We start from the raw sequence: 52,252 nt of genomic DNA on the forward strand, positions 1-52,252 counted from the left end.
GGCCGGGGGCGGATTGAGATCCTGGCGGACCTGACCTTGCAACTTCTTCAGGTCTGCCAGACTACGCCCTACGGCTTTGGGCTTATTTGTTTTCATCCAACCAGCGCTGTGCGTCCAGGGCGGCCATGCAACCGCTGGCTGCACTGGTAATGGCCTGACGATAGATATTGTCTTGCACATCGCCCGCGGCAAAAACGCCAGGAACGGAAGTCATGGTGGCCATGCCTTTCAGACCGCTGCGAGTCGTGATGTAGCCGTCGTGCATCTCCAGCTTGCCTTCAAAGATCCCGGTGTTGGGCTTGTGGCCGATGGCGATAAAGGCACCAGTCACAGCCAGGTCTTCAGTGGCCTGGGTCTGGTTATTGATGATGCGCACACCTGTCACGCCCGAAGCGTCACCCAGCACTTCTTGCAGTTCGCTGTGCAGTTTCAGCTGGATATTGCCATTCTGGACGCGGTCCATCAGCTTGTCGGTCAGGATGGGTTCGGAACGGAAGGTATCGCGACGGTGAATCAAGGTCACGGTCTTGCAAATATTGGACAGGTACAGGGCTTCTTCCACGGCGGTATTGCCACCACCGACCACGACCACGTCCTGGTTCTTGTAGAAGAAACCATCACATGTTGCGCAACCGGACACGCCACGGCCCATGAATTCCTGCTCGGTTGGCAGGCCCAGGTATTGGGCAGAGGCGCCTGTCGCAATAATCAGCGAATCGCAGGTGTAGACTGTGCCACTATCACCATTCAGGGTCAGGGGACGGGTGGACAGATCAACCGAGGACACCATGTCAAAGATTAATTCTGTTTCGAATCGTTCCGCATGAGCCTGGAAACGTGCCATAAGATCAGGTCCCTGGACGCCTTGGGCATCGGCTGGCCAGTTATCTACATCCGTGGTGGTCATCAGTTGGCCACCTTGCTCCATGCCAGTGACCAAGACGGGGTTAAGGTTGGCGCGGGCTGCGTAGATCGCTGCGGTATAGCCGGCCGGGCCTGAGCCCAGAATGAGTACTTTTGCGTGCTTAGTAGTCGACATCACAGAAAATCCGAAAAAGACGATCTCCAATTATAATGAGTCCATGGCAAGAATACCTGCAACATCCCCTCGTTCGTCCCGGTCATCCAAAAATGTGCGTAATGGGCCTTCAGCCTTGCAACAGCGCCTGACAGGACTGCTGCGCGAAGCACGGTGGATTATCTTCGCTGCTCTGGCAGCCTGGCTGGGCCTGGTACTGGCAACCTGGGATCCGGGCGATCCCGGCTGGTCGCATTCCGTGCACTCGGGTCTGACTCAAAACGGCGGGGGCATCTTTGGTGCCCACATCGCCGATTTCCTCCTGTTTCTATTTGGTCTGACGGCCTGGCTTTGGGTGGTGCTGCTGGTGCAGCGCGTGGCCGTGGGCTTTTACCGTCTGACTGCTTTGCTCTTGCCCAGCACAAAAAACGAGGATGTTCTGCCTCGGGTGCGCTGGGAAATTGGCATAGGCTTTTTCTTTTTGTTTCTGGGCAGCATGGGCCTGGAATCGCTGTTTTTTAAAGACCTGGGCCAGCAATGGCAGCTCCCTGCGGGGGCTGGTGGGCAGTTGGGCCAATTATTATCGCAACTATTAGTAACTTCGATAGGCTTTGGTGGAGCCTCTCTGGTGCTGATGGGCCTGCTCGCCGGTGGGGCCAGTTTGTTTTTCGGTTTTTCCTGGCTGACGTTGGCAGAACGTCTGGGCGGCTTCATTGAGGGGACGATTCGCCGTTTGATGACTTTCTGGTCAGCCCGTCAGGATCGTCGCGTGGGCGAGGTCAAACGTGCCGAGCGCACGGAAAGCGTGGTCGCCAAGCAGGAGCAACTGGTCCACGAACAGCCTGTGCGTATCGAACCTGCTTTTGTGGCTGTGCCCAAATCCGAGCGCGTCGAGAAAGAGAAGCAGCAGACCTTGTTCAAGGCGCCTCGTCAGGCTGGCGAAGCGGGCGATTTGCCTCCGCTGTCCCTGCTGGACCCCGCCTCTGACAATGTAGAAACGGTGTCGCCGGAAACCATTGAGTTCACCTCGCGCCTGATTGAAAAGAAATTGTCGGACTTCGGTGTTGCTGTGACGGTGGTGACCGCCCAGGCGGGGCCGGTCATTACGCGCTACGAGATTGAGCCTGCCACCGGCGTGAAGGGTAGCCAGATCGTGAATCTGGCCAAAGACCTGGCCCGTGCCTTGAGTCTGGTCAGCATCCGGGTGGTGGAAACTATTCCCGGGAAAAACCTGATGGGCCTGGAACTGCCCAACCCCCGCCGCCAAATGGTGCGTCTGGAGGAAATCGTAGGCTCGCAGACCTATCACAGCAGTGCTTCCTTGCTGACCATGGCTTTGGGCAAGGATATTGCCGGTAAACCCGTGGTGGCGGATCTGGCCAAGATGCCTCATTTGCTGGTGGCAGGTACAACCGGCTCCGGTAAGTCCGTGGGGATTAACGCCATGATTCTGTCGCTGCTGTACAAGGCAGACCCGGCAGACGTGCGCCTGATCCTGATCGACCCCAAGATGCTGGAAATGAGTGTCTATGAAGGCATTCCTCATTTGCTGGCTCCGGTGGTCACGGATATGCGTCTGGCCTCCAACGCCTTGAACTGGTGTGTGGCCGAAATGGAAAAACGCTACCGCTTGATGAGCAAGCTGGGCGTGCGTAATTTGGCCGGTTACAACGCCAAGATACGCGAAGCGCAAAAGCGTGAAGAGCCTATCCCCAATCCTTTCTCTTTGACGCCGGACGCTCCCGAGCCGTTGTCTGTTCTGCCCATGATTGTCGTCATTATTGACGAGTTGGCAGACTTGATGATGGTGCAGGGCAAGAAGATCGAAGAGTTGATTGCTCGTTTGGCCCAGAAAGCCCGTGCGGCTGGTATCCACCTGATTCTGGCTACTCAGCGCCCTAGCGTGGACGTGATTACAGGTCTGATCAAGGCGAACATTCCTACCCGTATTGCTTTTCAGGTGTCTTCCAAAATCGACTCGCGCACCATTCTGGATCAGATGGGTGCGGAAACCTTGCTGGGCATGGGCGATATGCTCTATCTGCCGCCCGGTACAGGCTTGCCTAAACGAGTGCACGGCGCTTTTGTCAGCGATGAGGAAGTTCACCGCGTGGTTGAACACTTGAAAGAACACGGCGAACCCGATTACATCGAAGGCCTGCTGGAAGGTGCTGTCGAAGGCGAATCGGGTGAGGGGGTCAACCCCGCTACTGGCATGGTCGATGCTGAAGCGGACCCGCTGTACGACCAGGCTGTTCAAGTCATTATCAAGAATCGTCGCGCTTCGATTTCGTCGGTGCAGCGTCATTTGCGTATTGGTTACAACCGGGCAGCCCGACTGCTGGAACAAATGGAACAAGCCGGTCTGGTATCGGCTATGCAGCCTAACGGTAACCGTGAAATTCTGGTCCCCGCAGGAGGTGCCAAAGATGAAGATTAAGACACTGCTGGTCAGCATGTTGCTGGCCACTACACCTGCCTTGACCATGGCCGCTTCGGCCAGCGAGCAATTGCGCTCTTTTGTGCAAGATGTGCGTGCTGCGAAAGGCGAGTTTTCCCAGCGTACGGTCGATAGCAACGGCCAGTCCAAAGGTGCGCCGCAATCCGGGCAATTCGTGTTTCAGCGCCCTGGACAGTTCAAATGGCATGTGCAACGCCCTTATGAACAATTGATCGTGTCTGACGGCAAGCTGCTTTATCAATACGACCCGGATCTGGCCCAGGTCACCGAGCGTGGTGTGGACCAGTCCATCGGCGCTTCGCCTGCTGCGATCTTGTTTGGTACTGGCAATCTGGAAGACTCCTTCCGTCTGGTTGAGCAAGATGCACGGGATGGATTGGAGTGGATCCGAGCCACACCGTTGCAAAGCGATGCCGGCTTTTCCTACGTAGACATCGGCTTCAAGGATCGTGAGCCACGTCGTCTGGAGTTGCAGGACTCGTTCGGGCAAACCACGTATATCGACTTCACCGGCTTGGAACCGAACCCTCGGATTACCTTGGGTACCTTCACGTTCAAGGCTCCTGCCGGAGTGGATGTCGTCTCCATGCCTTGATGCACATTCTGTTTTTGTGCAGCTATCGTCAGGGTCAGCACTTAGCTGGCTCTGACAAAACAAGTTTTCAATACAGACCTGGTCCGCTTGGCCAGGTCTTGCCATTTTAGGAAGGGCGATCGCCATGCGTGATTTGTTCGCTCAGGAACCCGCTGCACCCTTAGCCGAAGCACTACGCCCCAAAACTCTGGATCAGGTGGTAGGGCAGTCTCACCTGCTGGGCGAGGGCAAGCCACTACGTTTGGCTTTTCAGTCCGGCAAACCACACTCCATGATTTTCTGGGGGCCTCCCGGCGTGGGTAAAACCACGCTGGCACGTTTGACGGCCAGTGCATTCGAATGCGAGTTCATCGCCTTGTCCGCCGTCTTTTCAGGCGTGAAAGATATCCGAGCCGCCATGGAGCAGGCCCAGCAGAATCTGGCCATGGGCAAGCACACCATACTGTTTGTGGACGAGATACACCGCTTCAACAAGTCTCAGCAAGACGCGCTGCTCCCTTATGCTGAAAGCGGCTTGGTGACCTTTATTGGTGCCACCACGGAAAACCCGTCCTTCGAGGTTAATTCGGCCTTGCTGTCGCGGGCGCAAGTCTATGTGCTCAAGTCTCTGACGGATGATGAACTCAAACTTCTGCTACGCCGTGTACAGGAACAAAATGCCCTGGATGGCCTGGAGTTTGAGGATCAAGCCGTCGACACCTTGATCGGTTATGCCGACGGCGATGCCCGACGCTTTTTGAACCTGCTGGAGCAGACCAATACGGCCGCCAAGACTTCCGGCACCGAGTTGGTCACGACAGACTTCCTGCAAAATGCGCTGACCCTGAACTCCCGGCGTTTTGACAAGGGGGGCGACAATTTCTACGACCAGATTTCTGCTTTGCATAAATCGGTGCGCGGCTCCAACCCGGATGCCGCCTTGTATTGGCTGACCCGGATGCTGGACGGCGGGGCTGATGCCCGCTATTTGTCGCGCCGCATCATACGCATGGCTTGGGAGGATATCGGTCTGGCCGATCCGCGCGCCATGCAAATTGCCAACGATGCAGCCTTGACCTTCGAGCGCCTGGGCAGCCCCGAAGGAGAACTGGCGCTGGGGCAGGCCGTGATTTATCTGGCGATCGCAGCCAAGAGCAATGCCGGTTATATGGCATACAACCAGGCCCGTGCCTTTGTGAAGCAGGATAAAAGTCGCGAAGTGCCTGTGCATTTACGTAACGCGCCGACCAAGCTGATGAAAGAGCTGGGTCACGGTCATGCGTATCGCTATGCGCATGACGAGCCTAATGCTTATGCGGCGGGTGAGACCTACTTGCCGGACGGCATTCCCGATCCCCACTGGTATCAGCCTGTGCCTCGTGGTCTGGAAATCAAGATTGCTGAAAAAATGGAGCGCCTGCGTCAGCTGGATGAGCAGGCCGGTAAAAAAGACACCTAAGACAGGACAGGCGTTGCCTGACCTGTCACCCCCGTATTTCCCGATACCTCAGTACTGCTTGCGCTGTGCTGCGCTTGTGGTGGCTTGTGGTTAAAATCACCAGATCAATCGGGATTGAACCATCACCTATATGGCTATTAAATGTTAGATCTGAACCAATTACGCAAAGACTTGGAGCCGCTGGTACAGGGCTTGGCTAAACGTGGCGTGCAATTTGACACCGAGCGTTTCCAGCAGCTGGAAGCCCGCCGCAAAGCGGTACAGGTGGAAACCGAAACCTTGCAGGCCGAGCGCAATGCATTGGCCAAACGCATCGGCCAGCTCAAGTCCAAGGGCGAAGACGCCAGCGAAGCATTGGCTCAATCCCAGCAAATTCCGGTGCGCCTGAAGCAGCTGGAGCAGGACTTGTCCCAAGTGCAGGCCGAGCTGTCCTCCTGGTTCGCTACGATTCCTAACCTGCCGCACGAAAGCGTGCCGGTAGGCGAGTCCGAAGAAGACAACGTCGAAGTACGTCGCTGGATCCCGGGTCCTAAGGATGATCAGGGCAAGCCTGCGCACATCACCTTTGAGCCGCGTGATCACGTGGATCTGGGTGAGCAGTTTGGTCTGGATTTTGAAGCTGCTCGCAAGCTGGCTGGCGCCCGTTTCATGGTTCTGCGTGGTCCTCTGGCTCGCTTGCACCGTGCTCTGGCCCAGTTCATGCTGGATACCCAAGTGGAAGAGCACGGCTATACCGAGTGCTACACCCCTTACATCGTGAATGCTTCCACCTTGTACGGCACCGGCCAATTGCCCAAGTTCAAGGACGATATGTTCTGGGTCACTAAAGGTGGTCAGGACAACGAGCCAGCCGATCCGACCGAATCCAAGCCTGAAGATCTGTACCTGATCTCGACCTCCGAAATCAGCCTGACCGGTACTGTGCGTGACGAGATTCTGGCCGGTGACGATCTGCCTATCCGCCTGACTGCTCACTCGCCTTGTTTCCGTTCGGAAGCCGGTAGCGGTGGCCGAGACACCCGTGGCGTGATCCGTCAGCACCAGTTCGACAAAGTTGAAATGGTGCAGATCGTTCATCCTGAAAAATCCTACGAGGCGCTGGAGTCCATGGTCGGTCATGCCGAGCACGTTCTGCAGGCTCTTGAACTGCCATACCGTGTAGTGCAACTGTGCACTGGCGATATGGGCTTTTCTGCTGCCAAAACCTACGATCTGGAAGTGTGGTTGCCTGCCCAGGACACATTCCGCGAGATCTCCTCGGTGTCGAACTGCGAGGCTTTCCAGGCTCGTCGTCTGCAGGCGCGTTTCCGCGCCGACAGCAAGGCACGTCCGGAGTTTGTGCATACGCTGAACGGCTCTGGCCTGGCCGTAGGCCGCGCCTTGGTGGCTGTGTTGGAAAACCACCAGCAAGAAGATGGCAGCGTGATTGTGCCCAAGGTTCTGCGTCCTTATATGGGCGGACTGGAACGTCTGGTGCCTGCGAAGTAACGCCTCTGCTTGAATAGCAAAAGGGCTGATGACCTGTGTGGTCCTCAGCCCTTTTTCATTCATGGTTCCGTAGTGATGGATTAGTCATCATCCCAGTAGCGCTCCTGCTGTTTGCGCCAGCGCTTGTGAGCGCGTCGCTGCTCCTTGCGCCATTCCTTGTTGGAGCGACCATATTCCACGTAGCCGGGACGATAGACGTAACGTGGCGGGTGGTAAACCACTGGGGGTGGGGCGACATAAACCGGGCGTTCCACAACATGAGCGGGTGGGTAGTAGATCGGCCCGTAACCGATACCCGGAATACCGACATTGATATCGACATTTACACCGCCCGCAGAGGCGGCGCTGGTGCTCAAGGCCATTAAACCGGCTAATAGTAGTTTTTTCATAAGCTGCACCTCTAATGACACTAGCTGCAGCGATTGTTGCCTAAAACCTGTAGTCCAAACGTTAGGTAATCCTGGCAAAGCACTTCCAAACGCAACACGGCTCGTATGCTCTATGCCAGGGGTTTACCTTTCTTAACACATGTTTCTCCTTTTTCGGCAGGAGGGCATGAGTGCATCTAGAAGGTATGGCGTTCAACCTGACGATGGCGGACAGGGCGCCGGTTGTAGTTCGCGTGTAGTTGCCGACCGTGCACAGAATCCAGTTGCTTGTTCAAGTGTGGCGCATGGCGTACGTTGCGCTGCGCTGGCTCTGCACGTGGCTTGGAGTTGACTTCCAGAAACCAGAGACAGAGTGCGGCCCAGAAGAACAGCGACAGGATATTGACCAGTCCGCCTCGCAAAGAAGCGTAGCCTGTCGCTTCTGAGGCCTGGATACGCAGTAGATCAGACAGAACCGGGATGGAGCCCAAGGTTTCAACTACCAGGCTGCCTGGTATCCGAAAGGCCCAGCGCAGAGTCTGGAGAACCTCATTCAGGCTGTATATGCCGTCGCCGTTGGCGTCGATAATCCATTGGAAGGTTTGCATGACAATTCCTTTTATCAAGTCCAGCAAGCTGCGCCGGAATTACAAGGACTGCCTTGGAGAGGCAGGGCTGCGATGCATCAATGTGTGTTTCCAATATAGGCCTGCGGCTCAGGGTGAACAAGTGAGTTAGGCCAAAATAGAGGGTAAACCCTTGATTGAAAAGAGCTCTTTGGTTTGAGTGGCTGGTCTTATCAGAAAACTCCGCTCTTTGATGCAAGTGCTATGTCTCTTTAGTGCTTGTCAAAGAGTGTTCTTTGATCTATATTTATGGGCTTGCTTGTAACCATATAAGCAATCGCGGACAGGTGGCAGAGTGGTCGAATGTACCTGACTCGAAATCAGGCGTACGTGCAAGCGTACCGTGGGTTCGAATCCCACCCTGTCCGCCACTTCTTCTTTGAAGATCAATAGTTTACGGCAACTAGGGCGCAATCCTTGTTGCCGTTTTCTTTTTCCTCTTCCTGCTCTTGTGACCAAAACGTGACCGTGCTCGCGTGGGCTGCCAAATGACTTGGGGCCAGGTGCGCATACTTCTGCACCATCTCAATGGTCTCCCATCCTCCCAATTCTTTTAGCACCATAAGCGGCGTGCCGCCCTGGACGTGCCAGCTAGCCCACGTGTGACGAATGTCGTGGAACCGGAAGTCTTCAATCCCGGCATCAGCGCATGCCTTGATAAACATCCTGTCATCCCCGCCCCGAATCTGTTTGCTGTTGCGTGATAGTACGTAGCGAGGGTGGCTGCCTTTCCTGCGACGAATCACTGCCAGCGCATCATCGTTAAGCGGGATGCTGCGGGCCCGGCCAGATTTGGTTTGATCGTTGCCGACCCAGGCTGTATGTGCCCGCTCGTTTACCTGAGTCCATTCCATCCCATATAACTCAGCTTCACGCATGCCAGTCGCAAAGCCAAGAATGCAGGCATCTTGCAGCCACGGTTGAGGTATACGGCTAATAAGCGCCATAGCCTCTGCGCGTGAGATCCAGCGAATTCGCTTCTTTGGCTCCGCAAAGTTCGGGAGTTTCGGTGCATGATGAATCCAGCCCCACGTAACGCACATGTTGAGCATGCTGCGGATGGTGGCCAAGTAGCGGTTCTTGGTGGCAGGTGAAAGAGGCTGCGCGCCCTGATGCTTGTAGGTCTTGTGTGTAGGCAGTCCATCAAATATGACGTCTGCCGTAATCTCACTTACCGTCAAATGCCCCAAGTATTGACGCCAATAGGCTATGTAGCGGACTTTCGAGTCGTAGTCAGACTGATCTTCGTGGGCTGCCAGAAAGCGCAGTGCTGCCTCGCTGTATGAGCGAGGCTTTTGTTCACCGAGTTTATGTTGTCGCCAGAGCTGGGCTTTTAGGCGGTCGTGGTATTCCTGCGCGGCCTTTTTGTCCGCTGTGCCAGTAGAGTGTCTAATTCTTTCTCCGCTCGGCGCATAGAAGTCGACGTGCCAGATACCTTGACGTTGTCGGATTGACATTGTGTTCTCCTGTCACCGACCGACGCTATCCGAGTGACGTTGTAATTCGGTTGAGTGATCTTTGCAAGTTGAGATGGCCAGACCCGCCAGATCCGGCTATCTGGTAGCCGGAAAGCGATTTTGTGGCGGCGCTGCCAGACTGTTTGATATGAGACTCCCAAGCGCTCGGCTGCCTCTTTTAGGCTGATAGCGGTCTCATTCATTGGCCTTGGCCTGGATCAAGATTTTGAGTAATGCAGAGCGGTACTCGCCAAGGGTTAAATATGAGATAGCGGACGCATCGCAAGCGACAAACGCCTCGATGTTGGCAAGGGTGGCGGCATGCTGGGCGGCAACGGGGGCAGTGTGCCATCGCGAAGATTCAGTCTCGAAAACTCCAAATCCCTGTGCCTGCAACTCTTTGAGAAGACCGAGGCCACGATCTATAGTGTCCCCGGCACTTGCGGCCGCTGCTTGTAGGCAAGCATTCCCAAGGCGGGACGCCTCGACATTTCCAGGCTGATGTTCGTGGGTGTAGGCTCGGTGTTTACCTGGTGGGTCATAGGCCGCGCCGTAGTTACCCAAAGTGCGAACTTCCAGCAGTAAGCCCACCGGCTCTGCGCTCACAGGTGCGTTGTTTTGTCTGTCTGTACTCATCGCTTTTTCTCCATCAGCTGGGGGCAATTAGGATTGGGGGCGGCTTTCGAGGTCACCGGGATGAATGCGCGTGTGCCGTAGACCTGTGCTGCTCGTTGCAGGTTGAACGTTTCCTGCGGGGTAGAGCGAGCTTGGTTGTGTGGGTGGGTGTTCATGCGGCCTCCTTGCGTCGGCGTGCCCCTGGATACTCGGGATGAGGTTTGTACTTGGTGGGAGCGATTACATTCGCAAGCAGCGTTTTCCATACGTCCTTGGTGTTGGGCACTGCAAGCAGCTCTGACACCGGCATATCCAAGGTCACTCCATCGAAGTCCCTTGGGTTACCTGGGCGGGCTAGGGATTCAACAATCGCAACGGGCACGGCAATATTGCTGCCCGTGTTGTAGTAATCGAGGTGCGCCATGATCCGATCATTCGAGTACCGGCCAGCGCGGGACAGACGCCAGCGGTAGCCCTTGTCGTCTTCTGCCCAAAGGGTGATATACCGGTGCTCGCGCAATGTGTGCATTACGCTGATTACGATGTAGTCGGGCATTCTCTGGCCTCCCATCCGTTCTCACCCCAGACCACACAAAAGCGTTCCAGCTCATGGCACAGGGATGCATATCCGTTATTGAAATGACCGTGAGTGCTTGTCTTGTGCAAGAGCACACGCACTTCCGGGTCATGGCGAAGGGTAAAAAATTGCCCCGGTTCGATGTGTCGAAGGCGGGGCAGGGGTTTGTTGGAATGCTGATGTTTTACCGGCGCTCCGTAATTTGATTAAATTGCCGGCCGCTCTTCGTGCAAACGAAAGGCGGGTTTACGTCTATGGATGATCCTGTCGTGGTGCATCTAGAATCTCCGTTCCGCACAACGATTAGGGGGGAATATGAATGCATGCCAAGAATGCGAATCATTAAACGGGAAAAGCTCTGTTCAACCGCCTCACTCACAGTTGGAGTTTTTGACAGAGTTCGGTGCGGGAACGCCTGGTGCGCTGGTATTAATGTCAAAGCGTTATAGGTGTAGAAGCTGTGGGACTCACATGTTGGCTCACAGTGAGAATGGAGATATTCCCAATCTGTGGGAGGCTCGGCCTCTTTAGCGTAAGAGAGTGGGGAAGGACCGAGGTGAGCTAGTTGCCCGTTTAGCGCCCCTTCTCCAATCATCCTCTTCGCTTACCACCCAGTGCGTCCACTACATCGGCGATCAAGTTGGCCAGTTCGGAGGTCATCAAGGTCATGTCGGCATCAAAGATTTCGTCATCGTTGACGGCCGTCACATCTTGTTTTTCAGTCAGGATGTCCAGCGGGGCCACGCGTTTGACGTCCAGCGCATCGGTCAGCACAAAGCTGATGCGATCTGCCCAGGTCATGGCCAAACGGGTGCATTGCTTGCCGGCTTCAACGTGCTTGCGCACTTCGTCAATGTCGGCGCTTTGCTTCACGTAGCGTACGGCTGCACCGCTGTCGCCGGTGGAGCGCAGCTCGGCATCTTGGTCAACGGTAAAGTTGGTTAGTTGCTCCTCGTCCACCAGCCAGGAGGTCATGGCGGCACCCGGTGATTGCTCGGTGTACAAAGCCTGCACGGGGAAGGGCTCCACGCTCCTGGCGAACAGGCCCAGCACCTCATCACTCTTAGCCACGGCTGCAGCATCAATCACAAACCAGTGGTTTCGTGCGTCGATCCACACTAAAGTGTCGCGCTGCACTGCGTGGGAGCGGGGCATCAGGTCGATGATGATCTGCTCTTTGATTTCCTTCATCTGCTTGCGACCAGGCTTGTAGCCTTGCTGCTCTTCGATTTCGCGGGCCTTCTCGCGGGCTGCCTGGTTAACCACGGCGCTCGGCAGCAGCTTCTTTTCAGCCCGCATGCAGACCAGATACTGCCCGTTCACTTCATGGACCAGCTCTCCGCCTTCGCGTGGCGGCACCCAGCCGAGGCTGAGAGGCTCTTGGCTGCCGCCAGGGGCAAACTGATGCTTGGCCAACATTTCGGCCAGTGCTTGGGCTGAGACCTCAAATTGAGGGTCCAGGCGGAAGATACGCAGGTTTTTAAACCACATGGGTGTATTCCTTTCAGGATGGGCTATGCTTCTCAGGTCAATTGACCTGCATGGAGGGGATATGCCCGTAATGTTTAAGGTTTTGTCTTCTGGTGGTGGTAGCTGGGACTGGAGGGAGGCCCTAGAGAATCCAGTCGGTTATGTTGGGGGAAAATATAGAGTCGAGCCGCCTACGGCCAGACGGAGCAGCCGAAGATTTGCGACGAAAGAAGAAGCTATTGCAGACGCCAAGAAAGCCCTTGGCTCTGATGCCGAATTGATTGAAGGTAGTTAAATGCAGTAGGAGTTTCGCGCCAGTAAGGGAGCGAATGGAATGTCATCGTCCATATCCGCCAGATTGCCGGACGAGGGCGGTGGTGATTGCCGCTGTTGCTGCCCACGCCCAGTTGCATCAGCGTAGCCGTTACGCTGCTGGCCCTGCGGTTGCCGCTGCTCTGGCTGCGGTGAGTTACCGTAGCCTTCACCGCCACCATCACGTCCGCCTAACATTTGCATTTGCTCGGCAATGATTTCCGTGGTGAAACGCTCCTGGCCGTCCTGGCCTGTCCATTTACGGGTGCGCAGACGACCTTCTACGTAGACGGGGCGACCCTTGCGCAGGTACTCGCCCGCGATTTCAGCCAGACGGTTGTAGAACACCACACGGTGCCATTCGGTTTCCTCGCGGCGCTCGCCGGAGGTACGGTCTTTCCACTGCGAAGTCGTGGCAATGGAAATATTGCAGATGGCCGAGCCTTCTGCGCTGTAGCGCACTTCCGGGTCGCGGCCAAGATTGCCCACCAGAATGACTTTGTTGACTGAGGCCATTTATGCGGCCTCCAGCAGGGCGTCCCGCAGCTCTTGTTGATACTTGGTGACCGTCCGCTCGAACTCCATCAGATCGGATTCCAGCGCATCGATCTGGTCGTCGTTGCGCTCGATGCGGATAATCTTCATTCGACCCAGGTCGTGAACCCACAAGACCAGATCCACCCATTTGCGGCCGAGCAACCACATTGCGCCATTGCATTGGTCTACGTAGGCGGCAATGTCACCGTTCACAAAGGCAGTGAACAGGGTGTCGCTGCTGACCATCGTCTTGATTTCAATGATCCCGTCCTGGCCAACCAAACCGTCCACGCTGACCCCAAACAGTCGGTCTGGCGTCGTGATGAAACCGGTTTCGTCAACGATGTGGCCTGTCTTGCGCTCATAAACAGCGCGGGCGTAGGGTTCCTGCTCGGTGCCCAGGCGCATGGCACCGTCTACAAAGACCTGCATGGGCTCACCGCCTTCGCGCTCTCGGGCTACGTCCATGGCGTAGTCCAGACATTTCTTGGATGGGGCACCGCTTTTCAGGCGGTCGCGGCAGCCTTTGAAACGGCTGCCGGTAATGACGCCTTTGCGGGCCTGGAGCCATTCCGGTGTACCTTGTTCTGCGGTGTGAATGATTAAGCCTTCCATTATTGAGCCTCCGTGAGCATCTTCTTCTTGTCCGATACAGCCTTTTTGAAGGCGTTGTAATCGGCAAGGTTGTTGGTTGCGTAAATGACGTTGCCGCCTTGTTGCCAGATGGTTTCCAGCTTTTCGAGCGTGTCGGCCTGGGCCACTTGGCTGATCCATTCATCTTTCAGAGCAGGGTCAGCCGGCGCCCGGCCATCGGTGTCGTCGTCCTGCTCGGACAAACCGGTAATGGCCTTCAAGGTGTATCGCTCCAAGTACGTCTTGGTGCTGGCGCGTGACTGAATAGCGTTGCGGCCTGGGCCGGTATCTGGTGGCCCACCCATGCTGACACTTTCTTGATGACCCCCAACGTGCCGCAGGTAGCAGGTAACCTCCATCCAGTCTTTGTCATCCTTAGTCAGTTTCCAGCTGGACGAAAGCCCATGCTTGGAGAGGGCGGGAGTCACTGCATTCACAACGTCATGCAGCTCGGCGTATTTCTGATTCTTAAGCGGGCCATCGGAACGGGCCTTACCCTTGATGATCGTGACCGACTCGGCCTTGAATGCAGCGAAGGCCTCGTCATAAGCTTTTTTGGCCTGGGTGGCGTTGTAGCGATCCTGCAGGTCCATCATCTGCCCGATCTGCTCAGGACTCATTCCAGATTGCAGGGCGGCGATTGCCATGGCCATTGGCGACCCGGCCGGGGCGGGTGCTGCGACAGCAGTCTGTGGGGCTTCAATGATTTCTGTGCTCATGGTGTCCTCAATATTGAATCTTCACTGCTGGGATCAGGCCCTTGGCAATCAAAATGACAGCCTGCTTGGCGCACTCGTCGGGCAGGCCGTTTTCAATGAATGCAGCCAGGGCGGCATTGTTGATGCTGGCTTTATGCGCGATGTCGGCCTCGCGTTTTCGCTGCTCGGCTTCTTCGGCTGCCTTTTCGTCGGCCTGGCGCTTGATTTCTGCCTGGCGGGCGGCTTCGGCGGCTTGTTCGGCCCGCGCAATTGATGCAAGCCGTTCAGCTTCGGCCTGTTCTTCTGCGCGGCGCTGACGTTCGGCTGCGTCCTTGGCGTCTTGCTCAGCCTTGGCCTGGGCGGCTTTCCCGTCTGCCTCGCGTTTGGCAGCTGCATCGCGCTCAGCCTGGGCCTTGGCTTCCGCGTCGGCGCGGGCCTTTTCAGCGGCTTGGCGAGCAATCTCGGCCTCGCGGTCTTTCTGCTCCTGCTCGGCCTGCTTGCGTCGTAGCTCAGCCAGTTCTGCCTGCTCGGCTTCGTGCTTCTGGCGTTCCGCCAGGGCTGTGTTCAGAATTTCCAGCGCCTTGGCTTTGACCCGGTGAGCCTCGGCTTCAAACTCTTCCCAGGACTCGCCAATTACTTCGGCCTCTACCGATTCGATGCGCAGGCGAAGTGCGTCCGAATTAAGATCACCAACCTCTCGCGCTTGAGACGCCATGCTCTCCAAGCCGTTCCTGTGCATTGCTATCCGGTTGGCCTCTGCTTCTTCCCACTCCGTCAGCGGTTTGCGTACCTCGTCGGCTAGCGCGTCCAGCTCATCTCGCATGCGCTTGCGTTCAGCGTCGATCAGCTTGGGGATTTCCTTGAGCCGGTCCACCTGCTCTTTACCCAGGCCATCCAAGGCAGTTTTGATCTTGCGCACCTTGAAGGCTCGACTTGCAATCGCGTCACGGCCTTTCTTTGTTTTCAAGTCCGGTTCGTGACCAGTCACTTCTTGGCGGATGCGCTCAATGTAAGGGTCCAGGCCGTTCGCTGTTTGATAGATTTGCAGCGCCGTTTCCGCCGGCGGCAGTTCCGTCAACTCTAAGACTTCGTTCATGTCATGCTCCAATCGCTCGGGCCGCCAGAGTCGGGCCGAAAAAAAGCAGTCCGCAGACTGCTATGGCAATGAGTAGGGTGAGGGGCCAGCCCCAGGGCGGGGTGCTGCTATTTGGTGCGTAGCATCCCTGGCCATCGAACGGGTTGCGGCGGCGAGTGCGGGGGAAGCCGGGGTTTTGGTCAGTCATGAAATGGACCTCCCGATTTCAGCGGCTGCGCGGACGATGGCGCGACGGGTGGCTGGCACTGGCTCGCCTTGTTCCTCGCAGTCTTTGAAGCGGCCAGTGAAATCGAAGGCGATGACTGCACCATCCTCTGGGCTTCCAAAGCTCACATTGATACCCAGTTTTATCGCTAGACGCAGCGCGTCTCCGTCGTCGGCAAGAGGGTTCCACCAACGCAGCTCCTTGCAATCCCAAACACGTCCATCGTTGTATACGCTGTGTTCGCCGCCTGGATGGATGATCCCTACAGCCTTGGCAGCGAGTTTTATCAGTTCTTTGTCTGTCATGTTGGTTCTCCCGATAGGGCGGCAGGGATTGCAGGGACTGGCATCCAGTGCGTGTAAGGCGCTTTCTCGGACGGGCCAGTCATTGGCGTGTCGCCTTTGGCAACGCAGCAGTAATGCTCGTAATGTGCGTTGTGATTAATCCAAGACTCACCATCTTCGGGGTCTACCGTATCGAATCCGATGCGTACAGAGTCCGGCCAGTCGTCAGGCTGAGGCGGCGAATAAACAAAGACCGTTAGGCCCGGCTCGGGCAGGCGCTCAGCTACGCTGATCCAAGGTTGGCGCAGCCGCTCAATCTCAGCGGTCTGAGCGTCGATGTGATCGGCGGCTTTTCGGAGCAGCTCCAAGCCCTGATTAGGGGCCCGCTCTTCCCAAGCGTGGTAGCTTCTTAGCTCTTTCGTGTTGAAACTCACGGCTGCCTCCAGATACTGATTACTTCTGAAATTAGGTAAGCAAAGCCCATGCAGCCAAAAACGATGGCCAGCAAGGTAACGATGCCAAGAATGAAAGCAGCGAGGTCTAGCACGGCAGCGCCTCCAGTTACTGCGCGGTCATTGCGTCGTGGCTGGCATCAGCCCAGCTCAGAATCAGAGCGTTGATGTGGGCGTTGAGGTCGTCCGTGTAAACCGGGTCATTGGTGAGCATGGCTTTCAGGAAAGGGCCGATTGCGTCCGACTTCTCGAAAGCAATAAGCTGGTCGCTCATGACTTCCAGCAGATCGCCCCTGTTTTTGATGTTGGGCAGGTCAGGGCGGCCCCAAGACATCAGCACTGTTTCTGTGTTGCCCAGAAGACAGTCTTTGATCTGCTGTGCAATAACTTCGCGGCGGCGCTCCGCCAGCTCGTACGCGCATACCTCGCGTTCTGCGATAGCGTTCATGTTTAGCTCCGGGGGGGGGCGCCGAAACCCGGCGCTTGAGAAAAGGAAGAGGGTTAGCTTGCATCCCCCACCTTCACGACTTGCGCGCGCAACTCGGTATTGGCAGGTTCTGGAGTTCTATGCCCTCTGATAGCAGCCCTTGATCGGATAAAGCACCGTTTCATCGGACTTCACACGTATGGAGGGGGTAGGGTTTGCTGCCGTCGCTAACACGGCTGCCAAGGACTGCTATCGGAGGGCCCCTAGTTAAGGGGCTGCCTGGACCTCGTTATTACTTGCCACGAGTCATGCAGGCATTGAATGATCCGGCTGCGCCGGAAAAGACTGAATTGCTAAATGGATAATCTGCGGAAAGGGCGGACACGGAACTCGCTGAAACGGGTGAGGCTGGCCACGCGCCCGAACTCGAAAACGACCGCCCAGGTGTAGCTACCGCGCTCGGTACTGGTCCAGTGCCATTCCTGGTCAAACAGGGATTTAGCATGCACCAAAGCAACCATCGCCTCGTCCTTGGTCGGCAGTCGCCAGTCGAGAAAACCACCGTCTTTGTATCGGGACACCTCTACTTTGGCCGCTTCCCAATCATGGCTGCCAAGGGATTCTTTGGCGGCAATCAGGTGCACCAGCTGCCCGTCTTCAGCCATGGGGCCTACATAGATACCACCTTGCAGATCAGCACCGATAGCAGCTGGCAGTCCTGCAGGTGCCACAACCGGCGCTTCGTCTGCCAACAAAGCCAGCAGCTTAGGCAGCGGTACCGCCAGAGACTGGCCGGGGATTTGAATGTTGATGCTCTGTGTCATGCCTGTTCCTTTTCCTGTTTGTCATGCTTGCCCGGAAAATCTGCGGGCCAGCGCATTGGTTTGGGGTTATTCATGGGTGGCTCCGGGTTTTTTGGCGATGCGCTGCGCGGCTGCAAGCGTGCGGTCAAAGCTGCGAAATCGGCATAGCCTCCCATGTTGTTCGGAACGTCGCACACCAAACCAATCACCAATCTCATTGGTGCGGTAAACGGTAAGTGAGCCTGGGGGAATGCGATCTCCAAACCCCTGACGCAGAGCACCAATTTTTTCAGCGGCGAGCGCGGCTAGGTCGTCACCGACGCAGGCCATGCCGCCACTGTTTTGCACGTAGATGGTTTCCATGTCTATCTCCTAAAGCTCAGCGAGGACTGAATAAACAACAAAAGCCTGAAAATCCTTGTCGTCTTTGCTGATTGTGAATTTGCTGCCGGAATGCTGTTCGACCTGCAGGTCACCGTTCGCCATTGGCGTTACCGTCTTCACTCGATTGCCAGGCTGGATGTCTTTGATTTGCGTGTAAGGCCCGATCATGTCTATCTCCTATTTATCCGTCAGCACCCTTGTCTATAAAGGCACTGGTGGATAACCGCTGCGCTCCTGGCTACTCCCAGCTGAGCTGGCTCCAGGTAGCGCAACGTTCTAAATCCCCACGTCACGGGTTGTCCGTCTCACTCTTTATCAGGGGGTGTGGGGATGCGCCCTGGGCCTAGCCGTGCGTGTTCGCACCATTGGCCTGTTTATCGCTTTGCTGATTTTTAAAGAGCCCTGCCGTAGCAGTCGCAGACTTTGCTGCTGGCGCTCTCTCTGTACCGTTACTAGGCTGCCCTGAGGGCTAGGCTGTTCTGCGGTTGGTGAAGCGTTAAATCAAGTTTAGAACACTGAACCAAAAGTAGTCAAGTGTTCTAAACTAAAATGTTTAGTGTTCTGTGGTAGTAATAGGATCGCAGCCAAGCTGGAAGGTGTGTAAACTCAGCTAAACAGCAGGTTCTTCTAGAGGAGGCGCAGTCGTGCTAGGGATGTTTAGCAAGCCCAAGGTGGGGGGCGATATTGCAGCGTTTGGACTTGAGAGTTGGTGGCTAGATACTTTTTCAAAAGAAGACAGAGAGTGGATGGCGGCCACGTATTCCCCTATGGGATCGAGCGAAAATCCATTGATTGAGGGGGACGGAATACCTAGCACCAGGCGCGACGCGTTTTCCTACTTGTGTAATGTCGCTCCCTGGTTTAACAAAGATGGACGCCAGCACTGCGCCATTGCATTCATCGATAAGGCGATGGATTTTTACGATGAAAGCATTGATGTTCTTGATCGCCACTTTGCTTTAAGCAATCAGTGCAAGGTGGTTTACCGCTGGCGTGATGTTCTCCCAGGCGCTTTGGATAGAGTGGTGCAAATTTGCGAGTTGAGCATTTCTTTTCATAGAGAGGCGGCTGTTGAGTGCCAAGACAAGTTCGGTCTAATGCCTTCACATGCTTGTTTCCAACAACTGCGAGTAATTGAGGAGAAACGCGGGAACTACGAGCGCGCAATTGAACTGTGCGAAATGGCAAAGACTGGAGGTTGGGCTGGTGGATGGGATACCGATATCGCTCGCATACAGAAAAAACAACGAGCATTAGCTAAAAAAACCAAGACGTAGTGTTCATTTAAAGCATTGCGCATCTGGTCTTATTGCAGTCGAGCGTGGCTTGAGCGGGATGACTGGCCACAGCTTGTTGTGTGGATAACAAAAAAGCCCCGGGAGGGGCTTTGGTGTATTAGTTCACTTTTTGTACTATGCGGCTTTTTTTGCTTTGATAGGAAGCTGCATTTCTTCCACGTCATAGGTAAAGTCTAGCGGTATCTGTATAGGGGCCTGTGAAGGATCTTTAGCGTTGTATACATCAACATCAGTCTTTAACTGAAAACAGTCTCCGACAATTTGTTGGCGACGCTGTGAAAATGACCGTACAAAGTGATCCCGTGGGGCTCGATTGTCATCAATATCGGCCCAAAGAGACATTGTCTTATTCCCTTTTTTGGTCCGTACAGCATGCTTTGCTCGATAACGCTGACCAAGTGCATCGGTACGGTATTCCTCTCGGAATGCCTGGGCAATGTCTGTCGCAATTGCATCAATTACCGTTTTAAGGTTTGGTTTATGTAATCCATTTCGATAGGCCCAGGCTGCTACCGCATGTGGATCAATAAGTCCATCTCCTCCAACCTCGGTTTGATACCGCTCTAAGTAGGTTTTAATCTGGCTTGCATATGCTGACATCGTTTTCTCCTAAGCATTAATCAGAGAATGATCCCCATCCATCAAAATCCGCCGCAGTAAGTAAGTGGGATCGAACTTTGACCTGATGCTTCCGTAAAAAATCGTGGCGATTAAGTTTGCGCTGCAGTTGTCCAACTACCAGTCCGGGATGAACTTGTATGCGTTGTGCAAAAGCGAGAACCTTTTGCTCTGAAAAGTATGGTTGAACACGAGCGATAAAGTTTTCTAATTGGGTGGATGGCACGCAGAACTCCGCTCCAGCTGAGTTTGCAAGTCGTTCAGAGTCAGAAATTGAGCCATCATCACTGCCGACATCGGCATCGATCACGGGGCCATCTTCCCCCCTACCATCTCCTTGTAGAACGTGTTCAATCTCATGGCGGAGCACAAACCAGAAGTTATCAATCCGGTCAAAACGCAGCGTCATTCCAATAACGGGCTTCTGGTCGCTTAACCAAAAGCAAGCCCCATCAAGTTTAGAACCGGCTATTGGCTCTACAAATACTAGACGCACACCTGCTTCTGACAGTATCTGTGGGACATGACGCGTTTCCTCTGGAGCGAGAAGTAGGGTGCTGAGCCGTTCTACCGCGAGCCTTAACTTGGCGGGAGAATAGGCAGGAACGATTTGTCTCTCTGCCATGCTCCGCACGCGAAATAGCCACGCTAGTTGCAGTGGGGTAACGTCCATGCATTCATGTGTTTTCTTAGCGTAGTGCGTAAGTACGGGCTCTGCTTCGGGAGTTGAGATATTAAAGAATTCGCAGAATCTTTGCTCCAGCACATCAATATTCTCGCTCGCGTGTACCCACCTCCGACGCAGCATATCTCTTACGGGAAATTTGCCGTAAAGACGCGCCTTCCTGGCGACCTGGTTGTCTACGCTAGTAACCTTCGACAACTGATACTGACTTTCGAGATTCATCCAAAACTCAGCGGATGTCCCAAAAGCATCAGCCAGCCCTCTCGCAGTCTCTGGTGTGACGGCTCTCTTCCCTGAAATCAACTCACTTATTAACCGAGGGGGTCTTCCTAAAATGTCGGCAAGCTCTTGCTGGCTCCAGTCCCGCGCCTCTAATTCTTCACGCAGGAACTCGCCTGGTGGGAACACCTCTACAGGCATGCGTGCGCTCATAATTTCTCCAGTTTCTTTAGTGGTAGTCGACGATCTCGACTATCCCAATGATCTTGCTAGGATGATTTCCACGGATTTCGATAATTAGGCGCCACTGAGAGTTCAGTCGTACAGAAGATTGGCCCTCTCTATCACCCTTTAGTTTTTCTAAATGCAAAGACTTCAACGCATAAAAGTCGCGCTCATCCTTAAAAGCGCGGATCTGTTGCATGCGCTTTCTATACGCACGAACAATTTCCTGTGAAAGATTCGCAGTGAAATTTGCGTCGATCTCCAAGCGATCTAAGTTTTCATCATCGAACTCAACATCCATGTGCTGCTGCTCGCTATTCTAATACTTCAAGTGTTATTGTTCAAGTACATCTTTACACCATGTGTAAAGAAGGATACCACATTATTTTGGTGTGGTCTTGGAGCGTGTCTTGACTAACCTTCTCTGTTGTCTAGCAAAGAAAGCGCCATGCAACGCACCATACATGCACAGCTAAAAAATAAGGAGCCAAACGGCTCCTTGTCTCTTCCTACTCAGTCCTTCTTACGTACAGCCTCCCTGGGCTGGGTCACGTTTTCAGTCATCTATCCACCCCAAATTTCTTGAACTGAATTGGTAGAACACGAACGACTCGGCCAATGATCTTTGTCGCGTCAGGGCGCTCGCTCCATTTCCAGTCTGGGTAGCTCTTGTTGTCTGACGAAACCACAATGTCGCGGCCTACCAAAGATAGGCGTTTACACAACAGTTCATTGCCATGAAGAATCAAGTAAACCGTCTCGCCGACGTACTCATTCACAGCAACATCAACGAATACCAGATCATCAGGATTGATCGTTGGTGCCATTGAGTCCTTGGCTGCCGTGATGAGCTTGATATTGCCATTACGGTTAGTTGTGCCCAGCATTTCTTGCGCAACTTGGGCGGGCAGAAACATCGTGGAGACAACCTCGGGGTGATCCTCGTTGGAGTAGCCGTCGCCGCAAGCGGCACGGACATCCAACAACTCAAAAACAGCTTGGTCTTTTTTCGAGGTGCGTATATGACCAGCTTGTTTGTCAGCTATTGGGTCACCTCGCCCCAGAACCAGCCAGACATGGCTGTATCCGAATCGCTCCTCAATCCCAAGGGCGTTCTCCATTTTTATGGATTTGATGTTGCCGTCTAGCCACTGGGTGACCGTCCCTTTTGAGACCCCAGCGGCTTTAGCCACGTCGATCTGATCGAAGCCTTGGTCGCGAAGAGCCTCAATCATCTGGTGCATTCTTTTTTGTAGCGGGGTGGACGTATTCATAGTTTGGAAATCTAAACCGTTTTCGGTTTAGTGTGCTTGACTTTCGGTGGTTCAGAACACTAAACTAAAGCCATGGACGCTAAACAAATTATCGATGTTATGGGCGGAAGGGCTGAGGTCATGCGCATCACAGGGCTGACCAAGGGCCGTATTTCGCAAATGGTCACAGAGAACCATATTCCTGTGGCGTGGATGGTTGCGTTTCGTGCAATGAAGCCACTTGCATTTGGCTCCGAGCCGATCCGCCGCCCCAAGAAGGAGAGCGCCAATGCGTGATCCAGAAAAGAGAGAGCCGATACCCATCGGCCCCACAGATATTTAGTGAAGCATTTCTGAGCCCAGTGACTCTTCTGGGATTCTCATGTCCTGCTCATCACACAGACGCGCAAACAGTTGCATGACAGTTTGCTGCGTTGGTTCCTCAAAGGTACGCCGGGCGATGTCTTCTGCCTGGGTCAAGATTTTCTCGGTTTCGGTCATCACAACTCCTTGTTCAGTTTCACCAGTTTGATCGAAGCCACTTTCAATAGCATTCAACTCTTTTTGCATAGGACTGACTCCCAATGAATGCCACCACAGCAGCACGGGTGGATAACCGCCCACAACGTCCGAGCATGGACCGCGCCTTCCGCCAGGCGCTTACAGATCCATCTTTTAAGGCGACCTTTCGAGAACGTCTGGGCTGGGATGAAAGTCAGGTGAGTCGGTTTCTGTCGGGCCAGATGGGCCTGACCATCGACAAGATAGACCAAGCCATTGAGCTCTTGGGCATGGTTGTGACAACTCCGTCCTATATAGATTTTCTGGCTTATGGAGCGCGTATCGGTGCGAATTGCCACTGTGTGCGCCAAGGGCTGGGGGAGTGCGGCAGATAGCCATGAGTAAACAGACCTTCAATCTTGTGAGTCCGTTGGTGCGCCGTAATGCGGCCCACGCCATTGCGAACGCGCCCGACAACTATCGCGTGGAGATTCGTCCCCGTACGCGGTCGCTCGACCAGAACGCAATGATGTGGTCGATCTTGGCCGATCTGTCCAAGCAGGTTGATTGGATGGTCAATGGCGTGGCCACGAAGCTGGAAGCCGAAGAATGGAAGGATGTTCTATCGGCCAGCTTGAACCAAGAGACGCGCATGTCTCAGGGTATCCGGGGCGGGATCGTGATGTTGGGCCAGCGCACCAGCAAGATGACGGTGCGCCAAATGTCCGAGCTGATCGAGCTGGCCCTGTCGTTCGGTACTGAAAAAGGCGTTCGCTGGTCGCCTACGTCCTTGGGGAGTGGGTCATGAAGCTCTGGCAAATGTGGCTGATCATTTTTTATGTGTGCATCGCACAACTGGCTAGTGACGATGGCTTGATAGGGATGGCCGTAGGTGCATTCCTGGCGGCTGTCGGTTTTGGGGTGGCACGACGATGAGAGCCTGGAACAGCACATTCAAAGCCCCGGCAAAGCCCATGGCACGCAGCGCCTGGAAGAAGCGCAGCAACAAGCGTGCAGCGACAAAAGCTGAGCGTCTACACATGAACGCTCAATCTGAGGCTGGTTGCATCCTGTGCCGATTCCTGGGCTACGGCAACACACCAGCAGAAATCCATCACATTCGCCACGGCATGGGGGCAGGGCAGCGTAATAGCCACCTGATGACCATTCCTTTATGCCCTGAGCACCATCGAGGCGCTACCGGATACCACGGCTTGGGCCGCAGGGCATTTGAGCGCATGTATGGCACTACCGAACTGGAGTTGTTCGGAATGACACAGCGGGAGGCTGTATGAGTGTCGAAGTAATGACCGCAGTGTTCAAGCGGTACCCGGTAGGCGGCGGTGAGATGATTCTTGCCCTGGCGCTGGCTGATCACGCTGATGACGACGGGACCAAGGTTTTCCCGTCCATTGATCACTTGATGACCAAAACGCGCCAATCGCGCCGCACTGTCCAGTATCAGCTACGCAGGATGGAAGAGTCTGGCTGGCTGATTCTGGTCAATAGCGGCAATGGAGGCCGGGGCCAGTCACGCGAGTATCGAATCAGCCTTGACTGGATTAAAGGTGGCGATTTACCGGACCAAAAGAACGGTGCAGAAATTGCACCCATTTCTGATGAAAAAAACGGTGCAGATTTTGCGCCCATTAATGCAGCCGAAAAGGGTGCAATCCACGACATAAAGGGCGCATCTGACGACACAAAGGGTGCAAACGACGACATGAAAGGGTGCAACGGGTTGCACCCGCATATAACCACCATAGAACCATCAAATAACCGTCATAAACCATCAAAGGCTGGCGCCCTGGGTTTGCCGGGCTGGCTGGACCCTGACGACTGGGCCAGGTGGGATCGATTCAGAAAAAAGAAAAGCGGCACAGGTTGGACTGAGGATGCGATAGCTCTGAATCTGCGAACCCTGACTGCGCTCAAAGACGCAGGCCAGGATCCGAGGCAGGTGATTGAACAAAGCATTGAGCGTGGCTGGACCGGCTTGTTTGAATTGAAAAAACCGATTGCGGGAGCAGTGAAACATGGAAACTTTGCAGACCAAGACTACCGGGCCGGTGTCGGTGCAGATGGCAGTTTCTAGCCTGGTTGGCCAGATGAAAACCGAAGAGCGTTCGTGCGTTCAGCATGGGCCGTATGTGTCCAGCTTCTGGAGTCTGGGCGGTGGCTTCTGGACTGACTGTCCTGCATGCGAGAAACAGCGCCGCGACCAAGAGCAGATGGAGGCTGTGCGCCAAGCTGAGCACAACCGGGCGCAGGCTCGTATGCAGAACGCGTTGCAACGTGCTGCTATCCCGCCTCGCTTTGCTGATCGACGATTTGAGAATTTCGAGCGTCACTGTGACGGTGCGATCCACGCACTGACAAGCATGCAAGAGTACGCCGGGAATTTTGCTGAAACCCTGAAAGCGGGCCGCTGCATGTTGCTGGTGGGAACGGTAGGGGCAGGTAAGACGCATCTGGCCGCTGCGACCGCCCATAGCGTAATAGCCCAAGGTTACTCAGCCGTGTTTGCCTCGGTGATGAGTGCGGTGCGTAGCGTAAAGGAAACCTACCGACGGGATTCTGACCGCACCGAGCGGGATGCGATCGACGCTTTGATTGCTCCTGACCTGTTGATCCTGGACGAGGTGGGCGTGCAATTCGGGAGTGAGGCGGAAAAGCTGATTCTGTTCGAGATTATCAACGGTCGTTACGAGTCGGTGAAGCCCACGATCCTATTAAGCAACCTAAATATGAATGGCTTAAAGGAGTACATGGGCGAGCGTACTGTCGACCGATTGCGTGAAGGCGGGGGGAAGCAAATCACTTTTGACTGGCCTAGTTATCGGGCGAATGCGATCCGGGGCGAATAGTCATGTCTGAAATTGAAATGTCCTTGAACATGCTCCCAGTTCCGTACTCCAGTTTCTGGATGCTTACTGAGACAGGCTTTTTTACCAGATCAGTCAGCGCCAAGGAAATTGTCTCTTCAATATCTTTAATAGAAAAACCTTTCATTACCTCAGACAAGGAAGGTGGTAGGCGGCTCAGAAATAAATCATCAAAGGCATCGTTCGCCTTCGGTTCATTGGAGTCAGTCATGGTGCCTCTGCATAAAAAAATTGATGTTCTTCAGTGTATGAGAAAACTATTAACTGCGCAGCTTTCGGAGGCCGCATGAAGCGCAAGTACGGAAACCGCAAGGTCACTTTGGACGGACACGCCTTTGACTCTAAACGGGAGGCCTGCCGATATGGCGAGCTCAAGCTGCTGGAACGGGCAGGACAGATCACCGGCCTGGAACTGCAGCCGCGTTTCGAGCTGATCCCCAAGCAGCGCCGTGACGATGGAAGGCCCGAAAGAGCGTGTGAGTACGTGGCCGACTTCCGGTACACAGACACTCGCACCGGTCAAATCGTCATCGAGGACGCCAAGGGCATGCGCACGCGGGACTACATCGTGAAGCGCAAGCTGATGCTTCAGGTGCACGGCATTTCTGTGCGGGAGGTTTGATATGTCATACCCAAGCTGGATGTACCAAGACCCATCGAAGCACGTTGATTTTGTGCGCCGGAAGCGGAAAGAGCACCAGGAGCGGCAGCCAGAGGTAAAGCAGGAACGGGCGCGGGAAGGACTGAAGGCTCTATTTGGGGAGGGCAGCCATGCAAAAACTGACCGGCGATGATTTGATTTGGAATTGGGCCCGTTGGTGCTGGTCGGGCGAGACGGTCGGAAACATGGAGCGGTACGTGCCCTGGGAAGACGATTACCGCCCGATTAACCAAGACCACGCTCTGGCTGTGGATGCCTTGTACCAGCGCTTGCCGCGCTATCAGGCGATGGTGGTGCAGGCTGAATACACCCGGAAGAACTCGCACTTTGGCAACTTATCGGCATTCGAGCGCCTGGTGGTAGCACGCCGGTGGATTCGCCAGATAACAGGAGCCATCTTGCGAGACGAGGATTACAAACGGCACCTGGAAGGATTCAGGGCCGAGGTAGAAAAGGAGGTATTGCTGTGAAGTATGCGAGCGAGATCCTGCATTTGATGCGGCCGTATCCAGGCAGGCAGTTCCGTATGGCGCAGCTTGTTCGTGATGCAGTTGGAGGGCGTGAGCTCACAGCTCGGCAATCAGAGGCAGTTAGAAAAGGGGTGCGCCGCGTCTTGGAGCACCTTATCGAATCAGGCCAGGTAGAGCGCGTCGGCGGTGAAACAAGGTCGGCCACATACGTATGGCGTGGATTGGGACATGAAGATTCCCAAAATACTGGATTATTGGGACACTCTACGGGACAATATCCCCAGCACAACTGTGCCTATAGGTTTTGAAAAGGCCCGCCCATCGAAAGATCGGGCGGGTTTTATTTTAATTATGCCCCTCTCCAATGTGTAGCATGATTAATGCTTGGGGTATGGTAAAAATGGTGCTCCTAATTCAAAAGATAGTGAGCATTTAAATGGAAGATCCTGTTTATAAGAAATTGTTTGAGATGTATTCGGAACATGCCTCAAAACAGAATGAATATTTCGCTAGCCTTCGAAACGTTGCTCTTGGATTTCGTGGGTCTCTTCAAGAAAAACTAGGTTTTCCTGATGGCGTGTACGAAACCCCTGAGGGGAAAAAGCATTGGGTGCGAATTTATGACCTTGTTGATAGCGAAATTGATAACAACGCTACCGCGAAGTTAAACGTCATTGACCAACATGGTAATCTTCGGTTTGCAGTTGGCGTAGCCTTAAGTTCATCACTTAATAGCTTTCCTAAACGCTATTTCTGGTTGGGTTACGAGCTAGCAAAGCGTGGGGATAATTTCATTTTGCGTGAGATTGGCGGCGAGGCTAAGGAGTTTATTATTGCAGACGAAACTGACATGGGTCATGCAGTGAGCTCTTTTATCGATGTATTGACGAATTGGCTGACTGCAGGCCCCGAAGACTATTTCAAGCCTAAACGCGGGATTGGTTTTTATTGATCACGACTACCGCCTCCGGGCGGTTTTTTATGGATGAAAGAAATGGCCCTGCCAGCGAGACCATGCCCACCTGCTGATTTGGTTGGTGAGGAGGCGCAGCTATTTCTAACGCTTCGACCCGCGCCAGAGATCGGCGAATGGGTACAGCGAAACATCCTGTCCGATGATGGCCCGATCTATAACGTAGATCATTCCCACCTGATTGACGCTGATCTGTGCTTTCTGTGGGCATCAACGGCTTTCACAAAGCAAGGCCGCTCAGTCCTGGGGCAGTGCGAGCAAGTAATGTTCCGCGCTGGTGGGTGGCAGAAAGCCCGCCAAGAGCAACAGATGCGTGAGTGGTTCGGCCATGTGCCGCAATTCATCATCACCCTAGCAGCTGATTACTGCTCCCAGTGCAGCGACATCGAGTTCTGCGCACTGGTTGAGCATGAGCTGATGCATATCGGTCAGCAGATGGATGAGTTCGGCTCACCCAAGTTTGATAAAGAAGGATTCCCCAAGCTCTGCATGGTCGGTCACGACGTGGAAGAGTTCATTGGGGTCGTCCAGCGCTACGGCGCATCTCAAGATGTGCAACGACTGATTGACGCAGCCAAGGCAGGCCCATCAGTGGCAAGGGCCAACATCGCACATGCATGCGGCACCTGTTTAAAGGTCGCTGCCTAACATAGACACAAGCTAGACGGATTTCACATTATGGCAAAGCTCAGTGAGGCCGCGCAGCGCTTCATTGTGCAAGCGCTTGCGTGCTACGACACGCCTACTCAAGTTGCAGAGGCGGTCAAGGAAGAATTTGGTATCGACGTTCCGCGCAACCAGGTGGGGCAGTACGACCCAACGAAGGTATCTGGCCGGCAGTTATCGAAGAAGTGGAGCGACCTGTTTCACGACACGCGAGCGCGGTTTCGTAAAGAAGTGGCAGAGATCCCGATTGCTGATCAGGCCTTTCGCTTGCGGCAGCTTCACCGGATGGCGAACGAGGCGATGCGCCGTAAGAACATAGTCCTGGCTGCTTCCTTGATGGAGCAGGCTGCCAAGGAGATGGGCGGCATGTTCACCAATAAGCGGGAGCTGAGCGGCCCGGGCGGAGGCCCCATTCCTATGACGCCAACGACCATCGAGCTGGTGGCCCCAAATGTCGAAAGCAAGGATTGAGCTACCACCTAAGCTGATTCCGGTATTCAGTGGACAGGCGCGATACAGGGGCGCTCACGGCGGACGAGGGTCTGCCAAGACGCGCAGCTTTGCGCTGATGACAGCGGTACGGGCGTATATGTTCGCTGAGGCGGGCGTGTCGGGAGTGATCCTGAGCGGCCGTGAGTACATGAACAGCCTGGAAGAGTCGTCCATGGAGGAGATCAAGCAGGCGATTCGATCGACGCCATGGCTTGATGCTTACTTTGATATTGGTGAAAAGTTCATCCGTACCAAGAACCGGCGCGTTTCGTATGTGTTCTGTGGCCTGCGCCATAACTTGGACAGCATCAAGTCCAAGGCCCGCATTCTAATTGCCTGGATTGATGAGGCTGAGAACGTCAGTGAGGTGGCTTGGCAGAAGCTGGCACCGACGGTGCGTGAAGCGGGATCTGAGATTTGGGTAACCTGGAACCCGGAGAAAGACGGAAGCCCGACTGACAAGCGATATCGCAAGACGCCTCCGCCCGGGTCCAAGATTGTTGAGTTGAACTACACGGACAACCCGTGGTTCCCAGCTGTGCTGGAGGAAGAGCGTCTGTCTGACCGGGAACGCCTGGATGATCAGACGTATGCTTGGATCTGGGATGGGGCATACCGCGAGAACAGTGAAGCGCAGATTCTGTCCGGCAAGTACCGGGTGGCAGAGTTCGATCTTCCAGAGTTCGATGGGCCTTACTTCGGCATCGACTGGGGCTTCTCCCAAGACCCGACAGCAGGAGTCCGGCTGGCTATTCAAGATCAGCGCCTGTATGTCGAGTACGAGGCTGGCAAGGTCGGCCTGGAAAACGACGACATTGCTAAGTTCATGATTGAGCGCTTACCGGGTGTCGAGCAGCACACAGTTCGAGCGGACTCGGCGCGGCCTGAGACGATCAGTCACGTCAAGAGTACCGGTGGCGGGATACGCCCGGCCATACCACGCATTGAGGGTGTGGAGAAATGGAAGGGCAGCGTTGAGGACGGCATTGCCCACCTGCGCAGCTACAAGGAAATCATCATCCACCCGCGCTGCACTAAGTTTCTGCATGAGGCCAGGACGTACAGCTACAAGGTGGACCGACTGACAGGCGATGTTCTGGCCGACATCGTGGATAAGAACAACCACTACATCGATGCAACCCGGTATGCGCTTGGCCCGCTGATCAAACAGCGCAACGCAGCCATGGGCTTGATGATTCCAAAGCGCCTACTTCAAGGCAGATAAATGGCAATTTTCAATGTTTCAGCGCGAGACGGCAGCGTTTCGCTGGTTATCCGTGCGCGCTGCATGTCCTGTGCGCGGCAATTGGCGGCTGATCGGTCGCCTGTACATGAAAAGCGCTTGTGGCGTGATCCGGAGATGTCCAGCGTCGAGCTGGTAGGCCATCCGGAGCGCTTGGGCTATTTCAGTGAAGGCATGAACGGGATACTTAAGCGGGTTACGACATGACGGCAAGCAATCTACAACTGGCGGTGAATCATGCCATGCATGACGCCGCGTTGGCACGCGCCCGCATGAATCTGCTCAATCCCTTGGGTATGGGGCTGGATGATAAGCGGGCTGCCGCCTGGTGCGAGTACGGCTTTAAGCAAAACCTGGACTTCCATGATTTCTACAAGCTGTATCGCCGCAATGGTTTGGCCAGTGGCGCAGTAGAGAAGCTGGCCGGGACCTGCTGGAAAACAAACCCGTGGGTAATTGAGGGTGGCGAAGAGGATGAGTCGCGCAAAGAGACGGACTGGGAAAAGAAAACAAAGCGAGTTCTGACGGCCCGGTTGTGGCGTCGGTTTCGTGAAGCTGATGCCCGGCGCCTGGTAGGTCGGCACTCTGGTCTTGTCTTGCGGGTTAAAGACAGTGGCAAGTGGCATGAGCCAGTGAAGGGCGGCTCCAAGGCCCTGGTTGATGTGGTGCCGGTGTGGGCTGCAACGCTGCGAGTGTCTGAGTGGAATACTGATCTGTCGTCAGAGAATTACGGCAAGCCCAAGTTCTGGAGCTATGTAGAGCAGAGCACAAATGGGCAGCCTGGGCGGAACATCAAGATTCACCCTGACCGCGTGTTCATCCTGGGCGACTACTCCGGTGACGCCATCGGTTTTCTCGAGCCTGTCTATAACAACTTCGTGTCACTGGAAAAGGTGGAGGGCGGCTCGGGTGAGTCGTTCTTAAAGAACGCAGCCCGCCAGCTCAACGTCAACTTCGAAAAAGAGATCGACTTTAAAAACCTTGCCTCCTTATACGGAGTAAAGCCTGAAGAGTTGCGCGAGGCAATGAACGAAGCCGCGGTGGAAATGAACCGCGCTAACGACGTGCTGTTGAACACTCAAGGCGCGACAGTCACGCCGTTGGTTTCCACGGTTCCAGACCCTAGCCCCACCTACAACATCAACCTGCAGACCATTTCAGCCGGCCTGGATATTCCAAGCCGCGTACTGGTGGGCAATCAGCAGGGGGAGCGGGCCAGCACCGAAGATTTGAAGTTCTTCTACGCACGTTGCCAGTCACGCCGCATGGATCTGTCTTTTGAGATCGAGGATTTGGTTGATCACTTGGTACGCATCGGCGTGCTGGATGCCACGGGCGAAAAGACAGTGATGTGGGATGACCTCACAGAGCAGACCTTTGCAGAGCGGCTGGATAACGCCGCCAAGATGAGCACCATTAACCAGACCGCTTTGGCGACGGGTGAAGAAGTGTTCAGCAACGACGAAATCCGGGTTGCTGGTGGCTTTGACCCTAAAGACAGCGAGCCGTTAGATGAAGGCGACGATAAGGACGAGGATGGCGACGAAACCGAAACCCGCGATCCTTCCCCGTGATCTGCGCGACCCGACTGGCGTAGATATGCTGGAACGACGCGCAATGCGTGACTTCAATGTGCGCATCAAAAAGGTAGCCAAGGCTTACCGCGCTGCGCTGGATGAAATACCAGCTGAGCCAGTGGTTAACCGGCGCTACCAGTTCCGACTGGATACGTATTTGTTGCGCACCTTGCTGGCCAGGCTGGATGCAATCGTTGCCGAGATTCTGCTGGAAGGGGGCGACGAGAATATCTGGCTCTTTGACCGGTACGTGGAGGTAGCGGCTACGCGTGGCACGGCCCAGGTGTTTGCCAACCTGTCTCAGCAGTCCGCAGCGTACAGGGGCGGGCGCATCTCATTGCAAGAGATTCTACGCAGTGAGCCGCATCGCCGCCGCATGGCATTGCTCAGTGCTCGGGTAGCGGAAGAAATGAAGGGCGTTGTCGGCGATGTGAAGTCGAACATGACCCGGGTGCTGACTGAGGGGATAGGGCGCGGCCTGAATCCCCGAGAGGTAGCGAAGAACCTGACCGCCCAGGCCGGTATCGAGACACGGCGGGCGCATCGGGTTGCACGCACTGAAATCACCACAGCGCTCAGGCGTGCCAAGTGGGACGAGGCCAGCGATGCCGAGCAGGATTACGGCCTGCAAACTAAAGAGCTGCATCTATCTGCGCTGAGCCCCACGACCAGGGCTACGCACGCAGCCCGGCATGGGAAGCTATTCACGCGGGACCAGGTGCAGGACTGGTGGTCATTGCCTGGGCAGGCGATCAACTGTAAATGCTCAACCGTGGCGGTGATGGTCGATGACGATGGGAAGCCGGTTGTGCCTTCGATCATTCAACGTGCGCAGCAAGCAAAAACCAATATGGAGAAACGAGGCTATGCCTGGTCAGACACAGAATAGCGGGCCGATGCAGGTCAACGTGACCACGCAGGTCAACAGCCAGCAGATCCGCAAGGTGACGCACAACAGCCGTGAGCATTGGGTTTTGCCCAGCTACACGCTGCCTGCCAACGTGGTCATGAATGGCGGTTTGTATCCGGCCAGTGAGATCGATGCTCACTATCAGGGCCTGGAAGGAACGCTGGCACCGTTGGGGCATCCGCAAGTGGATGGTCAGTTCGTCTCGGCATTCAGTCCCGAGGGCATCAATGTCGGCCATGTGGGCGCATTCAACCGCAATGTGAAGAAGTCCGGCAACCGTGTCTACCTTGAGAAGTGGGTGGACGTAGAGGTTGCACAGCGCACCGAGGAAGGCCGAGCCTTGCTTGAGCGTGTGGAAGCCCTGGAGCGGGGCGATGATGTGCCGCCGATCCACACCAGCGTAGCGGTGTTTCTGGATCGCCTGGAGGCGAACGAAGAACAGAAAGCGGCTGGCGCGGAGTGGGTTGCCAAGATCAAGAGCATGGACCACGACGCCATTCTTATGGATGAGGTGGGGGCGGCCACGCCGGAGCAGGGCGTTGGCCTCATGGTCAATGCGGACCAAGCCAAGCCCTTGCAGGCCAATTCTGGCGCGTTGGTGGGCGAATCCTTCCGGGAGCGCGAGCAACGCCTGGACCGAGCCGCCAAAGAGCGTTTCGCTCAAGGCACTGACGAATATGCCTGGGTTGCCGACTTCACGGACAGCCAAGCCATCATCGTGCGTAACGGTGGAGCTGCTGAGGTTTACGGATACAAGGCCGAAGCCGGGAAGATCGTCTTTGACGACACCGGCGCGGCTGTCGTGCGCCAAGAGTCCTGGGTGGCAGTAGTCGCCAACAGCATCAAGAAAGGCGCACAGAAGATTTTTACCCCGCAGGCCCGGCCTGCAGTCAACAACAAGGAGGGCGAAATGCCTCTGACTCCCGAAGAAAAGGCCGAGCTGACCAGCGATATCAGTAAAGCCGTAACTGCCAATATTGACCAAGCCGTGGCCGACGCCATCAAGCCGGTTTCCGATGCTGTGACGGCACTGCAGGCCAATCATCAGGCGTTGTCCGACACACTGACCGCAAACGCCAAGGCCGAAGAAGCCGACAAGCGTAAGGCCGTGGCTGCCGTGCATGGCGATATTGTGGCCAATGCGCTGTCCGGTGAGGCCCTGGATGCCATGCACAAGTCCCTGGGCACCGCTGCACCGCTGGGTGCCGGTCATATCGAAACCAACGGCAACGCACTGACCGCTGATGTCACTGCGCTGCCCAAGGAGTAAGACATGAGCCGATACCGCCGTGTGAATATCGATGGCAAGTCCATCACTGAAACCCGTGTGGCCGCCGCTGCGTTGCTGCCTGGCACGTTCGCCGTCATTGACGCCAATGACAAGTTCGCCCAGGCCGCTGCTGCGGTCGGTCGCGTTTACGTCGTCAACTGCGCCTATCACCAAGGTCTGAGCATCCGCGATGCGGTCCCAGCTGGTGATTCCGCCGTCGGCGATTACGTCGAAGAAGGACGTGAGCTGGCCGTCCTGTGTCCTGCTGGTGCGTACAAAAAGGATTCGCCCATCAAGATCGGTGCGAATGGACAAGGCGCTTTGGCTACCGACGACACCGACACTGTGATTGGCTACAGCCAAGACGAGGTGACGCTGACCGCCGCTGACTTCATCCGCGTGCGCATGCGTGTCGGCACTGTGGCTGCTGCGACCACTGAGCCCTAACAGGAGAAACACATGTTTTTTACCCAATCGGCTATTGCCGCTCATCCCCGATTGATGGGGCACCTCCAGGCGTTGCAGGCTAATCGCAACATCTGGAACAACCAAGACGCGGCCTTGTTGGCGGCAAACCGCGCCGTGATGACGCCGGAAATGCTGCAGGCCAACGCGCTTGCAGGTCTGGGCCGTGAGTTCTGGCAGGAAGTAGACAATCAGATCGTCTCTTACCGTGACCAAGAAACCGGCATGGAAATTGTCAATGACCTGCTGGCCGTGCAAACGGTGCTGGACATTGGTAAGACGGTGAAGTCCTACAACATCGCTGGCGATATCGCTGACGATGTGTCGATCAGCATTGACGGCCAGGCGCCGTACTCGTTCGATCACACCGAATACGACAACGACGGCGACCCGGTACCGATCTTCACGGCAGGTTATGGCGTGAACTGGCGCCACGATGCTGGTCTGCGTACCGTTGGTATTGATCTGGTGCTGGACTCTCAGGCCGCCAAACTGCGTAAGTTCTACAAGAGCATTGTCAGCTATGTGCTGAGCGGCTCCGAGCGAATCCGCGTTGACGGCAAGCCCGGTCAGGGCCTGAAGAACCACCGCAACACCATCAAGCTGAACCTGGGCAGCGGTGCCGGTGGCGCGAATATCGACCTGACTACGGCTACGCCGCAGCAGATCATCGAGTTCTTCACCAAGGGCGCATTTGCTCAAGCAGCGCGCAACAACAAGGTCGAGGCCTACGATGTGTTGTGGGTATCGCCCGAGATCTGGGCCAATCTGTCTCAGCCGTACCTGATTCAGCTGGGTACTGGTGGCGGTACAGTTGCTGGCTCCATTCTGGATGCCGTCAAAAGCTTCATCCCCGCCCGCTCGATCCGTCAGACGTTTGCTCTGAAGGGCAATGAGTTCATCGCCTACCAGCGCCGCCAAGACGTTGTTTCCCCTCTGGTCGGCATGGCCGTCGGCACCGTGCCGCTGTTGCGCCTGCGCCCGCAGGACAACCACAACTTCCAGATCATGTCGGCCATGGGCTTGCAGATCAAGCGTGACGGCGATGGCAAGTCCGGCGTGCTGTACGGCGCAGACCTGAGCTAAGGAGACTGGAATGGCGAAATATCAAGTCGTTCGTGCTTGGCACGGGGTAGCCGTTGGTCAGGTAGTGGAGCTGGAGAAGGTGCATCCATCTCTCAAGGCCAACGTCATCCCATTGGCTCAAGTTGCTCCAGCCTCCGATGAGGCCGGTGATCTACTGAAGCAGGCCCAGGCGGAAATTGATGCGATGCGTGAACGCGCCCAAGCCGAGTTGGCGCAACGTGTGGAGGAAGCCAAGCAGGAGGCCCAGGCCGAGGCTGACCGAATCATCAGCGAAGCAACCGCCGAAGCTGAGCGTATCAAGCAAGACGCACAGCAAAAGGCCGGGGAACTGACGCCAGCAACGCCAGATGCGGGCAGTAAGCAGACGAAAGCTAAATAACCGCCATCCAGGCGGTTTTTTTACGCCCGTTCGTTCGGGTATACGCTTCCAAGCAACCTTAAATCGGTAGATGCCGAGCCCGAGAGGGTGGAAGAGCTTTGAAAAGTCCGGGGCTGCCCATTGTGGGCGGCCCTTTTCTTTTCTGGGATCTAAAAATGACTCAATTTGAACCGCTTGTTTCTGTCGTCAGTGGTGAGCCGCTGGCATCCAGTCTGGTGATTGCCCGAGGAATGAAAGCCAATCACAGGAGTGTCATACAGTTGGTGCGCCAGCATGCTACGACTTTGCATGAGTTCGGGCCACTGGCATTTGAAATGCGTGTGGTGAAGCGCCCTCAGGGTGGTGGCTCGCCAACCGAGTACGCAATGCTCAACGAGCAGCAGGCTGCATTGCTTATCTCGCTCATGCGTAATAGCGATGAGGTGGTCGCTTTCAAAGTGCGGTTGATTCGAGAGTTCTACCGCATGCGAGACGCACTGAATCAGCGAACGCAGAACCTTTATCAGCAGCTCCAGGCCTTGGTGGCAGAAGAGGTATCTACGCAAGTACGCGCTTCGTTCGGCTCCCGCCTGATGCTGGAGCGTAAGCGAGCCATCCCCGAGCTGCAAAAGCGGCGCGAACGGCTGGAGCATGAGATTCAGCCATCCTTAACACTTAACTGACCCGGCCAAGCGCCGGGTTTTCTTTTTGGGGGCTACATGATTACCGCTGAGCAAGCCCAGCAATATCTGGCCAGTCAAGGGATCAGCAAAGTTCCTGATTTCATCTTGGCTGCTTGGATTGAGTTGGCAAACAGCATTCAGGGGTGCCTGGACGAGCATTACACGCCAGCTGTAGCGCTGCTGATCCAGTCCTATTTATTGGCTCTCATGGCTTACGGACAGGGTGATAAGTACATCAGCAGCCAAACTGGACCGAGTGGCGCGTCCCGTTCCTTTCGATACCAAGGTTTTGCCGATCGGTGGCGCGGGATGCTTGGGCTACTGCGTGGCCTTGACAAGCATGGCTGCGCCACCGGACTGATTCCGCCTGATCCTACAGTCCAGGCCCATGGCGGCCTGTGGATTGCCAAAGGGAATTGCTATTCCGGGGGGCGCTGATGAGCGAGACAGCCAATTGGAGCTACACCAACACCGCCACTGTGAAGCCTTATATAGGCACGGACGAGTGGGGCGGCAGCAAATACGGCGAGCCTTACGAGATTGCCTGCACCTGGGCCGCCAAGTCAGAGCAGATGCGTGATTCGCTGGGCGCGGAGTTCGTCACACGTAATCAGATTTATACCGAGGACAAACGCCCTTGCTTTCTGGATCTGATTCAACTCAATGGCTCGACTGAATGGCAGGAAATCCGAGCAGTAACAGGCTGGGATATGTCTTTCTTCGATGAAGAGCCAGATTTTTTACTGGTGACGTGATGGCAGTCCGGGGGATCAAGCAAGTTAAGAACAACATGCGCAAGCTCCAGGCCGAGATCCAGGGGCGCAGGACAGAGGCTGCCGTGTACGCGGTTCTTTCCCAAGGGGGTGCGGCTGCCGCCACGATGACGCCGGTGGATACCAGCACCTTGATCAACAGCCATTTCGTGGAAATCAAAGCCGACGGCAATAAGGTGACAGGCCGAAACGGCTATAGCGCCGAGTATGCCGCCGCTGTCCATTCCGCGCCTGGTGTGCTCAAAGGCCAAGACCGCCCTGGAAACCATGGCCAGTACTGGGACCCGAATGGCGAGCCTCACTTCTTGATGGCTGGCTTTGACCAGATAGCCGCAGACGTGCCACGCATTTTAAGGAACGCATACCGTGCTTTTGATCGACGTTCGTAACTGGGTGGTGGCGGCTCTACCGGCAGATTACTTGGCGATGTTCTCCTGGGTGGAATCATCCAGGCCAGACGATGCCGCCAGCCGCTACTGCATCGTCCAGCAAACAGGCGGAGCTGGACCCGTTGTTGAAACCCGCTATCCACGATTTCGCGTGGTGCTGCTGGGTAAGCGCAACGAGCGTAGCGACGCGCAGAAAGTCATGACAGACATTGAGGCACTGCTTCAGGTAGCTATGGACGATGCCGTGCCATGCGGGGCCGCCAGTATCCGAGCAATTACCGAGCCAGTAGGCCCGGGGTTCACCACAGAAAACCGGGCATGGGCTCAGGTTGATTTTGAGATCATTATTTAGGAGGGCCAGATGGCTACCTGCAAGAATCAGAAATTTGTCGGCCGTGTGGCCATTTTGGAATACGCCATCGGTTGCGGCGATGAAATGCCCGCAGCGGCAGACTGGAAGCGCCTGGGCGCCATGCGTGCTAAAGAGCTGACCATTGAGTGGGAAACCACCGATGCGACGGCCGATGACTCCATTGGCGCACTGCGCGAGAACCTGGCCACCTTCCAAACGTTGAGCGTGTCCGGCGACGGTGTCCTGAAGGTTGCGGGCACTGGTGCCGCTGCCTTGATCGCGCTGACCAAGCACGTTATCAAGCCGGAAGCGACGGGCGGCGAGCCAGTGGCTTGGATTCGCCTGACTTTCCCCGACCTGACGTTCACCTTCTTCTCCATTGTGACGAATATGTCGCGCTCTGCGCCATACGACGATGTGGCTACCTATTCGTTTGAAGCCAGTGCAACGGCCAGTGACTTCTGCTTGATGGTGGAAGATACGCCAGATCCTGACGCTCCAGCCGTGGATGCGGTGGTGGTTACCCCAGCCACTGCCAGTATTGCCGAAGGCGCAACCCGTCAACTGGCCGCTGCGATCACGCCCACCGGTGCGGCCCAAGGTGTTATTTGGTCGTCCTCGGATACTGACACAGCAACAGTCTCCCAGACCGGGATGGTCACCGCCGTAGCCGCCGGTACCGCAACGATCACAGCAACCAGCACGGCTGACTCCGCCAAGAAGGGAGAGTGCGCCGTTACGGTGACCGCATGATGATCCTTGCGGATGTCGGTGAGGTCGGCGTCCACGTAGGTGAACGGGTGCATATCCTGCGCCCGTCGCTCTATGCGATGTCGCAACTCGGTGAGCCACGGGAGATAGTGGAGCTGTTCGCCGCAGTGATGGGCGAGGCCCCAAGTCTTGCGGATGCGCTGGCTGTTGTACTGGCCTGCTCAGATGAGGATTTGTCTGAGCTGTTTGGCTGTGTGTCGGCCGAGGGGGAAAAGCTTACCTACGAGCCAGGGCAGGTGGGGCCGGATGCCGTTGTGGTGCTGGCGCGATGCCTGCTCAAGCACGGCGTTACTGGTTCGTTGCCAGAACTGCCCCGACCAGCCGAGCAGGAACCGGAGTACGTGCAAGAGTTCGACGCCCGAGCTCACGTGTCCATGGCAATGGCGCATCTTGGGGTTTCTGAGCGGGATGCCTGGCAGATGACCATGACCGGGTTAGTGGGGGCGCTACGTGCGAAGTTCCCGCCATCGCAGAATGATTCGCCTGGCGCAAAAGCTCCTAGCAAGGCTGAAATGGAAGAGGCGCTGGCTTGGCATGATCGGGTTCTGGCTGCCAGGGCTTAGCGTTGTCTAGCGTGGGCTTGCTGCGTTGGGTAATATCTCCTCATGCATATAGGGAGATAGGTGATGAGTAGATTGGTTTCCAGCTTGGGGCAATTGGTTGGTGCTTTGGTCGGGTTGGCTCTGATTGTGGCTGGGTTGGTTTTTATGTCCACAAATACCGGGCCGGGTGGCTTGGTTGTTTTGGTGTGTGGCGTATTGTTGCTGCCACGAGTATTCCCAAAGTTCGCGTCAAGGCTCAAACCCCAGCATCAATTTCTCGTTGGAGTTGCATTGGTTGTTTTCTCCTTTGTGGCTGGCATTGTTTGGAAGGGGGTGCCGCGCGAGAAGGTAAGTGAACTTGACCGCAATGTGGCGGCTTTCGAGAAGGAACAGGCTCGAGAGAAGGCCAGATGCAGTGACACGATAATGGCCTATGTGATGTCCCAAAATTTTGTGAAGGCCAAACTGGTCGCTCCATCTACCGCAAAATTCCCGTCGTTCTCTGATGTCAAGGTAACTAAGTCAGGTGAGTGCAAGTTTACGGTGCTTGGGTATGTGGATTCGCAGAATTCATTCGGCGCGATGTTAAGGACGACGTATTCGGCCAATCTCCGATACGATCGCCAGTCAGGCAAATGGGCGCTTGAGAACCTAGCGATGTAGTTGTGTAAATTAATTAGCAATAGCCACCTTCGGGTGGCTTTTTTTATGGAAGTTTGAAATGGCCGAGAATGCTGGCACGATCTATTTCACCGTCGAAGCTGAAACGGCAAAGCTAATTGGCGAGCTTGGGTCTGTTCTGAAAGGGCTGGATTCCCTGGGTATGGGGTTCAACAAAACTGATAAGGCTGCCCATCAGACGGAAATGAGGCTGACTAAAACAGCTGCTGCCGTGCGTGGGCTTGGGGGTGGCGCGCATGTTGCTTCTGCTGGCCTAGACTCACTCACAAATGTTCTGAAGGGCCTCATTACCCTGAAAACTGCACAGGCGATGGTGCAGATGGCGAACAGTTACAACGAAATGACTGAGCGTGTTCGCATGGCCACACGCGCAGGCGCCGACTTGAACTCGGTTAATGAGCGACTATTGGATACGGCAAACCGTACTTATCGCCCACTTTCGGAGGCTGCTGAGGTCTATATCCGAGCCGGGTCTGCATTATCCTCCATGGGTAAGTCGACCTCGGACGTCTTAGACGTGACCGATTCTCTATCCTTCGCATTTGTGAAGAATGCCACAAGCGCCGACAGAGCAGACGCCGCCATTAATGCTTTCACAACTTCGGTAAATACGGGGAAGGTGGGGGCGCAGGCGTGGCAAACAATTCTGGCTGCCGTCCCGACCATTGTCGATGATATTGCGGCTTCAACTGGTAAAACGGCCGCTGAGATTCGGTCGCTGGGCGTGCAGGGCAAGCTTACTGCGGATCAGTTGGTTACTTCATTGCAGCAGTCTTTGGTCTCCAATCGAGATGCTGCTGACAATATGAAAACCACTGTGGCAGACGCGGCCCAAGCACTGAAAAACAATCTCACCGTTGCTATTGGGAAAATTGACCAGGCCACGGGGTCGACCGATCTGCTGTCGGATGCGTTGGTTCGTTTTTCTGAGGCGGTTCGTGACGCAGATATTGCTGCGATTGTGCGTGAGATTGATGCAATTACGATTAGCGTACAGGAAACGGTTGATGCCGTTTCTGAGATGGTTGGAGAATTTAAGAGCGGCACTGATCAAATAACATCTTATCTGCCTAGAGGCTTTGAACAGATGTTCCTCTCAACAGCCAAGGAAATAGATGGTATTGCCTCTTTCTTTCAAGGTGCGGCTGGTTCCATCCAAGCGATTTGGGGCGCTTTAGCAGAGAACATTCCGATCATGTTTGAGAATGCTTGGGCCAAGACGAAGAATGGTGCTGCTGACTTCGTAAACTCCCTAGCAGATATGATCAACACGCCTCTCCAAGCTCTGGGGATGGATGGGATTGGGAAAGTGTCTTTTGGGGGAGGCGCTCTAAAGGAGACAACTAACCTTATCGACGCGGCAAAGAAGGGCTGGGACGATGCTGCAAAGGGTCTAGGGGCTTACGATAGTCTTTTGACCAAGATAACTGATCGCGTTATTGATCGGTCAGCACAAGAGTGGTTTGAGGATTACAACCGGGTTCTCGGTGAGGGCGAAGCGCAGACGGTGAAACTGACTGATGGCACGAAGAAGCTATCCGCTGCGCAAAAGCAAGCAATCAAAGACGCTGAACAGAACAAAAAGGTAATTGATGATTTAGCTGTGGCGCTGTATTTGGCGGGGCTAAAGGGTGAAGAGTTAGCCGCGACAAAAGCGAAGATGGCTTTGAATGCTGCCGCTACTAAAGAAGAAGTAGCGGCTGCCGAGGCTCTTGCTAGGGCTATTCATGAAATTACTGAAGCCGAGAACAACCGTCAGCTTCTGCGCCAGATGGACCCTATCGCAAATGAATCCAAGCGATTTGAAGATGAGCTGGAGAGCCTACGCAAGCTTAATGAGGAAAAGCTGCTTGAGGACCAAAGATACCTTGACCTGAAAGGACAGGCTGAACGTACCCATGCCGCCAATATGCAGGCTTTGCAGGAGGCCAATTTCCGGGCTCAGTCTCAATGGAATGAAATGATGATGGCAAGCCTGGACGCCTTGGGCTCATCTGGGACCAGTGCTATTTCGGGCCTAATCGTAGGCCTTCACAGTGGGGCGGATGCTGCACGGATGCTTGGGAATGCTGTCCTGAATGAGGTTGTGGGTTCTTTCGTCCAAATGGGCATTGCCCAAGTAAAGGCTTGGGTCATGGGTAAGGCCGCACAATCGGCTGCTGCTGCGGGCTATTTGGCCTCAGTCACTGGGCAGGTAGCAGCGAACACCGCACTTGCTGCTCAGGCTGCTTTTGCATCTACCGCCGCTATTCCTGTGGTCGGGCCTGGCCTGGCCCCGGCAGCCGCTGCGACAGCGGCTGGTTTAGCGGCCGGTTTTGGAGCGCCGGCAATTGCTGCCGCATCCACCACTCTGGCAGGCGGCCGCCAATACGGCGGCCCCACACAGCCAGGCAAGATGTACCGCATTAACGAAAACGGGGCGCCAGAGGTATTCAATGCGGCAAATGGCCAGCAGTTCATGATGGCTAATAGCCGTGGTCAGGTGGTGAGCAATAAGGATGCGACAGGTGGCAACGGGGGCGGCAATGTCTACATCAATAACTACGGCGGCGCTCAGGTCGAACAGCGAATGAGCAACGGCGACATCATCGTTGAGATTGATAAGCGGATTGGCGAGAAAGTGCCGCCTTTGATGGCGCAGGAAGCCAAGAACAGTAACAGCCAGTTCCGGAAAAGCATGGGGCAATACACAGACGTGAGGCCAAGACGATGAATGATGAATGCCTGCTACGGTTCCCGTTTTCGCCTTTGCAGGCGAGCTTGGCCGCTAAGTTTGGGACCGGGGTTATATCCACTTCGGTGCCGGGCGGGCCGAGCCTTATGCGGCTTGATACGACTGGAAATGTTCACACCGTCAGTGCGTCGTGGAACCTGCGCCCGTCTGATTACGACATGTTTATGGGGTATGTGCGTAATTGGGAGCGGTCCGGAGGTGATCCGTTTCTGATCTCACTGCGCCTGGAGGGCTCAGAGTCTCAGGAGTACAGGGCCACATTCATACCAGGATCGTTTTCCCGCCCGACACGAAGCGCCAGAGTGTTCACCGTAGAGGCCCAGCTGGAGGTCCTGCCCAACTTCGTCTCCCCATGCAATGACGAGTGGGCGGCCAGGGCCTTGATGGAGGCGGTCTTTGGTGATGATGCCTGCGAGGCCATCGATATTCTGGACAAAGTGGTTAACGAGGATCTGGTCTATGTCAGAGCATGACTTCTTCTTTAAGGCGCGAAGGTCGGTATCGCGTATTGAAGGCCTGGAGATAAGCCATCCGTCTTTCTCCAGGTCTTTTTTTTTGGTGCGCAACCCAAACCCCTGGATGAAGCGCCAGGCGCTGGGCCATGGGGGCGGGGTGGTGCGGGAGTATGAGTATCTGCCGATGCGCATGCAGCCCAAGGACACGCGAGGGGACTTGGACTTTGGCATGAGGGTGGATCTGGGTGACCTGGGCGAGATTATCCCCAGTGAGCTGCAGCGGGTGATTGACGCTGGGACGAGCCATATTAAGCCCACCGTCATTTACCGGGCCTGGCGTTCTGACAAACTCAGCGAGCCGATGATCGGGCCGATCGTTTTGCAGGCGGACGAGATCTCACGTACGCGTGACGGATCGTCGTTTGAGGCTGTGGCGCCGTATCTGAACCTGACTCGTACCGGCGAGGCCTACACGGTGGACCGATTCTGGATGCTGCGGGGTTTCTTGTGAGCATCGATGCGCTGCTGGATCAGGTCCATGACCGAAAAACCAATAACTGCCTGCACTTTGCCGCTATGGCTTGGCAGCACCTGACGGGCGATAGGCGTTTGCACAGCATTCGGGAAGCCAATGTTCTGGGCGTGAAGTCGGTAATGCGGCAGTTCAAAAAGGTGGCTGGCCCCACAGTAGCGCCATCCGTTGTGCTGATGGAGTCGGCCAGCGGAGATGTGCACATTGGTGTTTGTATGCGCCGGCGTTTGCTGCACCTATGCGAACGCGGCGCTGAGTTTATGCCGTTCGAGTGCTATGCCGGGGTCTACCACGGGATGAGGTTCTATCAATGATTGTCGTAAATATCGTTCGCAACGTACTGGAGCCTGAGAGCATCACGCGCTATGAGACTGACGATCTGATTGCTCTGTTACGCACTGAGTTTGGTGACCATGCGCCGGAAGGTGCGCGTCTGTATCACGAGCATGTGTCTGAGTACACGGACGTGACGCCGACCAGCAAAGAGGCTGAGGATGCGCTGCACGATATGCCAGGGCCGTTCTACCTGGTGCTGGTGCCACAAGGCCCAGAAGTCTGGATTCCACTGGCGATTGCGGCCGTTTTGTCTGTGGCCAGCATGCTGCTGTTCAGACCACAAATTCCGAATACAGCCCAGCGCAATATCGCATCGGAGTCGCCAAACAATGGTTTGTCAGCTCGGGCAAACCGAGAGCGGGTCAATGGCCGTATCCCGGATATCTACGGGACGGTACGTAGCACGCCTGATCTACTGGCCGTGCCGTACTCGGTTTTCGAGAATCACGTAGAGAAAGAAATCGCCTACATGTGTGTCGGTCGAGGCCAGTTTGAGATCCACGATGTGCGCGACGATACGACGCCAGCCGATGAGATCGCGGGCATGTCCGTGGAGGTCTACGGGCCAAATACGTCGCCGAACAGTGGAGCGCCACAGCTTCGTATCGGTAACGCCATCAACACGCCGGTGTTGGCAGTCAAGCGATCGAATAGTGTGAACGGTCAGGTTCTACAGCCTCCGAACTCGTCTCGGCTTGTATTTACGCCCATGGTTTTTCAGTCGCCCAATATCATCCGAAGCAACAATCCTGACGTTGATTTTCCTGAGCTATTTTTGGCTGGTGATGTGGTCAGTGTATCGGGAGCCGCCGTTACTTCGGGCGTTTACCAATATGTAGCCCCACCTAGCTCAGCAGGTATATCCAATAGTGATTCTTCTGTGGGGTATTTAACTTTGGAGGGTGACCAGTCAACAGACTGGGAGGTGGGCCAAGTGGTGACGATTACCAATGGCACCTTCCATTGGATAGGCGTGACGGGTGGTGATGCGGGCAATTTATACGATGCCTCGCGCAACATTAACGGCACATACGGAATTGTGGGTGTCAGCGTTGTAGGGAATGTGGGTGATAGGAAAACCGTTCTGAGCTTGGATATTTCTCAGAATTATTCTGCATGGCCAGGGCCGCTAGGCATTGTGCACACGTATCCGACAGGAAACCCAACACTGACACGACCCTCCGGTGATCTGCCTTATGACCTGTCCGGTACTTACACAATCAATACTCTGACAAACAACGAATTGATCCTTTCAAATCCTGCTGCTGTCAATCCTGATTGGAACGTGCTGGAGAGTGATTACGGTGGGGTTTCGCCCGAGTTGATTGTCACCGCGCAGGCTCAGAAAGAGCGCTGGGTTGGTTGGATGACGGTAGAATCGGCAACCCCGATCAGCCGTGCCATCTGCAACATTATTGCCCTCAATGGCTTGTATGCGGACAACGGCCAGCAGCAGTATCGCCGGGATGTGTCGGTGCGGCTGGAGGCGGTACCGCTCGATGCGGCGGGCAATCCAACTGCCGGCGCTAGGGTATTTGACGGTGTTGTCCAAGGGTCGGCTACATCCCGCTCTACTCGGGCAGCTACGCTCAATGTTGATCTTGGGATGGAGTCGCTTAAGTGGCAGTTCCGCATGATTCGTACCAGTGACTCGGATACGAGCTTCGACGGTCAGATCATTGATGAGGTGAAATGGCGGGATCTCTACGCGGCTTCGCCGGTTAATCAGCCGCATTTTGGCGATGTGACCACTGTTCTGGCGTCCGCCTTCGCCACCGATGGGGCGCTGGCTGTTAAAGAGCGCAAGCTGAATCTGCTGGTAACGCGGCAGATCCCACTGAGAGATGGAGCTGGCTTTACATCCACGCTCCATTCGACGCGTAATGCCGCTGACATTCTTTGTGCAATCGCCCTGGATTCAAGGATTGGAAATAGAGGCATTGCTGAGATTGATGTGGAGGGGATCTATGCCACAGCTGCTGAGATTGTCGATTACTTCGGCATTCCGGACGCAGTCGAGTTTTGCTACACGTTCGATAAGTCGGAGATGTCTTTTGAAGAGACCTTTCAGGCCGTGGCCAATGCGATCTTTTGCCAAGCGTACCGACAGGGAAGCCAGCTGCGGCTGTTCTTTGAGCGTGAGACCGACGATAGCTCGCTGCTGTTTAACCATCGGAACACGCTGCCAGGGTCTGAGTCCCGGACGTTCTCATTTGGCCCGGCAGAAGGCTATGACGGCGTGGAGTACGAATACGTTTCGCCGGATGATGATGCGGTGGTGACCATCTACCTTCCAGACCAGAGTGCGGTTAAACCGCAAAAGATCGAGTCAGTAGGGGTACGTAGCCACCGGCAAGGTGAGCTGCATGCTTGGCGGGCCTGGAACAAGATTCAGCACCAGCACACCACCATGGAGCGGGATTGCCTGAGCGAAGCCAGCATGCTTGTGCTTGGCCAGCGCATTCTGTGCTCAGACACGACCAAAGCTGGAGAGCATGGCGGTTATGTGACTGCTGTGGATGGCTTGGCCGTTCGCCTGTCGCAGCCTATGGATTGGAGTCAGCCAGGGCCGCATGTGATGTTCATCCAAAACTCGGATGGTCAGACAGAGGGCATACCGATCAGCTCGGCTGGTGAGGATTTCTGGGCTCTGCTCAGCAGGCCACCACGTGTGCCGATTGTGACCGGCAGTGCACAGCCAACGGGCTACATCATTGGCAGCGGTACAGAGCAGCGCCAGGCAGTCCCTTTTATCGTCACGGCAAAGAATCCGATTGATGGCTTTAACGTTCGTTTAAGCGCTGTGAACTACGACCGCCGGTATTACGCCAAAGACGGCATGTATCGACAGTAGCAACTAGAGTACTAACACCACCTAACCCGCCTTACGGCGGGTTTTTTTATGGGTAAACGAGATGGCAGAAAAATGCTTTCCGACACTGCAGGAACTGCGCGGCTTCGGCATTGATGGTGATATTTGGCGGAAATTCATCAATGGGGAGATTGGTGAAGTCAATTTGAATCGCAAGGGGATTGACGTTGAGACCTTGTTGACCTGGAAAGAGCAGGTCATGGAGATTGCCCGCCAGGCTGCCAATATGCAGACGTACCTGACGAAAGCGGAGATGGAGGCAGCGGGTCCGCAGCCCAAAGGCACTGTAGCTCAAGTAACTAACGACCCGGACCCAGCCAACAACGGCTACTGGGTATCCGATGGCTCGCAGTGGATTTGGTCGGGGTTGCAGCCCGTCAACAAAGAGTACTTCGACTCGCAGATCGAGATCGCAAACGAGCAGTCCGCCGCAGCGCTGGATCTGGCATCAGCGCCCGCTTCGCTAGACGGCGAGTTTTATCAGGACGATAGCGAGGGCGACGTGGCGACAGGGATTACGGACGAGGTCGGCAATCTGCTGTTGGCCGTGGACGCAGAAGGATACGCAGTCAGCCAAACTCGTGGGGAGTTTTACGGCAACGACGATCAAAGCGCCGCTTACGCCACAGTCGACGAGGTTGGCAATCAGTTGCTTGCAGTCGACGGGGACGGCCAGATCATCCCGTCATGGTTGTACGAGTTTTTCACGGGGGACAACCAGCCCGATTACTGCTATGTGGACGAGACAGGAGTTGTATACCTGGGATGGATGACGAGCGGTGAGTTCGTTATCGGCGGCGGTCAGGGCAGCGTCGATTGGGGTGCAATGCCTGCCGCATCGCAACACGTTCCTGCAAATCAGCCTTGGGTGAGCAACCGCAGCGTCACCGTGCAGCGCGACTACGGCCTCCTGTATACCGACGCGATCAGCACCATGTTCCCCAACTACGCTGCGGTGTACGCCTACCTGGACGCCCTGATGGCCGAGCGATCTGATTACATCAGCAAGACACAACTGGGTACCGATGAATGGGGTAACCCCATCAACCAGTACACCATGTCCACTGCGCCGCTGATGCGAGACGGATGGACATCGGCGGAGATTGCTCCACCCAAGATTGTCATCCTAGGCGGAGTGCACGGTGACGAGCGCGAAGCTGTGCTGACAAACATGATTCTGCTTCGCGAAATATGCGATATGTGGCGCGAGGATGAGATTCTTGCGGCGCTGCGCTGGCAATGCGATCTGGTGCTGGTGCCTGTGCTAAATCCGTCCGGCTATAACTCCAATACACGTACGAACGGAAATGGGGTCGATCTCAACCGAGATGCCAATAGTGCCACGCCGCAAGACGAAACTGTGGTAGGTATATCGCTGCCTGCACTGCACCCGACTGCCACCGCGTTTGTCGATCACCACAACGCGTATTCTTTCGAGCAGGCAGGCCGGATTTATTGGCTGGGCACCAAGAGGTCGGAGACCTTGGGCGTGTGCTTAGAGGTTTGCCGGAGAATGGGGCAGTACGGCAGGCAAGAATTTGATTTCTGGCCTCAGGACAACCGTCAACTCACCCGCATTACAAAAAACACAACGAACACATTTGGCCAGCGCTGGCAAGACGTCGATGGCGTCGACGGGTACTTGTGCGAGACGCCGCGCGCCTCAGCGTTTTCCCGGCTCGACATGCGGCGCTTCAATGTATTTGGACTTAAACAACTTCTCTACTCAATCTTGCAGCGCGAGCTGCATCGCCGTGCTGTCAGCATGGTCAATTAACACACTCAGGAGCAAAAAATGCTACGTTATCAACGCATCAATGGCGTTAGACTCGAAAACACAAACGGCCTGCCCACCATTCAGCGCACCCCTGAAGGGGCGGCAATGGGGGCAGTGCCGGGATGGGTAGATCTGATAGATCCGGACTACATGAACGTGGATGAGGGCTGGGTACGAAATCGTGCTGCCGCTCGCTCCAAGTACCCGAATGTAGCGACGCCTGCGGTGGTCAGTCAATTCCCAAACGGCGCCAGCGCCTTCCAGATGCTTTCTGGTCAAACTTTACGAATCGAATCTGATGCTGTCGCGCCCGCTATCGACCCGACGCAATGGTCGGTATTTACGGTCTGTATGCCACAGCCTATTGACGGGGGGAGTGGGGTTGACAGCGTTTGCGTGCTGCGCGGGCAGGATAATAGCCTCAGCCTAATCGGGCTGCGTGTTGACTTCACGCGAGACTTTGGGAGCCCAACAATCCGCACGTACAACCAATATGGAATTAGTGTCCAGAATCCCGCTCGACTGAGCTACAACGGCCTCAATATTTATACGTTGTCAGAACCGGCGCTGGTCATGTTCACTGGCTCTACGCGTGATGGCTTGCGTATCTTTGTGAACGGCGAAGAGGTTGCAGCGGCACCAAGTGATAAACGACCACTGGAGATCGGGTATGAGGGTGGGGAAAACCAGCGCGCCTACTTCCGTGGCGCCCGCGGCTTGTTCGGTATGACCGGGGCGCTAAGCATTGACCTGGGGTGGGCCGAACACGCAGGCTATCGCCGTGCTATTGAGGCTTTTCTGATGGGCAAGTATCAAATAGGCGGCTAAGTGGCGTAGCAGCCCGCGGGTAGAATTTATTTTCACGCGGGCCGACTGGTGAGTTATTGGATTACTTCAAAGTTATTCGGTGGGGTGCCGAGCCATTCGGCACTGCTGACGTACGTAGATGGGCTTGAGGCCAACGATAGTATTGCTCTGTCTACCGCAGACTCGCTGCCGCAAATGAGGGCAGAAACTTTTCTGCCCTCATTTCGCACCCACCCCTTGAGATGGTAGAGACTTGCAATACGCTGGATGCGTTGGCGCATTCCTACGCCGATCACCTGGCCCTGTAATGTCAGCTGCACTTTTTTCATTGTGATAGGGCGGATTGGTTTTGCGCTCGGGAAGATCGATTCTATGAGAGCCCCGGCAGCGTCCCTAGCGGGGCCAAATACCGGAAAGTGGTGAAGGCCTATATCGCATCGTGTATTTATTTCGCAGACTGCGTACTCTTGCTCATCAGGTGAGACCGATATATCAGGAACCAGCAGGTCTACCCCTGCAAAGTAGGCTCCAGGGATTGAGTGCGCGGCTTTAATCGCAATCTCGGCAAATCCTGGGTGCACCTCATCCGTTACATCTTTGCTATCACCGCCAGTACCGATGTTGGCGACCGGGAGTAATTGAATATTCATTTGAGCAGGAATAATGCTGCTTTTGTTAAAGCCTAATTTTTGCAGATTTCTGAGCATTTCCCCGCTTATCTGAATCTGTTTTTCTCCAACATATGGATTATCTTCGCGTTGTTTGTTTTTTTGCTGTATGAGCTCTGACACCGTTGATTTTCCATCCCCGGTAATATTTACGGGTATGCGCAAGGCGGCACATACAAATCGACCGTTGACAACAAAGACTCGATAGTCACGGCCATAGATGTGCTTTTCAACAATACATCTGACGGTAGAGCCGGCCTCAGTCCAAGCCAATTTGAAATGTTCTTCATTTTGAATGTCAGAAATGACCCCCTTTCCTCCTGAGCCTCGAATGGGTTTAATAACAACTGGAAAACCGATTTGTTGCGCGTAAGAAAGGGCTGAGTCCATCGCTCTGGGTGAGAAAACACTCCCCATGGGTGTTTTGACTCCTGCTCGCTCAAGGAAGATTTTTGTTGTGTTTTTGTCGTGGGATGCGGCCCTGCACGTAGCGCTAGTCAACGCAGGAAGGTGCTCGACAAAGAGCACGGATTTATTTTCGTGTGATAGAAAGTAGGTTTTATTGTCGATCCTCTCTATCAGGACTCCTCGGCGTGATGCCGCTTCTCTAATTAACTTGGTGTGCACGCCAGAAACAAAAGCTTTTCCCCCACCGGTTGGCGTCCAGATTTCAGCTTTTTTAATAAAATTGTTCATGAAGAGAGGTCCCGTGAGCAAATAAGACTAATTGTGTTCAGAGTGATTGCATTGTAGGCGAAGGTTTTGTTTTTTGATATTTCTGTTGAGCCCTGAATCATCTGGGCTTTTTTTACGTCTGCTGCTTTTGCAGCGCATCACGGGAGACAGCCATGCCGACCGTATTACACAAGGGGAAGGACTTGGAACCAACAAGCACGGGGACATCGGCGGCTGGCCTGGCCGTCTGGAAAGCAATGGGAGGGATTGCCGGGATGGGTGCCATTGGCGCGGGCCTAGCCACGCTGGTGGTGATGTGCATCTTGCGGCCGCGTACGCAGTCTGAGTGGATTGTGGGTGTGATCAGTACAGTGGTGGCCTCGATCTCGGGCGGCGCCGCTGTGATCCAACAGTATGAGCTGCATCACTGGGCAAACAATCCGGTGGGCTTGGTGGCCATGCTTGGGTTGGCGTTCGCATGTGGTTTGCCAGGCTGGGCTGTGGTTCGCTGGGCGTTCAACTTTTTCGACAAGCGGCGAAAGGCTGACCTGCTTGAAGTCATGACGGAACTGCGCGAGGGCGCGATGGGAGGGAAAACGGAATGAGAGCGCTGTTCAAATTGGTATCGGGCCTGCTGGCCCTTTTTTTTCGTCCGCAGAAGGTGGAACAGGCCACGCCAGAACCAGAGAAGTCTCTGCCTATCGGAATGTCCCCTGACGGTCTGGTCATCCTTCAGTATTTCGAGAACTGCCGATTGGAGGCTTATTGGGATGCTGACGGCAAAGTATGGACTATCGGCTGGGGAGACACGGGGCCAGATGTGGTGAAAGGCTTGCGTATCACCCAGGCAGAAGCCGACCAACGTCTGCAACGCCGGCTGGCCCGTGAGTTCGTGCCTGGTGTTCTGAAAGCCCTGACTCGTCCTGCGACCCAGGCTCAGCTCGATGCCATGGTGGATCTGGCCTACAACATTGGCGTGTCCGCATTCCAAGGGTCCACGCTGGTGCGCTTGTTCAATGCCGGTGACCAGGCCGGCGCTGCTGAGCAATTCCCGCGCTGGAACAAATCAGGCGGCAAGGTGCTGCTGGGCCTGCGCCGGAGACGCGCTGCGGATCAAATGCGCTTCAAAGGCTCATCAGGCAAAGAGGCCATAAGGGTAGGAGCCGCCATTGTTTAAAGCACTGTGGGGAAAGGTGGCAGGCTGGTTGAGCCTGCTGGGCGGCCTGGCCCTTGCCGCTCTGGCGCTGTTGCATGTCGGACGGCGCCAAGGCAAGGCCCAGGCAGAGCAGAAACAAACAAAGGCGGACATGGCCGCAGTGGAGGTAGGACGTGATGCAGCTGAAACGATTGAGCGCTTGGATGATGGTGCTGTGCGGGATCGCGCTCGTAAGCGGATGCGCGACACT

The 52,252-nt window shown here is 55.3% G+C and carries 68 protein-coding genes and 1 tRNA gene (1 of these 69 cut by a window edge); 44 read left to right on the top strand and 25 right to left on the bottom strand.

Translation table 11 applies throughout. The features are described 5' to 3' along the window. Positions 1–82 precede the first annotated feature (82 nt). Complete coding sequence (gene trxB, locus ACLPGZ_RS11010; protein WP_009456742.1) at positions 83–1,039, bottom strand: thioredoxin-disulfide reductase; 957 nt, start codon at positions 1,037–1,039, stop codon at positions 83–85. Between the two features lie 43 nt (positions 1,040–1,082). On the opposite strand from trxB, the gene ACLPGZ_RS11015 reads away from it, so the two are divergent. From ACLPGZ_RS11015 to serS, 4 genes are all read left to right on the top strand, one after another. After that, entirely contained in the window at positions 1,083–3,458 is a 2,376-nt protein-coding gene (locus tag ACLPGZ_RS11015) for a DNA translocase FtsK (RefSeq protein ID WP_031232634.1), read from the top strand. Continuing rightward, positions 3,448–4,074, top strand: coding sequence for an outer membrane lipoprotein chaperone LolA (gene lolA / locus ACLPGZ_RS11020; protein ID WP_009456740.1), 627 nt, complete (start codon positions 3,448–3,450; stop codon positions 4,072–4,074). The genes ACLPGZ_RS11015 and lolA overlap by 11 nt, the downstream gene beginning before the upstream one ends. 124 nt (positions 4,075–4,198) lie before the next feature. Then, complete coding sequence (locus tag ACLPGZ_RS11025) at positions 4,199–5,512, top strand: replication-associated recombination protein A (protein ID WP_009456739.1); 1,314 nt, start codon at positions 4,199–4,201, stop codon at positions 5,510–5,512. Between the two features lie 141 nt (positions 5,513–5,653). Then, positions 5,654–7,000 carry a serine--tRNA ligase gene (serS, locus tag ACLPGZ_RS11030; RefSeq protein WP_083053253.1) on the top strand — a complete coding sequence of 449 codons (1,347 nt, stop codon included), beginning with the start codon at positions 5,654–5,656 and terminating at the stop codon, positions 6,998–7,000. Between the two features lie 80 nt (positions 7,001–7,080). Here the strand turns inward: serS and ACLPGZ_RS11035 are convergent, their stop codons facing one another. Continuing rightward, positions 7,081–7,389, bottom strand: coding sequence for a hypothetical protein (locus tag ACLPGZ_RS11035; protein ID WP_026483206.1), 309 nt, complete (start codon positions 7,387–7,389; stop codon positions 7,081–7,083). A gap of 176 nt (positions 7,390–7,565) precedes the next feature. After that, the gene (locus tag ACLPGZ_RS11040; protein WP_026483205.1) at positions 7,566–7,976 is read right to left on the bottom strand and encodes a hypothetical protein; all 411 of its coding nucleotides are present in this window, start codon (positions 7,974–7,976) and stop codon (positions 7,566–7,568) included. A 299-nt stretch (positions 7,977–8,275) separates the two neighbouring features. Here ACLPGZ_RS11040 and ACLPGZ_RS11045 point away from each other — a divergent pair. Continuing rightward, positions 8,276–8,365: transfer RNA gene (locus ACLPGZ_RS11045), tRNA-Ser, on the top strand. A gap of 15 nt (positions 8,366–8,380) precedes the next feature. On the opposite strand, the gene ACLPGZ_RS11050 is transcribed toward ACLPGZ_RS11045, so the two are convergent. The 15 genes from ACLPGZ_RS11050 to ACLPGZ_RS11120 all read right to left on the bottom strand — a co-directional run bounded on the left by ACLPGZ_RS11050 (position 8,381) and on the right by ACLPGZ_RS11120 (position 18,112). Next, a complete protein-coding gene (locus ACLPGZ_RS11050; protein WP_429641237.1) occupies positions 8,381–9,451 on the bottom strand; it encodes a tyrosine-type recombinase/integrase in 1,071 nt (356 codons plus the stop codon). Between the two features lie 195 nt (positions 9,452–9,646). Then, the gene (locus ACLPGZ_RS11055) at positions 9,647–10,087 is read right to left on the bottom strand and encodes a hypothetical protein (protein ID WP_429641239.1); all 441 of its coding nucleotides are present in this window, start codon (positions 10,085–10,087) and stop codon (positions 9,647–9,649) included. Next, positions 10,084–10,242 carry a hypothetical protein gene (locus ACLPGZ_RS11060; RefSeq protein ID WP_429641240.1) on the bottom strand — a complete coding sequence of 53 codons (159 nt, stop codon included), beginning with the start codon at positions 10,240–10,242 and terminating at the stop codon, positions 10,084–10,086. The genes ACLPGZ_RS11055 and ACLPGZ_RS11060 overlap by 4 nt, the downstream gene beginning before the upstream one ends. Then, positions 10,239–10,637 (bottom strand): hypothetical protein, encoded by a 399-nt coding sequence (locus ACLPGZ_RS11065; RefSeq protein WP_429641242.1) that lies wholly within the window; start codon positions 10,635–10,637, stop codon positions 10,239–10,241. The genes ACLPGZ_RS11060 and ACLPGZ_RS11065 overlap by 4 nt, the downstream gene beginning before the upstream one ends. A 597-nt stretch (positions 10,638–11,234) precedes the next feature. Beyond that, the gene (locus tag ACLPGZ_RS11070; protein ID WP_429641243.1) at positions 11,235–12,134 is read right to left on the bottom strand and encodes a recombination-associated protein RdgC; all 900 of its coding nucleotides are present in this window, start codon (positions 12,132–12,134) and stop codon (positions 11,235–11,237) included. Positions 12,135–12,404: 270 nt separating this feature from the next. Beyond that, positions 12,405–12,941 carry a single-stranded DNA-binding protein gene (ssb, locus tag ACLPGZ_RS11075; RefSeq protein ID WP_429641244.1) on the bottom strand — a complete coding sequence of 179 codons (537 nt, stop codon included), beginning with the start codon at positions 12,939–12,941 and terminating at the stop codon, positions 12,405–12,407. After that, entirely contained in the window at positions 12,942–13,577 is a 636-nt protein-coding gene (locus ACLPGZ_RS11080) for a lambda exonuclease family protein (RefSeq protein WP_429641245.1), read from the bottom strand. Continuing rightward, complete coding sequence (locus ACLPGZ_RS11085) at positions 13,577–14,314, bottom strand: ERF family protein (protein ID WP_429641247.1); 738 nt, start codon at positions 14,312–14,314, stop codon at positions 13,577–13,579. The genes ACLPGZ_RS11080 and ACLPGZ_RS11085 overlap by 1 nt, the downstream gene beginning before the upstream one ends. 7 nt (positions 14,315–14,321) lie before the next feature. Then, positions 14,322–15,389, bottom strand: a complete 1,068-nt coding sequence (locus tag ACLPGZ_RS11090; RefSeq protein ID WP_429641248.1) for a hypothetical protein — start codon at positions 15,387–15,389, stop codon at positions 14,322–14,324. 183 nt (positions 15,390–15,572) lie between these two features. Further along, positions 15,573–15,899 (bottom strand): hypothetical protein, encoded by a 327-nt coding sequence (locus ACLPGZ_RS11095; protein ID WP_429641249.1) that lies wholly within the window; start codon positions 15,897–15,899, stop codon positions 15,573–15,575. Then, a complete protein-coding gene (locus ACLPGZ_RS11100) occupies positions 15,896–16,312 on the bottom strand; it encodes a DUF551 domain-containing protein (RefSeq protein ID WP_429641250.1) in 417 nt (138 codons plus the stop codon). The genes ACLPGZ_RS11095 and ACLPGZ_RS11100 overlap by 4 nt, the downstream gene beginning before the upstream one ends. Positions 16,313–16,439: 127 nt before the next feature. Continuing rightward, entirely contained in the window at positions 16,440–16,778 is a 339-nt protein-coding gene (locus tag ACLPGZ_RS11105; protein ID WP_429641252.1) for a hypothetical protein, read from the bottom strand. A gap of 332 nt (positions 16,779–17,110) precedes the next feature. After that, positions 17,111–17,581 (bottom strand): Lcl C-terminal domain-containing protein, encoded by a 471-nt coding sequence (locus tag ACLPGZ_RS11110; RefSeq protein WP_429641253.1) that lies wholly within the window; start codon positions 17,579–17,581, stop codon positions 17,111–17,113. Positions 17,582–17,647: 66 nt separating this feature from the next. Continuing rightward, complete coding sequence (locus ACLPGZ_RS11115) at positions 17,648–17,923, bottom strand: hypothetical protein (protein WP_429641254.1); 276 nt, start codon at positions 17,921–17,923, stop codon at positions 17,648–17,650. Positions 17,924–17,932: 9 nt separating this feature from the next. Continuing rightward, positions 17,933–18,112, bottom strand: coding sequence for a hypothetical protein (locus ACLPGZ_RS11120; protein WP_429641256.1), 180 nt, complete (start codon positions 18,110–18,112; stop codon positions 17,933–17,935). A 485-nt stretch (positions 18,113–18,597) separates the two neighbouring features. Here ACLPGZ_RS11120 and ACLPGZ_RS11125 point away from each other — a divergent pair, with 485 nt between their 5' ends. Further along, positions 18,598–19,221, top strand: coding sequence for a hypothetical protein (locus ACLPGZ_RS11125; protein ID WP_429641258.1), 624 nt, complete (start codon positions 18,598–18,600; stop codon positions 19,219–19,221). Between the two features lie 135 nt (positions 19,222–19,356). Here ACLPGZ_RS11125 and ACLPGZ_RS11130 read toward each other — a convergent pair whose 3' ends face one another. The 4 genes from ACLPGZ_RS11130 to ACLPGZ_RS11145 all read right to left on the bottom strand — a co-directional run bounded on the left by ACLPGZ_RS11130 (position 19,357) and on the right by ACLPGZ_RS11145 (position 22,263). Continuing rightward, positions 19,357–19,842, bottom strand: coding sequence for a hypothetical protein (locus ACLPGZ_RS11130; protein WP_429641260.1), 486 nt, complete (start codon positions 19,840–19,842; stop codon positions 19,357–19,359). 16 nt (positions 19,843–19,858) lie between these two features. Beyond that, on the bottom strand, positions 19,859–20,977 hold the full coding sequence (locus ACLPGZ_RS11135) for a HigA family addiction module antitoxin (RefSeq protein WP_429641262.1): 1,119 nt from the start codon (positions 20,975–20,977) through the stop codon (positions 19,859–19,861). Between the two features lie 16 nt (positions 20,978–20,993). Beyond that, positions 20,994–21,290 carry a type II toxin-antitoxin system RelE/ParE family toxin gene (locus tag ACLPGZ_RS11140; RefSeq protein ID WP_429641263.1) on the bottom strand — a complete coding sequence of 99 codons (297 nt, stop codon included), beginning with the start codon at positions 21,288–21,290 and terminating at the stop codon, positions 20,994–20,996. Between the two features lie 259 nt (positions 21,291–21,549). After that, positions 21,550–22,263 (bottom strand): S24 family peptidase, encoded by a 714-nt coding sequence (locus tag ACLPGZ_RS11145; RefSeq protein ID WP_429641265.1) that lies wholly within the window; start codon positions 22,261–22,263, stop codon positions 21,550–21,552. A 72-nt stretch (positions 22,264–22,335) separates the two neighbouring features. Between ACLPGZ_RS11145 and ACLPGZ_RS11150 the strand changes: the two genes are divergently transcribed. Next, a complete protein-coding gene (locus ACLPGZ_RS11150) occupies positions 22,336–22,539 on the top strand; it encodes a hypothetical protein (RefSeq protein ID WP_429641267.1) in 204 nt (67 codons plus the stop codon). A 42-nt stretch (positions 22,540–22,581) separates the two neighbouring features. Here the strand turns inward: ACLPGZ_RS11150 and ACLPGZ_RS11155 are convergent, their stop codons facing one another. Next, positions 22,582–22,812, bottom strand: a complete 231-nt coding sequence (locus ACLPGZ_RS11155; RefSeq protein WP_429641268.1) for a hypothetical protein — start codon at positions 22,810–22,812, stop codon at positions 22,582–22,584. 14 nt (positions 22,813–22,826) lie between these two features. Between ACLPGZ_RS11155 and ACLPGZ_RS11160 the strand changes: the two genes are divergently transcribed. From ACLPGZ_RS11160 to ACLPGZ_RS11185, 6 genes are read left to right on the top strand one after another with little or no spacing between them, the layout of a single operon-like run. Beyond that, a complete protein-coding gene (locus ACLPGZ_RS11160; protein ID WP_131071713.1) occupies positions 22,827–23,138 on the top strand; it encodes a helix-turn-helix domain-containing protein in 312 nt (103 codons plus the stop codon). Positions 23,139–23,140: 2 nt separating this feature from the next. Then, positions 23,141–23,551, top strand: a complete 411-nt coding sequence (locus tag ACLPGZ_RS11165; protein WP_429641270.1) for a recombination protein NinB — start codon at positions 23,141–23,143, stop codon at positions 23,549–23,551. Next, positions 23,548–23,679: a hypothetical protein gene (locus ACLPGZ_RS11170; protein WP_429641271.1), complete on the top strand. Its 132-nt coding sequence runs from the start codon at positions 23,548–23,550 to the stop codon at positions 23,677–23,679. The genes ACLPGZ_RS11165 and ACLPGZ_RS11170 overlap by 4 nt, the downstream gene beginning before the upstream one ends. A 38-nt stretch (positions 23,680–23,717) precedes the next feature. After that, positions 23,718–24,038 (top strand): Ref family recombination enhancement nuclease, encoded by a 321-nt coding sequence (locus ACLPGZ_RS11175; RefSeq protein WP_429641273.1) that lies wholly within the window; start codon positions 23,718–23,720, stop codon positions 24,036–24,038. After that, positions 24,035–24,838, top strand: coding sequence for a helix-turn-helix domain-containing protein (locus tag ACLPGZ_RS11180; RefSeq protein WP_429641274.1), 804 nt, complete (start codon positions 24,035–24,037; stop codon positions 24,836–24,838). Before ACLPGZ_RS11175 ends, ACLPGZ_RS11180 begins: the two co-directional genes overlap by 4 nt. Continuing rightward, on the top strand, positions 24,780–25,610 hold the full coding sequence (locus tag ACLPGZ_RS11185; RefSeq protein WP_429641275.1) for an ATP-binding protein: 831 nt from the start codon (positions 24,780–24,782) through the stop codon (positions 25,608–25,610). The genes ACLPGZ_RS11180 and ACLPGZ_RS11185 overlap by 59 nt, the downstream gene beginning before the upstream one ends. Here ACLPGZ_RS11185 and ACLPGZ_RS11190 read toward each other — a convergent pair. Next, complete coding sequence (locus ACLPGZ_RS11190; protein WP_429641276.1) at positions 25,576–25,839, bottom strand: hypothetical protein; 264 nt, start codon at positions 25,837–25,839, stop codon at positions 25,576–25,578. The genes ACLPGZ_RS11185 and ACLPGZ_RS11190 overlap by 35 nt on opposite strands. Before the next feature lie 75 nt (positions 25,840–25,914). Between ACLPGZ_RS11190 and ACLPGZ_RS11195 the strand changes: the two genes are divergently transcribed. The 28 genes from ACLPGZ_RS11195 to ACLPGZ_RS11330 all read left to right on the top strand — a co-directional run bounded on the left by ACLPGZ_RS11195 (position 25,915) and on the right by ACLPGZ_RS11330 (position 49,524). After that, the gene (locus ACLPGZ_RS11195) at positions 25,915–26,250 is read left to right on the top strand and encodes a DUF1064 domain-containing protein (protein WP_429641278.1); all 336 of its coding nucleotides are present in this window, start codon (positions 25,915–25,917) and stop codon (positions 26,248–26,250) included. Positions 26,251–26,399: 149 nt separating this feature from the next. Further along, the gene (locus tag ACLPGZ_RS11200) at positions 26,400–26,759 is read left to right on the top strand and encodes a hypothetical protein (RefSeq protein ID WP_429641280.1); all 360 of its coding nucleotides are present in this window, start codon (positions 26,400–26,402) and stop codon (positions 26,757–26,759) included. 436 nt (positions 26,760–27,195) lie between these two features. Then, entirely contained in the window at positions 27,196–27,711 is a 516-nt protein-coding gene (locus ACLPGZ_RS11205) for a hypothetical protein (RefSeq protein WP_429641282.1), read from the top strand. Positions 27,712–27,744: 33 nt separating this feature from the next. Further along, positions 27,745–28,380 carry a putative metallopeptidase gene (locus ACLPGZ_RS11210; protein WP_239055398.1) on the top strand — a complete coding sequence of 212 codons (636 nt, stop codon included), beginning with the start codon at positions 27,745–27,747 and terminating at the stop codon, positions 28,378–28,380. A 30-nt stretch (positions 28,381–28,410) separates the two neighbouring features. Beyond that, entirely contained in the window at positions 28,411–28,869 is a 459-nt protein-coding gene (locus ACLPGZ_RS11215) for a DUF2280 domain-containing protein (protein WP_239055399.1), read from the top strand. Then, positions 28,850–30,115: a PBSX family phage terminase large subunit gene (locus ACLPGZ_RS11220; RefSeq protein ID WP_239055400.1), complete on the top strand. Its 1,266-nt coding sequence runs from the start codon at positions 28,850–28,852 to the stop codon at positions 30,113–30,115. Before ACLPGZ_RS11215 ends, ACLPGZ_RS11220 begins: the two co-directional genes overlap by 20 nt. Beyond that, on the top strand, positions 30,116–30,340 hold the full coding sequence (locus ACLPGZ_RS11225; protein WP_239055401.1) for a hypothetical protein: 225 nt from the start codon (positions 30,116–30,118) through the stop codon (positions 30,338–30,340). It abuts the gene before it with no gap. Further along, positions 30,337–31,707 carry an anti-CBASS protein Acb1 family protein gene (locus ACLPGZ_RS11230; protein ID WP_239055402.1) on the top strand — a complete coding sequence of 457 codons (1,371 nt, stop codon included), beginning with the start codon at positions 30,337–30,339 and terminating at the stop codon, positions 31,705–31,707. Before ACLPGZ_RS11225 ends, ACLPGZ_RS11230 begins: the two co-directional genes overlap by 4 nt. After that, complete coding sequence (locus ACLPGZ_RS11235; RefSeq protein WP_429641284.1) at positions 31,670–32,599, top strand: phage minor head protein; 930 nt, start codon at positions 31,670–31,672, stop codon at positions 32,597–32,599. Before ACLPGZ_RS11230 ends, ACLPGZ_RS11235 begins: the two co-directional genes overlap by 38 nt. Next, the gene (locus tag ACLPGZ_RS11240; protein ID WP_429641286.1) at positions 32,577–33,890 is read left to right on the top strand and encodes a hypothetical protein; all 1,314 of its coding nucleotides are present in this window, start codon (positions 32,577–32,579) and stop codon (positions 33,888–33,890) included. The genes ACLPGZ_RS11235 and ACLPGZ_RS11240 overlap by 23 nt, the downstream gene beginning before the upstream one ends. 3 nt (positions 33,891–33,893) lie before the next feature. Next, entirely contained in the window at positions 33,894–34,337 is a 444-nt protein-coding gene (locus tag ACLPGZ_RS11245) for a gp53 minor capsid family protein (RefSeq protein WP_094196293.1), read from the top strand. A gap of 12 nt (positions 34,338–34,349) precedes the next feature. Continuing rightward, positions 34,350–35,441 (top strand): major capsid protein, encoded by a 1,092-nt coding sequence (locus ACLPGZ_RS11250; RefSeq protein WP_429641287.1) that lies wholly within the window; start codon positions 34,350–34,352, stop codon positions 35,439–35,441. 10 nt (positions 35,442–35,451) lie between these two features. Further along, positions 35,452–35,820 carry a hypothetical protein gene (locus ACLPGZ_RS11255; RefSeq protein WP_429641288.1) on the top strand — a complete coding sequence of 123 codons (369 nt, stop codon included), beginning with the start codon at positions 35,452–35,454 and terminating at the stop codon, positions 35,818–35,820. 155 nt (positions 35,821–35,975) lie between these two features. Further along, positions 35,976–36,482 carry a Rha family transcriptional regulator gene (locus ACLPGZ_RS11260; RefSeq protein WP_429641290.1) on the top strand — a complete coding sequence of 169 codons (507 nt, stop codon included), beginning with the start codon at positions 35,976–35,978 and terminating at the stop codon, positions 36,480–36,482. A 36-nt stretch (positions 36,483–36,518) separates the two neighbouring features. Next, complete coding sequence (locus ACLPGZ_RS11265) at positions 36,519–36,920, top strand: DUF7370 family protein (RefSeq protein WP_429641292.1); 402 nt, start codon at positions 36,519–36,521, stop codon at positions 36,918–36,920. After that, positions 36,920–37,237, top strand: a complete 318-nt coding sequence (locus ACLPGZ_RS11270) for a hypothetical protein (protein ID WP_429641294.1) — start codon at positions 36,920–36,922, stop codon at positions 37,235–37,237. Before ACLPGZ_RS11265 ends, ACLPGZ_RS11270 begins: the two co-directional genes overlap by 1 nt. After that, on the top strand, positions 37,237–37,644 hold the full coding sequence (locus tag ACLPGZ_RS11275) for a hypothetical protein (protein WP_429641296.1): 408 nt from the start codon (positions 37,237–37,239) through the stop codon (positions 37,642–37,644). Before ACLPGZ_RS11270 ends, ACLPGZ_RS11275 begins: the two co-directional genes overlap by 1 nt. After that, positions 37,622–37,996 (top strand): phage tail termination protein, encoded by a 375-nt coding sequence (locus tag ACLPGZ_RS11280; RefSeq protein WP_429641298.1) that lies wholly within the window; start codon positions 37,622–37,624, stop codon positions 37,994–37,996. The genes ACLPGZ_RS11275 and ACLPGZ_RS11280 overlap by 23 nt, the downstream gene beginning before the upstream one ends. Before the next feature lie 9 nt (positions 37,997–38,005). Further along, on the top strand, positions 38,006–38,749 hold the full coding sequence (locus ACLPGZ_RS11285; protein ID WP_429641300.1) for a phage tail protein: 744 nt from the start codon (positions 38,006–38,008) through the stop codon (positions 38,747–38,749). Further along, entirely contained in the window at positions 38,746–39,330 is a 585-nt protein-coding gene (locus tag ACLPGZ_RS11290) for a DUF6246 family protein (protein WP_429641302.1), read from the top strand. The genes ACLPGZ_RS11285 and ACLPGZ_RS11290 overlap by 4 nt, the downstream gene beginning before the upstream one ends. A gap of 63 nt (positions 39,331–39,393) precedes the next feature. Continuing rightward, entirely contained in the window at positions 39,394–39,972 is a 579-nt protein-coding gene (locus ACLPGZ_RS11295) for a hypothetical protein (RefSeq protein ID WP_429641304.1), read from the top strand. 58 nt (positions 39,973–40,030) lie between these two features. Then, positions 40,031–42,703, top strand: coding sequence for a tape measure protein (locus ACLPGZ_RS11300; RefSeq protein ID WP_429641305.1), 2,673 nt, complete (start codon positions 40,031–40,033; stop codon positions 42,701–42,703). 323 nt (positions 42,704–43,026) lie between these two features. Then, a complete protein-coding gene (locus ACLPGZ_RS11305; RefSeq protein ID WP_429641306.1) occupies positions 43,027–43,197 on the top strand; it encodes a hypothetical protein in 171 nt (56 codons plus the stop codon). A gap of 85 nt (positions 43,198–43,282) precedes the next feature. Beyond that, positions 43,283–43,690, top strand: coding sequence for a hypothetical protein (locus ACLPGZ_RS11310; protein ID WP_429641307.1), 408 nt, complete (start codon positions 43,283–43,285; stop codon positions 43,688–43,690). After that, positions 43,687–44,025, top strand: a complete 339-nt coding sequence (locus tag ACLPGZ_RS11315; protein ID WP_429641308.1) for a hypothetical protein — start codon at positions 43,687–43,689, stop codon at positions 44,023–44,025. The genes ACLPGZ_RS11310 and ACLPGZ_RS11315 overlap by 4 nt, the downstream gene beginning before the upstream one ends. Further along, on the top strand, positions 44,022–46,901 hold the full coding sequence (locus ACLPGZ_RS11320; RefSeq protein WP_429641309.1) for a host specificity factor TipJ family phage tail protein: 2,880 nt from the start codon (positions 44,022–44,024) through the stop codon (positions 46,899–46,901). The genes ACLPGZ_RS11315 and ACLPGZ_RS11320 overlap by 4 nt, the downstream gene beginning before the upstream one ends. 61 nt (positions 46,902–46,962) lie before the next feature. Then, entirely contained in the window at positions 46,963–48,696 is a 1,734-nt protein-coding gene (locus tag ACLPGZ_RS11325) for a M14 family zinc carboxypeptidase (protein ID WP_429641311.1), read from the top strand. 18 nt (positions 48,697–48,714) lie between these two features. After that, positions 48,715–49,524, top strand: a complete 810-nt coding sequence (locus ACLPGZ_RS11330) for a hypothetical protein (protein WP_429641313.1) — start codon at positions 48,715–48,717, stop codon at positions 49,522–49,524. Positions 49,525–49,577: 53 nt separating this feature from the next. On the opposite strand, the gene ACLPGZ_RS11335 is transcribed toward ACLPGZ_RS11330, so the two are convergent. After that, positions 49,578–50,867, bottom strand: coding sequence for an ATP-binding protein (locus tag ACLPGZ_RS11335; protein ID WP_429641314.1), 1,290 nt, complete (start codon positions 50,865–50,867; stop codon positions 49,578–49,580). Between the two features lie 152 nt (positions 50,868–51,019). On the opposite strand from ACLPGZ_RS11335, the gene ACLPGZ_RS11340 reads away from it, so the two are divergent. The 3 genes in view from ACLPGZ_RS11340 to ACLPGZ_RS11350 are tightly spaced (each overlapping or abutting the next) and all read left to right on the top strand, a layout consistent with a single transcriptional unit that may run on beyond the window. Next, entirely contained in the window at positions 51,020–51,451 is a 432-nt protein-coding gene (locus tag ACLPGZ_RS11340) for a hypothetical protein (RefSeq protein WP_429641316.1), read from the top strand. Further along, positions 51,448–52,023 (top strand): lysozyme, encoded by a 576-nt coding sequence (locus ACLPGZ_RS11345; RefSeq protein ID WP_429641318.1) that lies wholly within the window; start codon positions 51,448–51,450, stop codon positions 52,021–52,023. Before ACLPGZ_RS11340 ends, ACLPGZ_RS11345 begins: the two co-directional genes overlap by 4 nt. After that, a protein-coding gene (locus ACLPGZ_RS11350) for a hypothetical protein (protein WP_429641320.1) crosses the window boundary here: on the top strand, positions 52,016–52,252 show its 5' portion. Its footprint extends 12 nt past the window's final position; the window shows 237 of its 249 coding nt (coding positions 1–237); it begins with the start codon at positions 52,016–52,018; the stop codon falls past the right edge of the window. The genes ACLPGZ_RS11345 and ACLPGZ_RS11350 overlap by 8 nt, the downstream gene beginning before the upstream one ends.

This window comes from Alcaligenes sp. Me129 (assembly GCF_050487245.1).
In the GTDB taxonomy this organism is placed as follows: Bacteria; Pseudomonadota; Gammaproteobacteria; order Burkholderiales; family Burkholderiaceae_B; genus Alcaligenes; species Alcaligenes phenolicus.

What these genes read in the sequence shown, in the direction of transcription:
- ACLPGZ_RS11105 (WP_429641252.1), bottom strand. Translation starts at nt 16,778, where the DNA reads ATGAACGCTATCGCAGAACGCGAGGTATGCGCGTACGAGCTGGCGGAG.
- ACLPGZ_RS11115 (WP_429641254.1), bottom strand. Translation starts at nt 17,923, where the DNA reads ATGGAAACCATCTACGTGCAAAACAGTGGCGGCATGGCCTGCGTCGGT.
- ACLPGZ_RS11110 (WP_429641253.1), bottom strand. Translation starts at nt 17,581, where the DNA reads ATGACACAGAGCATCAACATTCAAATCCCCGGCCAGTCTCTGGCGGTA.
- ACLPGZ_RS11015 (WP_031232634.1), top strand. Translation starts at nt 1,083, where the DNA reads ATGGCAAGAATACCTGCAACATCCCCTCGTTCGTCCCGGTCATCCAAA.
- ACLPGZ_RS11155 (WP_429641268.1), bottom strand. Translation starts at nt 22,812, where the DNA reads ATGCAAAAAGAGTTGAATGCTATTGAAAGTGGCTTCGATCAAACTGGT.
- ACLPGZ_RS11175 (WP_429641273.1), top strand. Translation starts at nt 23,718, where the DNA reads ATGGCACGCAGCGCCTGGAAGAAGCGCAGCAACAAGCGTGCAGCGACA.
- ACLPGZ_RS11215 (WP_239055399.1), top strand. Translation starts at nt 28,411, where the DNA reads ATGGCAAAGCTCAGTGAGGCCGCGCAGCGCTTCATTGTGCAAGCGCTT.
- ACLPGZ_RS11145 (WP_429641265.1), bottom strand. Translation starts at nt 22,263, where the DNA reads ATGAATACGTCCACCCCGCTACAAAAAAGAATGCACCAGATGATTGAG.
- ACLPGZ_RS11095 (WP_429641249.1), bottom strand. Translation starts at nt 15,899, where the DNA reads ATGACAGACAAAGAACTGATAAAACTCGCTGCCAAGGCTGTAGGGATC.
- ACLPGZ_RS11065 (WP_429641242.1), bottom strand. Translation starts at nt 10,637, where the DNA reads ATGGGAGGCCAGAGAATGCCCGACTACATCGTAATCAGCGTAATGCAC.
- serS (WP_083053253.1), top strand. Translation starts at nt 5,654, where the DNA reads ATGTTAGATCTGAACCAATTACGCAAAGACTTGGAGCCGCTGGTACAG.
- ACLPGZ_RS11235 (WP_429641284.1), top strand. Translation starts at nt 31,670, where the DNA reads ATGGCGACGAAACCGAAACCCGCGATCCTTCCCCGTGATCTGCGCGAC.
- ACLPGZ_RS11330 (WP_429641313.1), top strand. Translation starts at nt 48,715, where the DNA reads ATGCTACGTTATCAACGCATCAATGGCGTTAGACTCGAAAACACAAAC.
- ACLPGZ_RS11025 (WP_009456739.1), top strand. Translation starts at nt 4,199, where the DNA reads ATGCGTGATTTGTTCGCTCAGGAACCCGCTGCACCCTTAGCCGAAGCA.
- ACLPGZ_RS11125 (WP_429641258.1), top strand. Translation starts at nt 18,598, where the DNA reads ATGTTTAGCAAGCCCAAGGTGGGGGGCGATATTGCAGCGTTTGGACTT.
- ACLPGZ_RS11060 (WP_429641240.1), bottom strand. Translation starts at nt 10,242, where the DNA reads ATGAACACCCACCCACACAACCAAGCTCGCTCTACCCCGCAGGAAACG.
- ACLPGZ_RS11230 (WP_239055402.1), top strand. Translation starts at nt 30,337, where the DNA reads ATGACGGCAAGCAATCTACAACTGGCGGTGAATCATGCCATGCATGAC.
- ACLPGZ_RS11050 (WP_429641237.1), bottom strand. Translation starts at nt 9,451, where the DNA reads ATGTCAATCCGACAACGTCAAGGTATCTGGCACGTCGACTTCTATGCG.
- ACLPGZ_RS11190 (WP_429641276.1), bottom strand. Translation starts at nt 25,839, where the DNA reads ATGACTGACTCCAATGAACCGAAGGCGAACGATGCCTTTGATGATTTA.
- ACLPGZ_RS11295 (WP_429641304.1), top strand. Translation starts at nt 39,394, where the DNA reads ATGAGTAGATTGGTTTCCAGCTTGGGGCAATTGGTTGGTGCTTTGGTC.
- ACLPGZ_RS11165 (WP_429641270.1), top strand. Translation starts at nt 23,141, where the DNA reads ATGAGTAAACAGACCTTCAATCTTGTGAGTCCGTTGGTGCGCCGTAAT.
- ACLPGZ_RS11260 (WP_429641290.1), top strand. Translation starts at nt 35,976, where the DNA reads ATGACTCAATTTGAACCGCTTGTTTCTGTCGTCAGTGGTGAGCCGCTG.
- ACLPGZ_RS11340 (WP_429641316.1), top strand. Translation starts at nt 51,020, where the DNA reads ATGCCGACCGTATTACACAAGGGGAAGGACTTGGAACCAACAAGCACG.
- ACLPGZ_RS11135 (WP_429641262.1), bottom strand. Translation starts at nt 20,977, where the DNA reads ATGAGCGCACGCATGCCTGTAGAGGTGTTCCCACCAGGCGAGTTCCTG.
- ACLPGZ_RS11070 (WP_429641243.1), bottom strand. Translation starts at nt 12,134, where the DNA reads ATGTGGTTTAAAAACCTGCGTATCTTCCGCCTGGACCCTCAATTTGAG.
- ACLPGZ_RS11085 (WP_429641247.1), bottom strand. Translation starts at nt 14,314, where the DNA reads ATGAGCACAGAAATCATTGAAGCCCCACAGACTGCTGTCGCAGCACCC.
- ACLPGZ_RS11160 (WP_131071713.1), top strand. Translation starts at nt 22,827, where the DNA reads ATGAATGCCACCACAGCAGCACGGGTGGATAACCGCCCACAACGTCCG.
- ACLPGZ_RS11250 (WP_429641287.1), top strand. Translation starts at nt 34,350, where the DNA reads ATGTTTTTTACCCAATCGGCTATTGCCGCTCATCCCCGATTGATGGGG.
- ACLPGZ_RS11170 (WP_429641271.1), top strand. Translation starts at nt 23,548, where the DNA reads ATGAAGCTCTGGCAAATGTGGCTGATCATTTTTTATGTGTGCATCGCA.
- ACLPGZ_RS11335 (WP_429641314.1), bottom strand. Translation starts at nt 50,867, where the DNA reads ATGAACAATTTTATTAAAAAAGCTGAAATCTGGACGCCAACCGGTGGG.
- ACLPGZ_RS11120 (WP_429641256.1), bottom strand. Translation starts at nt 18,112, where the DNA reads ATGATCGGGCCTTACACGCAAATCAAAGACATCCAGCCTGGCAATCGA.
- ACLPGZ_RS11210 (WP_239055398.1), top strand. Translation starts at nt 27,745, where the DNA reads ATGAAAGAAATGGCCCTGCCAGCGAGACCATGCCCACCTGCTGATTTG.
- ACLPGZ_RS11290 (WP_429641302.1), top strand. Translation starts at nt 38,746, where the DNA reads ATGATGATCCTTGCGGATGTCGGTGAGGTCGGCGTCCACGTAGGTGAA.
- ACLPGZ_RS11240 (WP_429641286.1), top strand. Translation starts at nt 32,577, where the DNA reads ATGCCTGGTCAGACACAGAATAGCGGGCCGATGCAGGTCAACGTGACC.
- ACLPGZ_RS11270 (WP_429641294.1), top strand. Translation starts at nt 36,920, where the DNA reads ATGAGCGAGACAGCCAATTGGAGCTACACCAACACCGCCACTGTGAAG.
- ACLPGZ_RS11245 (WP_094196293.1), top strand. Translation starts at nt 33,894, where the DNA reads ATGAGCCGATACCGCCGTGTGAATATCGATGGCAAGTCCATCACTGAA.
- ACLPGZ_RS11150 (WP_429641267.1), top strand. Translation starts at nt 22,336, where the DNA reads ATGGACGCTAAACAAATTATCGATGTTATGGGCGGAAGGGCTGAGGTC.
- ACLPGZ_RS11225 (WP_239055401.1), top strand. Translation starts at nt 30,116, where the DNA reads ATGGCAATTTTCAATGTTTCAGCGCGAGACGGCAGCGTTTCGCTGGTT.
- ACLPGZ_RS11130 (WP_429641260.1), bottom strand. Translation starts at nt 19,842, where the DNA reads ATGTCAGCATATGCAAGCCAGATTAAAACCTACTTAGAGCGGTATCAA.
- ACLPGZ_RS11090 (WP_429641248.1), bottom strand. Translation starts at nt 15,389, where the DNA reads ATGAACGAAGTCTTAGAGTTGACGGAACTGCCGCCGGCGGAAACGGCG.
- ACLPGZ_RS11300 (WP_429641305.1), top strand. Translation starts at nt 40,031, where the DNA reads ATGGCCGAGAATGCTGGCACGATCTATTTCACCGTCGAAGCTGAAACG.
- ACLPGZ_RS11325 (WP_429641311.1), top strand. Translation starts at nt 46,963, where the DNA reads ATGGCAGAAAAATGCTTTCCGACACTGCAGGAACTGCGCGGCTTCGGC.
- ACLPGZ_RS11140 (WP_429641263.1), bottom strand. Translation starts at nt 21,290, where the DNA reads ATGGATGTTGAGTTCGATGATGAAAACTTAGATCGCTTGGAGATCGAC.
- ACLPGZ_RS11265 (WP_429641292.1), top strand. Translation starts at nt 36,519, where the DNA reads ATGATTACCGCTGAGCAAGCCCAGCAATATCTGGCCAGTCAAGGGATC.
- ACLPGZ_RS11200 (WP_429641280.1), top strand. Translation starts at nt 26,400, where the DNA reads ATGCAAAAACTGACCGGCGATGATTTGATTTGGAATTGGGCCCGTTGG.
- ACLPGZ_RS11185 (WP_429641275.1), top strand. Translation starts at nt 24,780, where the DNA reads ATGGAAACTTTGCAGACCAAGACTACCGGGCCGGTGTCGGTGCAGATG.
- ACLPGZ_RS11255 (WP_429641288.1), top strand. Translation starts at nt 35,452, where the DNA reads ATGGCGAAATATCAAGTCGTTCGTGCTTGGCACGGGGTAGCCGTTGGT.
- ACLPGZ_RS11180 (WP_429641274.1), top strand. Translation starts at nt 24,035, where the DNA reads ATGAGTGTCGAAGTAATGACCGCAGTGTTCAAGCGGTACCCGGTAGGC.
- ACLPGZ_RS11035 (WP_026483206.1), bottom strand. Translation starts at nt 7,389, where the DNA reads ATGAAAAAACTACTATTAGCCGGTTTAATGGCCTTGAGCACCAGCGCC.
- ssb (WP_429641244.1), bottom strand. Translation starts at nt 12,941, where the DNA reads ATGGCCTCAGTCAACAAAGTCATTCTGGTGGGCAATCTTGGCCGCGAC.
- lolA (WP_009456740.1), top strand. Translation starts at nt 3,448, where the DNA reads ATGAAGATTAAGACACTGCTGGTCAGCATGTTGCTGGCCACTACACCT.
- trxB (WP_009456742.1), bottom strand. Translation starts at nt 1,039, where the DNA reads ATGTCGACTACTAAGCACGCAAAAGTACTCATTCTGGGCTCAGGCCCG.
- ACLPGZ_RS11220 (WP_239055400.1), top strand. Translation starts at nt 28,850, where the DNA reads ATGTCGAAAGCAAGGATTGAGCTACCACCTAAGCTGATTCCGGTATTC.
- ACLPGZ_RS11195 (WP_429641278.1), top strand. Translation starts at nt 25,915, where the DNA reads ATGAAGCGCAAGTACGGAAACCGCAAGGTCACTTTGGACGGACACGCC.
- ACLPGZ_RS11285 (WP_429641300.1), top strand. Translation starts at nt 38,006, where the DNA reads ATGGCTACCTGCAAGAATCAGAAATTTGTCGGCCGTGTGGCCATTTTG.
- ACLPGZ_RS11040 (WP_026483205.1), bottom strand. Translation starts at nt 7,976, where the DNA reads ATGCAAACCTTCCAATGGATTATCGACGCCAACGGCGACGGCATATAC.
- ACLPGZ_RS11320 (WP_429641309.1), top strand. Translation starts at nt 44,022, where the DNA reads ATGATTGTCGTAAATATCGTTCGCAACGTACTGGAGCCTGAGAGCATC.
- ACLPGZ_RS11275 (WP_429641296.1), top strand. Translation starts at nt 37,237, where the DNA reads ATGGCAGTCCGGGGGATCAAGCAAGTTAAGAACAACATGCGCAAGCTC.
- ACLPGZ_RS11205 (WP_429641282.1), top strand. Translation starts at nt 27,196, where the DNA reads ATGGAAGATCCTGTTTATAAGAAATTGTTTGAGATGTATTCGGAACAT.
- ACLPGZ_RS11055 (WP_429641239.1), bottom strand. Translation starts at nt 10,087, where the DNA reads ATGAGTACAGACAGACAAAACAACGCACCTGTGAGCGCAGAGCCGGTG.
- ACLPGZ_RS11080 (WP_429641245.1), bottom strand. Translation starts at nt 13,577, where the DNA reads ATGGAAGGCTTAATCATTCACACCGCAGAACAAGGTACACCGGAATGG.
- ACLPGZ_RS11345 (WP_429641318.1), top strand. Translation starts at nt 51,448, where the DNA reads ATGAGAGCGCTGTTCAAATTGGTATCGGGCCTGCTGGCCCTTTTTTTT.